Below are 57,671 nucleotides of genomic sequence, written 5' to 3'. Positions count from 1 at the left end.
TGCCAAAAAACATATGGCTGTATGTATCGCAGATACCGAATCTTGCAAAGCTTGGCGAAAACTTTGTGCTGCAGGGCGGTACTCAGCATAATCTTGCAGCTGTAAAAACACAGGTTGATTTCATTACCGAAAGATTCAAAGGCAGCGGAATTGAACCGAATGTGTTTGTACACAAACACACAGGCGAAGCCGGTGCTATTGGCTGCGGTATTGAAGCTGCAAGGCTTTATGATAACGGTATGCGGACCCAGTTTATTGGACTTGATAAGGTTGCGAAAATTGTATTCAAAACCACAAGGAATGAATCTACTCGCTGTTATTTCTGCAAGAATAAATGCCTCAGAACATTTATTGATGTAGCAACAGATGAAAAGGCTATTCCTTTTGTAAAAGATGAATCAATTCAGCTTCCCAAAGAAAAAATTGTCAACCCTGATTCAAAGGTCCCTTTGGTTGATGGTACTCAAAGGCTCATTATCGCAACATGCGAAAAAGGCACCGTTGAAGACCTTAGCTCAATGAAGGATATCAAAAAAGGGTTGGACGCGATAAAGGATATTACTCCTAACCTGGTTGAGCATGCTGCTGTTGAAGTATGGAAATCCCAGGAACCTAAGAAAGTAATGGATGAAATTCCTGTGCTTTCAAAGATCGAAGAGCTGAAAATGAAATTCGATAAAAAGGCTAAGGAAGAATTCGATAAACGCGTAGAACTGATGAAAAACAGGAATAAGGTTGTAATTGCTATTCCAAGAGTGCTGAATATGTACGCTCACACTCCGTTTTTCACAGGATATTTTGAAGCTTTAGGTATTAATCCGGGTAATATAATATATTCTGAATACACTAGTGAGGAATTATACAAAGAGGGCGCAAAGCGCGGCGCAATTGATCCGTGTTTCCCTTCAAAAGTAGGTATTCCGCATTTACACAACTTAATTTATAAAATTCACAAAAAGAAGAAGATCGATTACATCTTCCTCCCTATTGTGGATACTATTCCATCAGACCTGATATACGCACAGCAGCATCATGCATGTCCAACAGTTACAGCTACCGCAGAAGCTGCGAAAGCTGCTTTCATTAAGGAAAGCGACATCTTTAAGGATAACGGTATTGAGTATGTAAATACATATTTGTATATGACCGAAAAGAAGCTTTGCGCAAAACAGATGTTCGATGAATGGGCTCCGAAGCTTGGCTTAAGCAAGGAAGAGAACGACAGGGCTATTGATGAAGCATACGCTGCCCTGGATAAATATACAAACAATATGAGAAGCCATGCGCGCAAAGCGCTTGAGCAGCTTGAAAAGGATAACAAGATAGGAATAGTTGTTCTTGCAAGGCCTTATCATAATGATCCCGGTATGAATCACGAGATACTCGAGGAATTCCAGAAACTCGGTTACCCTGTCTTCAACCAGGATTCACTTCCAACAGATGAAGATATACTCGAAAGGCTGTTTGGCGATGAGGTGAAAGCCGGGTTAATAAAAGGCGGTATGGATGTTGGTGATGTATGGAAAAATTCATACAGTGAAAACACAACCCGTAAGGTATGGGCTGCAAAATATACTGCCCGCCATCCTAATCTGGTTGCGCTGGAGCTTTCTTCATTCAAATGCGGCCATGATGCACCTATTTATTCAGTCGTTGAAGAAATAGTTTCAAACAGCGGAACGCCGTACTTCTCATTCAAAGATATTGACGAGAACAAACCGACAGGCTCAATTAAGATACGTGTAGAGACTATTCATTACTTCCTGAAACGCTACAGGGAAGATATGATAGCCAAGGAAAAGAAAATACTTACAATTCAAGAAAAGATGAAAGAATTTGAAGAAAAGATAAGGAAACAGTATGAATTACAGGAAAAACTTGATGTTATTCATAAACAGCAGGGTACCGGCAAATATCATAACGGCAGTCTTAATTCCAATGCTATTGAAATCGATCTCAGCAAGGTAAAACCGGCTGAAAAATCAACTTCAAACGGCAATGTGAGTTCAAAAACTGAGGTTAAAGAAACTGTAGAAGCTTAAATTCAGGATTTAAACAATATAAAGCCGGTTAAATTTTTAACCGGCTTTTTTATTTGGATCTTTGAGAAAAACGGTAAAGCTCAACTTTTTGAGGTGCTAGGTAGTATGTCATATTAAAATCTTTTGAGTATTTTTCACTTAGTGATCTTATATATTTAGCATATTTTGTTGTATCAACTGAGCTGTAATCCATAATAACCCAGAATCTTGGGGGTATTTGAATTTTTATTGAATCCAAAACTTCATTCCACCCATATCTGACGAAGGCAGCATTGGGGATTTGCAGATTATCCTGTTTTTTGTAATAATCTATGACCCATCCATTGTAATGCGGCTCAACGTAGATCCTGTCCCCTGCCTTATGGTCTGTTTGGATCTGTTCTATCAACCTTCTGTAATCATCATTTTTGAATTTAAAAGAAAAATGGATTGTAATGCCGTAAATATTCACCGATAAGTATATTAACAACAAAATAAATACCAAAGGCTTAAAATTCCATTTCGAAACCCCGTAAACCAGGAAAATAGTAATAAACGGAACAAGTATGCTTAAATACCGGTAAAACTCAATTTTTTGCCTGAATGAAATTATCCCCGCTAAAATTAACGGCACAAATAATATCAAAAGTAATAACAGTACCGTGTTATTCCTTGGTTTATTGCGGTGTATAATAACTCCAACCAGGGCTGTTATAATTACAAATGCAGCAAAATATGTAATGTAATTTACCAGATCCAGATCAGTATAATAATAATATAAGCCTAAGTTAAGATCGCGGACATAATTCACATACTCTCCAAGTACCTGCGTAAATGTCTGGGGTACCCGCCATGATTGCCCTCTTCTCATATGTGAGATCAGGTCTGGCAGCCATAAAATATATACTGCAAGTACACCAAGCCATAAATACAAATATGATATTACCTGCTTTCGGTCTTTAAAGTTAATTACTGCAATATAAATAACTTCTGCCGCAAGTATAAAGAAAGAAAAATAATGTGTGTAAAGTGCCGCGGCTGTAAAACCAACGTAAAGAAGCGAATATTTATCCTTATATATCCTGTGATGGCTGTGTTTAATATCAGTAAGCTTCATCAAAAAGTATACTGAGCCTGCGTTGAGAAACAGGTTCATTGCTGCCATCCGGACTTCCTGTGAATAATAAATATTCAAGGGTGAAACAGAATATAAAAGCAATACAATGAATGCCTTCCAGGGCTCCATAATTCGCTTGCTTAACGGATAAATGAAAAAAACTGCAGCAGAGGTAAAAATTGATGATAAAAGTCTCATCGAAACTACTGAATCGCCAAAAAGAAAGTTCCATATTTTTAAAGTGAAGTAATACAGCGGAGGGTGAATGTCATTTGAGGTTCGAACGATGATTTCATAGAATGAATCCATGCTTAAATGCCATGAAAAAACTTCATCAAACCAGAGATTTTTCTGTGATATAAAGGTAAGCCTAAGTGCCAGGCAAAAACCGAAGAGAATAAAAAGCAGGAATTTTTCAGTTTTTTTATCCATTAATGATATTTATTCGCCAATAAACTGGAAAATTACTTTTCTTTTCCTTGGTTTTTCATCAAAATCCATTAAAATTACCTGCTGCCATGTACCCAGTAAAAGCTCTCCGTTTAAAAAAGGGATTGTTTGTGAACATCCGAACAATGTTGAGCGCAGATGCGCATGTCCGTTATTATCTCCCCATGTGCTGTTATGGTGATATTTTTTTCCGCTGGGAATAAATTTTTCCAGTAATTCCGGCATATCTTTTTTAAGGCCGGGTTCATACTCAATTGTGCTTATAGAAGCAGTTGAGCCTGTTACAAATACTGTAACGTTTCCGTTTTTCAGCTTTGTTCGTTCATAAGCGCTGAATAATTGATCAGAAAGATTGACAATATCACAATCTCCCCTGGTTTCAAAAAAATGATTTTCAGTTATAATTTTCATTTTCAGTAAAAAGAATTATTTTTTTGATAATTAAGTATGAAATTTAATCCTTCGAGAACAGTATTTTCCCTGTAAATATATTTAAAATTAACATTATTTTTCAGCAGAAAAGATGAGCCGCCTGTTAATATCACTGTTAATTTACCGGAATACTGTTTTCTCACAGCGTTTACAATTCCTTCGGTAGCGAATTTCATGTAATTTATAAGGCCTGATCTAATTGCTTCTTCGGTAAATTTGCCTATCAACGGAGTATTAGGCTTTAATTTATTGTAGCCTATAAACGGAAGAGCAGCGGTTTGGACTTTAAGGGCTTTTGAGCTTGTCATAATACCCGGAGCTATAATTCCACCTATAAAATCACCATTTTTCAAAATTAGGTCATAAGTGTTTGCAGTCCCAAGGTCTATAACCAATACATTTGTTTTTTTATTTTGAGAGAGGTACCCGAACACTGCATTGCAGATTCTGTCTGCCCCAACGGTAAAAGGATATTTAACTTTAAGTTTAATCGGTAACTTACTTTTATAATTAACGGTTAGTGGATTTATTTTAAAAATATTCCTAATAGTTTTACTTAACGTCTTTTCGACTTTTGGAACAACAGATGATATCCCGATTCCGGATATTTTCACATCATTAGAATAATACTTAAGGGTTGTTAAAAGCTCTTTAAGGCTGCCGGTAGGACAGTGTTTTTGTTTGATAATTTTAATTCCGTTAAAAACGGCGAAATGAGTAAAGCTGTTGCCAATATCAATAAGTAGGTTCATAAATTAAAAGTACATTCATAAATTAATAAAAATGCCTGTATAAAACAGGCATTTTTATATATTAGAAATATTTAAAAATCAGAATTTACCTGCTTAATACAAGTTTTTTGATCTCATCCCGAAGTGAAGCTGCTTTTTCATAATCTTCGCTGTCTATTGCTGTTTTAAGGTCAGTTTGTAGCTTGTTTAATTTTCTGGTATATGGATCCGTTATCTTTTCCTGTGTTTCAGCAGTTTCCGCCGGTTTAAAAAGGTCATCAGCAGGGTTCTCTTCATCACCTTCTTTATCAGGCAAAAATGCAACTTCATTCATTACTTCTTCATTTACATAGATTGGTACAGCAAATTTAAGAGCCAAAGCTATAGCATCAGAAGGCCTTGAATCAATTTCATCAACACTTCCAACATCCATTTTGATCTTGGCAAAAAATGTACCATCCCTAAGCTCATTGATATAAACATATGATATCGAAAATCCGAGCTGTTCAATAATATTTTTTATCAGGTCATGGGTTAAAGGTCTTGGAGGCTTAATTCCCTCAAGCTCTAATGCAATATGCTGTGCTTCAAAGCTGCCGATAATTATCGGAAGCCTTCTTTCGCCGCCAATTTCTTTCAAGATAAGGGCATACCCTCCGCCACCCGGAGCCGGCGTGGGTGATAGTCCTAATATATCAACCTGAATTTTATCGTTATCCATTAAACTCTGTTCTTTCCTTTTCTAATTCGAAAGTACTTTTCTGAACTCCTCAGTTAAAGCAGGCATAATTTCAAGCGCATCAGCAACAATACCGTAGTCCGCTATCTGAAAAATTGGCGCATCTTTATCTTTATTTATTGCCACAATGCATTTTGATGATGACATTCCTGCAAGATGCTGAATTGCACCGCTAATTCCAACAGCAATATATAAGCTTGGAGAGACAGTTTTACCTGTCTGGCCCACCTGGTCTGAGTGCGGCCTCCATCCTGCATCTACAATTGCTCGTGAAGCACCGGCTGCACCGCCTAAAACTTTTGCAAGATCTTCGACAAGGTAAAAGTTTTCTGGTCCTTTTAAGCCCCTGCCGCCTGATACAACTACATTTGCTTCAGTTACATCAAGCTTCTCATTGCTTACCACAACATCTTTTACCTGCACATTTATATCGGTATCAGCTATTGAAACGTCCACTTTCTCTGATTCTGCTGTTATTCCTTCAGCTTTAAGAGGTTTAAAAACATTAGGCCTTAATGTAAATATTTTTACAGGTGAAGTAACTTTCACTTCAATTAGCGCTTTACCTGCATAAACAGGCCTGGTGGCTATTATGTTTCCGCCTTCGGTTCTGATATCAGTACAATCTGCAACCAAACCCGCTTCAAGTTTTGCTGATACACGGGGTGAGAGGTCTTTACCCATTGCTGTAGCAGAAAGAATTATAATATCAGCCCCTCGATGTTTTGCTGTATCAGCAAGTATTTTAGAGTATGCAGTGGTTGAATATTTTTCAAGCCTGGGGTCTTCAACAATTAAAACTTTTTTTATTCCGTACGAACCAAGCTCCCCGGCCAATGGAGATACAGCATTTCCGATCAGAATAGCTTCTGCTTCGATACCAAGTTCTGATGAGAGTTTTACAGCAGCAGATGCTGTTTCAAAACCGGAATTTTTTATTTTATTATCACGTGATTCAATAAAAGCAAGAATTTTTCCCATTATATCACCTTTGCTTCCTCTCTTAACAGTTTTACAAGTTCAGGAACTGCAGATACATCAGTACCGACGATCTTTCCTTTAGGTTTAGGCTTTGGAAGTGACATTGTCAATATTTCAGTTTTATTTTCTGTATAAGTCGGCTGTCTTTCCTCTATTGGTTTTGATTTTGCTGCCATTATGCCTTTCAGATTAGGGTATCTTGGGTTGTTAAGTCCGCGCTGAGCTGATATCGCAACAGGTAATGTAGATTCAACAACTTCTTTACCGCCTTCAATTTCACGTTCACAGGTAACTTTATTACCTTCAATGTTTAAGCTTACAACAACATTTATTGAAGGAATTCCGAGCATTTCAGCTGTTAAGCTTCCTACTTGTGAATCATCGTAATCAATTGATTGCTTTCCAAAGAATATTATATCTGCGTTAATTTCTTTAAGCACATCGGCTAGATTTCTTGCTACAGTGTAAGAATCCATTTCGGCATCTGATTTTATTAATATGCCTTTTTCGATTCCCATAGCATACGCTTTTTTTATTGCTTCTTTGTTTGAATCTTTACCTACGGATAAAACTACTGTTTCTCCGCCGTTTTTTTCTTTCAGCTGAAGTGCCGCTTCAACAGCAAATTCATCATACGGGTTTATAATATATGTAACTCCTGCAGGGTCGATAGTTTTTCCGTCAGAACCTATCTTTACTTTCGTAGTTGTATCAGGTACCTGCGAAACACAAACTGCAATTTTCATTGGTTTACCTTCCTCTTAAAAATGTAGATTTTTTGCTTATATTAACAAAAATAGCTAATTTTTGCCAAATGTTCAATTACCAAATTAGTGCAAAATCCATAAAAATAAAAAGGAACAGCAAAACTGTTCCTTTTTCAGATAATTATTATTTTTTAAAAGACTATTTTACCAGGACCATTTTATTTACCTGCCTGTAATTTCCGGACTGCAGAGCATAAAAATAGATACCGGATGCTAAATCAGAGCCGTCAAAATCCACGTGGTACTTACCGGGCTTAAAATTGCTTTCTGTAATTACAGCAACAACTTCGCCAATAGAATTATAAATTTTAAGGCTGACAATTCCTTCTTTAGGTACATCAAAGTTAATAATTGTTTTAGGGTTAAACGGGTTAGGATAATTATTATACAGCTTGTAACTTCCCGGTACAGTAGTACCTATCTGTGAAATACCTATTGTTGATCGTTTTATTGTTACCAAAAACGAAGATGCAGCAAGTAATGTATCAAGTCCGTTAGTTGCAGAAACTCTCCACGTACACCTCAATGAATCTCCTGTGTAGCCAATTGTTGATGCAAGACTATCCAGAAAGCTTTTTCTGAATGTGCTTACAGAATCTACTCCATTGTTATCACTTGTATAATTGTAATCCTGATTTGTTCCTAATTTCCTGATCTTAAAAGTATATTTAACAGAAGGATCAGGATTTGCCTTTCTCCAGGTAAATTTCACAGGTGAAAGATCTGAAGAAGATACTTCAACTACTGATAAACTTGGAGGGCTCTGCAGTTGATATGAATTTAAAGGGACACCTGCTACTTTAACATAATTTACAAACGTATAGGTGTTTGAACCGAATGAATTTGTTGCTGTAAGTGAAACTGTATATGCGCCGGTTTGAGTATATGATATATTAGATGGATTTTTTACTGAAGAAGTAGAAGGATTTCCTCCAGGAAAACTCCAGCTCCATGAAGTAGGTGTATAAGTTGAAAGATCTGTAAAATTTATACTACCACCGACTATCGGTAAATTTGCCGTATCAGACGTAAAATTAGCTACAGGAGCGCTTCCGGTTACAGCATTAATTCCGGGCAATGTATTTACATTTGAATTATTAGGGTCAAGCCAGTCTTTCAGCTGATTTGTTGAAGAACCTCCATATCCCCATGACTGAGATAGTTTTCCAAATACTTTGTAAACTGCCTGAGGATTTTCACATTGGGAAGCAATTCCTCCCAGATTCTGTCCTATAACCAGCTTATTCTCATCATATAAAGGGCACCCTGAAGATCCTCCTTCAGTCATGCCAATATCCCAGACTACTTGCCAAAAACCGTTCACTAACCTTCCACCAAAACCGTTTGAGGTAATAGCTGGATTATTATCTATTGAAATTTTTTTATTTGCTCCACCCGGATGGTGAATTGCTGTTTCATTAGCCGGTTGATTACCTGTTCTATCCCAGCCGTTAAAAAAACCATTATAAGAAGCAGGTAATGTACCGTTTATCTGCACCAGCCTGAAATCCGTCATATAATTTGCTGCTTTTAAAGTTGCTCCCGAAAGAGTTTGAGCAAGTGACCCTCCATTACCCCAGCACGATGGATTTTCATAATTAAAATAAAAAACCATGCTTGAATGGTTATCCGGTGAACAGTGTTCAGCGGTTAAGTAAAGTAGGCTTCTATCCTGAAGGGTGTTGTTCATTAATGAACCAGTGCATAAATACCCGCTACCTCCTTGAGTAAATGTTATTCTGGTAACTGAACGTTTTTCCTGTACCCAGGGAGCACCTACCGGGCAATTTATATTAATATTGCATTGTAATTCAGCTACACTAAGTAATCCGTAAATATCCTTATAAGCATGAACTACCTGTCTGATACTGAGTTTACCTTTACCTTTTGAATGTACTGGTTCATAATATTCTATCACGGTTGCATCTCCTCTTGTAGGGGCTGTAGAAAAATATCTATCAGAAGTATTATTAAGCTTTGAAAAAGCTCCAATCACTTCAGATTTATCAGAATTATAGAGATATAACAACCCACCTTCAGGCATATAAAATTCATCATAAAATAAATTTATAGAATATGCATTCTGAGAAGTTATTTCAAGTCTCCATACCCTGCTTCCATCTTGCAGTGAGGTCCATGTTCCTGAATTATTAAGATCAAAGTTTACTTCAAATACTTTTCCATATCTGAAAGGTACATCCGGTTTTGAAATGTTCATCCGGTCTTCATCATACATAGCTTCCACATCAAAATGCGGCATTTCAACAGACTGATAATCATTGTTCAGAGAAGTTAGTGAGCTGATGGGTTGCCCACCGGAATTATACTGTGAAAATATAGGATGAAAACACAGAAGGATAAAAATTGAGGGTAAAAACAGAATATTAATATTTTTCATTATTAAATAATTAATTAAATGGATGATTGGTTTAATTTACTATTTTAAACAGATTTTTCAGGCTGATATATTTACAATATATATGAATTTATAAATTAAGTAAACCCATTTGAAAAAATATAAAAAAAGCCGTATAGAATACGGCTTATTATACTTAATTTAATAAAATTTATTTTTTATAATTTTTCATAATTTCTTCCATTTCCTTGGTCTTATCTTTCAAATCCTGAAGATTCTTTCCGCCATCTTTCATGTTTTTCATGTCTTCAAGCATATTTGTCATATCCATATATTTAACATCCTGTGGAGCTTTAAACATATCATCGGAAACTTTAACATCATTTTCAAATTTAACAGCCTTCATATACGTTTTGCCGTCTGCTGAACCCATCCTTAATGGAACGGTTTTTTCATATAGGCTTACAGTAAAATTCTTTTCTTTATGTTTATAAATTTCACATTTATAACCTATAATTTCTTCTTCACCTATCTTATCCATTTTATCAAGGTAGTCACGGAAAGTGTTTACATCAACATTATCTTTTGTTTCGCTGAATTTTGTTTTATCAAACTTCATACCCATTTTAACCCCGGCAATTTCACTGACAGTATAAACAACATCACCTCCATCAAAATATGCTACCGCAGATAATTTTTTCCCGTCTGCATCGAAAGTACTGGTTGAACGGCATTTTTTGCCATCATAAATAGCTTCGACAGTACCTTTTCCTTTTTCATTTCCGGTCACTTCAAATTCTACCTTAAAAGGTTTATCTTTCGAAAATGTAGTTTTATCATTTGATTCTTTTGTATCAGACTTTTTATCATCAGTTTTACCTGTGCTTTCATCTTTTTTGCCGCAGCCGGTAATAAGTGAAAATGCTAAAACGAAAATCAAAAATAAATTAGCAATAAAATTGAGTTTTTTCATTATTATAATATTTAAGTTAGTTATTTTATATACAATGGACGGTAAATATAATCTATCGGGTCAACAAGACCTGCCTGCTGAAATCCCTTTAATCTTAAAGCACATGAATCACATTCGCCGCAGGCTTTTTCTTCAGATTTATAACAAGACCATGAAAGCTCAAACGGGGCATTAATTGACGCTCCTTTTTTTATGATCTCATATTTTTTCAAATGGATAATAGGGGTTTCTATTTTAATTTCAGTTGAAGGTTTTGTTCCAAGCGCAATAACTTTATTAAATGCCTCATAAAATACCTCCCTGCAGTCAGGGTAACCGCTTGAATCTTCTTCTACTGCTCCAATAAATATCTTGCTGGCATTAATTACCTCTGCCCAGCTAACAGCAATAGAAAGTATGTTAGCGTTCCTGAATGGAACATACGATGTTGGGATATCTTTATTATTCAGATCTGCTTTGGTTATTTCAATACTCTTATCTGTCAGAGATGAACCGCCGATCTCAGCAAGATAATTTATATTAACAATCAATCTATCGGCAACCTTATAATGATCAGCAATATCATTAAATGCCTTCAGCTCACGCTTTTCTGTCCGCTGACCGTAATTTAAGTGTAAAAATGCAAGCCGGTATTTATCAGATGCAATTGCCGCTGTTACCAGTGAATCCATTCCCCCGCTTACCAATATTACAGCTTTTTCCATTACACTCCCCTTGCCTCAGGATGCCATATATATTTATGCATCTGCAGCTGAAACCTCACATCCAGCTTATCCTGCAGGATCCACTCAGCCAGCTGAATATTTTCTACTTTATCAAAAACAGGTGAAAGTAAAACCTGTCCAGCTTTATTTACCAGGTCATACTTACTTATCATTTCCTTAACCCATTCATAATCATCTCTGCTGCCTATTACAAACTTCACTTCATCATTTGGCTTTAAATATTGAATATTTTCGTACCGGTTCTTTTTTTCCATTTTGCTGTAAGGGGTTTTAAGATCCATGATCACTTTAACACGGCTATCAATATTTTCAATTGGTAATGAACCTCCCGTTTCTATCAGCACTTCAAAACCAAGGTCACATAGCTCTTTCATCAGAATATGGACATTTTCCTGAACCAAAGGTTCACCCCCGGTAATCTCTACCAGATTGCATTTGTATGATCTTACTTCCGCAATGATATCATCAATGGATCTGTCTGAGCCTTCGTAGAAGGCATATTCAGTATCGCAGTAAACACATCGAATATTGCAATATGTTAATCTTACAAATACACAAGGCAGTCCTGCTTTGGTAGATTCACCCTGGATAGAGTGGAATATCTCGTTGATTTTAAGTTGTGCCGTATCCCCGCGAAAGCGGGGAACCATTTGTGATTCTAAATTACTCATCTTTTTTTTCCGAACAACAAATCTAACTTTTCTATGTTTGAAAGGTTTTTCTTAAATCCCAATGATAATTCATTCCATTCAGGATTAGTTCTCTTTATTAACTCAATTTTCCAACTTCTATCCCATTTCTTTAATTGTTTTTCCCTTTTCATAGCCTCGTCTAAATAAATGTGTCTTTCAAAATAAACTAAATTGGTTACTTTGAATCTCTTTGTAAAGCCATCATATTTGAAATTTTTATGTTCTTCTATTCTTTTGAGAATATCGTCAGTGAAACCAACGTACAAAGTACCATTTCGTTGACTAGCTAATATGTAAACAAAATAATTCATATTTGATTGGATCCCCGCTTTCGCGGGGATTATATAAGAAGCCCCTTTGCCAGCAATCTCGATTTTTCTGCGTAGCTGTTTGGACTCTCATAAATCTTCACCGTTAATTCTTCGAACTTATGCCCTTTAATATCAAGCAGTTCATTAGTAAGCTTATCGGTAAAATCAGCACAAATGTTTTCTACTGTTGAGTGATAATCAACTACAACTTTTTTCATTTTATTCTTGGATAAAAAATCGAGTACCTTTTTATCACCCCTCCAGCATAAGAATGCATGGTCGTATTTTTCGATTATTGGCTTTACGATTCTGTTAAGGTCAAAAAAATCTATGACCATACCGTTCTTATCCAGTCCGCCTGTAATTTCAACATTCATGCGGTATGAGTGGCCGTGGATATTTTTGCATAAACCCTTGTGAAACGGTAAACGGTGTCCCATTTCCCAGTGGTATTGTTTTGAGATTTTCATAATTCACCAAAGTTAATTAAATTTGAAAGTAATTTAAAGGAATTTCAGCATTGGAAAATAATAACATAGAAATACTCCCGGTTAACACTCCTGAATTAACAGAAGAAACTAAACGGCTTTTTAGAGAATATGAAAAATGGCTGAATGTTTCTTTGTGTTTCCAGGGATTTGAAGAAGAAGTAAACACTCTGCCGGGTAAATATTCACCCCCTGAAGGCAGGCTGTATATTGTGAAGTATGACGGCAAATACTCCGGATGTATTGCTCTTCGTAAAATTGAAGACGGCATTTGTGAAATGAAACGCCTCTTCCTGAAAGAAGAATTACGGGGAAAAGGTATAGGCAATACATTGGTAACAAAGATAATTAATGATGCCAAAGATGTAGGATACAAAACAATGCGTCTGGATACCATCAAAGAGAAGATGCCGAAGGCGGTTGAAATTTACACAAAACACGGATTTGTTGAAACCGAGCCATATTACCACAATCCCAACCCCCACACACTTTTTCTCGAGCTTGATCTGACCAAATAACAGCAGTTTATCGCTATGGAATTGTTTAACTCCCTAATTTGTTATATTTTTGTAAGCATTTTAAGATATCGTTCTTTTAACGGGGATGAATTTGGTTTCGACGGGAATACAGATGTTTAAGACTGCATTCCGCGTTCTCAGCAAGCGCGTTAAAAAGGCTGAAAGTCAAAATAAACGACAACAATAATTACGCTTTAGCTGCTTAATAAATAAGCCGCTCGTCTTTTACCGCCTCCACCGCCCATTTGGAAGGTAAAAGGCGCCAAACTTTTGGGCTGGCCGCAAGGTTTACTTGAGCCGAACGGCGAGATAACTTCAAGTGTAGGTTTTGTACCGCTAATTCAGCGGGGCTGTGCAAGACTGAATCTCAAACGCTGAATATGAATGTAGGCGTCTTAATGGTCTTATTTTCGGACCCGGGTTCGACTCCCGGCATCTCCACTAGCTTCACTATTTCACTGCCTGCCGCATCTAATAAAAATAAACATTTATGAAATTCGATCTGAATAAATCAATTGAGATCTTATCCTGCACGCCATCCGTTCTTGAATCACTTCTCCATAACTTAAGCGATACATGGCTGTTTTCAAATGAAGGACCCGACTCGTGGTGTCCCTTTGATATTGTTGGCCATTTGGTACATGGAGAACAAACCGACTGGATGGAAAGAACAAATATTATTCTGTTCAGCGAAGATAAACACTTCAGGAAGTTTGACCGGTTTGCCCAGTTTGAAGAAAGCAAAGGGAAAACCATAACTCAACTGCTTGCGGAATTCCGCAAGCTGCGCGAAAAGAACATTGAATATTTAAAGAGCCTAGCATTAAGAGAAGAAAAGCTTGCACTCAAAGGTATTCATCCCTCGTTTGGAGAAGTTACCCTGAAGCAACTACTTTCAACATGGGTTGTACATGACCTGAACCACATCGCGCAGATATCACGTGTACTGGCAAAGCAATACAGCGATGAAACAGGACCGTGGATAGAATATTTACCATTACTTACTAAATAAATTTTTATAGGGGTTATTTGGAAAAAAGGTGAGTTTAACAACTCACCTTTTTATTTTATCTTGTATATTTACTTCTTACCTTTATTCTTCAGCACAGCCTTTTGCTGCTCTACCACTGCTTCTTCTTCGCCTTCTTTCTTACCTTTTTTGGTAACATAGTACTGCTCAATAATTGAAAGCAAATTGAACATGAAGTAATACAGGTTCAATCCTGCAGGCAGCGTTGTGAAAAGGAATGTAAGCATAATAGGCATAATATAAACCATCGCCATCTGCTTGGGATCCTTAACTGTCATCTTCTGCTGGATGAACATTGTAACACCCATCAGCAATGCAAGACCCGATAAGTAATCAACACCAAAGAGAGGTATCTTGAACGGAAGCTGCAATATTACATCAGGTACTGCGAGATCATGTATCCACAGCCCGAAGTATGCCTGGCGCAGCTCAATGGTGCTGCTGAACACTCCGAACAGCGCGTAAAGTATAGGCAGCTGCAGCAGCATTGGCAGGCATCCGCCTGCGGGATTTATCTTCTCATCCTTATACAGCTTCATCAGCATCTGCTGCTGTTTCTGCGGGTCATCTTTATACTTCTCTTTCAGCGCGTTCATCTTCGGCTGAAGCTCGCCCATCTTCTTCATGGATTTCATCTGGTAGCGCGTGAACGGCGTTAATACGATCTTCATCACAATAGAGAAAATAATAATAACTATGCCCCAGTTTGAAATGAACTTATGCAGGAAAAGGAAGAATGGAAGTATCGCATACTGCGCAATTGGTCTTACAAGAAAGTCCAGTGAGAACCTCATGGTTGACTGCAGGTTCATATTGTAGCTCTTTAAGATCTCGTAATCTACCGGACCGAGATAAACTTTGAACTTATTACGCTCCGACTTTTCATTTTTAACTGCCATTTTAAGGGCAATACTATAATCTTTTTCATGGCCGTTTTGCGGCAGGTCAAAATAATTTCCGGTAATATATGAGCCGTCCGCTTTTCTGCCATCGGGGATAAGGAACACTGTGAAGTATTTTATCCTGCTGCTCACCCAGTTCGTCTGGCCGTTCAGGTCTGATTTCACCGGTTCATCCTTGGCTGTAACATCAAGCACTTCAAGCTCATCACCCATTTCGGCGAAAGCCTGGGCATGACTGCCCTCTCCGTCACTGCGGTACTCGGTAAGCTTAAGTGAATGTTCCCATGCTAACTGGTACTCATAGTTGGCAATGAACTTACTGGAATTCTCAAGCCCTATTTCAACATCGAACATGTATGAATCATTCCTGAATGTAAAGGTCTTGGTGATCTTCGCGCCTGTTGTATCTACAGGCATTTCAAATACTATCTTAAACTCTTCTGTGCCGTTCAGGGTTTTTCTTTCCCACGGCTTGTATGATGAATTAAAGTAAAGCTCTTTGGTATTGATAAGCTTTCCTTCTGTGGAATTGAAAAGCAGGTTCAGCTCTCCCCCTTTATCCAGGTATAAAAGCTGCACTGGATATCCATCCCATGTTTTGAAACCTTTTACTTCATACTTAATTAACGCTCCGCCTTTAGTGGAAAACTCAGCGTAGTATTTATCTGTCTCAACTATTACAACTTTATCTTCACCTTTTTCAAACTTACCGAATAAAGCGCCGTATTTTTCTGAAACCGGCTGAACAACTTTTACAGTATCTCCGCTTACTACCTTTTTAATTGTATCGGCTGATTGCTGCTGCTTCTGCTGCTCCTGGACTTTACTGAGGCTATCTTTATTTATCTGCTGTTCAGTCTTTTTATCATCCTTTGGCGGCTCAGGCGGTTTGTTTTGACTCTGGAAATAAAGCCAACCCAGCAGAATTACACCAATTAATACAAAACCAATTATCGAATTTCTATCCATTATTATGATTCACTGTTATATTAAACTCTTTGTTATTGAACTTTTTGTTATTGAACTCTTTTTTACTTTACGCTTATTTTAAATTAATGCAGTTTAAGTTTCTTTTCCGGAACAGGGTCATACCCGCCGGCGAAGAACGGGTTGCATTTTAAAATTCTGACTGACGCCAGGTATGTACCTTTGAACAGACCGTGTTTTTGCAGCGCTTCAATAGCGTAAGTTGAGCACGTGGGATAGTGCCTGCATGAAGGCGGAAAAAGCGGTGAAACCGCGTACTTGTACAGCCTGATAAAAAGTATAAGCAGGTATTTTGGATTTAAGTATTTCAGGTTTTCGGCTTTCACTGCGGATCTGTTTTGTAGAACTGTATTATTGATTAAGACGCTGATACCGGATTTAAATTTTGTTTTCTGTTAGTTTTTTTATTTTACTTAGTAATTTAATCATATCGGGCTCGATTGCTCTGAATGTGAGCTGCCTGTGATCTGTATATGCTGTGCCTGAAAGGGTGAATAGAATTCTGAGTTTGATCTCTTTGCCTGAAGTAATTGAAAGCAGTTCAGTTTTATTCAGCCTGTAAGATTCCTTTAAGAGCCTTCTTACGCGGTTGCGGGCGCTGGATTTTTTAATTTTTTTTTTGACAATAAAAAACCGACTTTTACCGGAAAGTCGGTTTTACTGCCTGAAAAATTTAAAAACGCGTTTACATTACCGGATTCGAGCTTTTTAGATCCTGAAAGAACTTCTTCAAAAACACCAAATCCGCGGATAATTTCATGTTTCCCTAATGTAAAAATTCTGCTCAAAGTTAAAAATTTAAGTTAAATTCAGTTAATAAACCAAATCATCCTGCGGCCGATAATTACCTGGTAAACTTCTTTTCATCGCTTACTGTGAGCTTCTTTCTGCCCTTGGCTCTGCGGCTGGCTAAAACGGCTCTGCCGTTCTTGGTGCTCATTCTTTCCCTGAAACCGTGCTTGTTTTTGCGCTTTGTATTGCTTGGCTGAAACGTTCTTTTCACAACTACTCCTGTTTACCCCCGAGGGGTTTATTATTTTGGGGTTTACCCCTTTCAGGATCACCCATTGGCTCCCCCGTTTCGGGGTTTATACCTTAGGTTTATCCCTTTTGGGGGACCGCGCTAGCGGTGTTCTGTTTATAAATTTCCTTTTAATAAAACGCTAAAATAATGAAATATTCCAACACTTTCAAGGCTTGAAAAAGCGTCCTCGACCCTCCCCCTAAAAGGGGGAGCTGGAGGGGGTATCCGGCTGCTATTGTTTCCGATAATTCATTCTTTTTTGACATACCCTTTAGGGTGAGGATGTAATTTTTAAAAAGTATGGGCTTTAGCCCTGATTGAATTAACCTGAAAAGGCACATCGATTCCGCCCTTCCAGGGCTTGGGTAAATTTGTTTACTTTAACCCGATGGGCTTTAGCCCATCGCTAAAATCTTACGCCCCATCGGGGCTTAGAATAAAAGCCTCAAACGCCTCTCATTGTCATGCTGAACTCGTTTCAGCATCTTGTTTCGGAATAGTTGATGTTAGACCTCCCCTAAATCCCCTCCTTGGTAAGGAGGGGACTTAAAATCAAAAGCTTTTTTTGTCTCCCCCTCAAGAAAATCACGGAGTGATTTTCGAAGTCCCGCCCTGGCGGGATGAATCTTGGGGGAGTGTCCGGCAGCTGCCGGACGAGGGGGTCTTTTATAAACTACCCTACCTCCCCTCACCCTGAGCCCTTGACTGCCGAAGTTCTTGCCCGCCTATGGCGTGGTTAACACAGGCAGTTGTCGAAGGGTCCTCACCCTGAGCCTGTCGAAGGGCAAAGCGCAAATTCACAACAAGTGACCCCCTCCAGCTCCCCCTCTTAGGGGGAGTGATAATTTATGAAACAAACCGTAATTCCACGCTGCTTTTGCACATTTTCTCATTTTTTGTGATCCTTATTTTTTTTTTTCGGGGCGCTTGCATGGCGAGATGTTGATTTTGAGCTGAAATCGCAAACTTTCTCACGATGAAAGCGTTCTCATTATGAATAATTCATGTTGAGAACAGTTTCAAGATGAATATTCATCTTGAGAAAATCCGCGATTAAAGAGCGGAAGCGCCATTTTATTTTCTCATTATGAATAATTAATGATGCTGAAATCAGCCTAACCGGGCCGCAGGCCCGAACTGCGTTAGCAGTTCTGCTCCCCAAGTTAGCGTGTAATACATCAGCCGCAAAAACAAAGATAAATAATAAAGCGGTAAATACTTCACCTCTCCCCCTATCAGGCCGTATGGACTGGCGAAGACATGTGGGAGCAGGTCTGCGACTCAATTGAGTCTTAGACTCGTGGAGAGGGGGTAATTCAATGTTATATATGAACATTTTACATAAAGGATAAATTAATGATTAATATGCTTACTGCATACTTAGACTAATATAATATATGCTGATTGCATATTCAAGGGGGAAAATGAATACCATTGTCTCCCCACCCTGATAGCAGCCCCAAATCGATTTAAGTACATTGAACCACCCGATAGATTGTAATAGGGACTAGTGATAAGGCTGAAAAGTTAAAAAACGATAATAATTAGTTGTTTGTTGTTAGAAACTTACAAAAAAATCCATTTTATTTAGTATGTAGTCAATTAGATAAATTTTAAGCAATTTATTATGGAATTAGGAAGTTTAGATCAAAGTATTTGGTACAATTACAATTCTGAAAAAGATAATTTAGAAAATGCATTTTCATTCCTAGAAGAACTGCCTGAAAAATTAAACTTTATCTTCAGTCAAGAATCTTTCAAAAGATTGTTTGATGACATTACAGAGGATATTAACTATGAGCTTTTTGAAAACTCATTTTATGAGGTAAGAGAACAATTAGATATGAACCTAAAGCTTGTAAAAGAAAATATTAGAATTAAGCGTTACAAAACTTACCTATATTTAAGACTTGCTCAAAATGGATTTACAGAAAATTCATTTAAATTGAAGATAAATTTATTGAACTTTCATTGGAAGAAAGCTTATTTAACAGCAAAAAATGGTATAATTGATTTTGCTAATAATAAGACTGTAGGTTTAATGAGAAAAGTTCTAGATTTACTGAACTCAATACTTGGAAGTTTTGCAAGCATTATTCCAGGCGTAGATGCGGTAAAGGAAATAAAAGAAGTGGCTGAAAGTATAATAAGTTTGGGAGAAAAGTAACCTTCGAAATTTATTGTACCTAAAATGGGCTATAAAACTATTTTCCGCGTTATTGGTCTTTTGACCAACGACAAAAGAAGATTTAGGTTACTTTAACCTAAAACAGACGTTGGTGACAACACCAACATCGGCGATTAAATTAATTAGTTACAAAAACTTGCAATTAAGGCACAAAGGGTATTGTCGTTGGTGAGAACCTTAAAAACAAGGCAGGCACCAACGATGGCGTTATAACTATAAACTGTATCCACGGTCGAAATCAACTAGTTAAGCAGGTGGAACTGTACTCCTTACTCTAACCAAGTTTTGTGTGTCTCCATATACCATTGCATGATGTTGTGAAATATGCTCTATATACTCATTACAATTTATACGATATAGAATATTGCCTACTCCTGCAGTAAAAGCAGCACTTAATGCCACTGGAAATTTCTGTATGTTTTTATAACATTGTATTCTTCCTTCACTACCCCAAGCACCACTTGTTTCATTATGTTCCCAAACAAGAGATGTTGTACCATCAGATTTCGATAAAAAACCTAAGGTTTCATAAAAATCATTTTCTGTTGCAAATCTAATTTGTTGATTCGTGCCAAAGATTAGTTGGTTCATTTTGAGTTAGGCATAATTTACGGATTAATTTTTGTTATAATGTTGAACTAAATTCACGCGTATATCGTTAAAACTAAGTGAGGCATTTAAACTTAATGATAAACCTGTATTTATCACATAAATAAATGACTCTTTTCTGTAATATCTTTCACCAAATGCTTTTAAAGATGTTTCAATACTGTTTGATTTAGCAAGTAAACATATAAGTTGATAATCTCTATTAATAACAGTTGTTTTATTATTTGGATGAGCTTTAAAAAAATGCTGGGTTGGTGTTAGTTTTATTAAATTTTCCAAATAATGCGCTAAAGACGGAAATGATTTAGATGAAAAAATGTGATGTACTTGTGTGGCATCTCCAGAACTCCATTGGTCTTTAATCTCACTTTCACGATACAATTTTCGGATAGTATTCATTGCTTTTTGTACTAAATAAGCATTATATGAAGTACCTAAGTCTGTAACTCTTTCAGCAAATAAAGATTCGGCTTCTTGTCTTGTAATATCTTTTGATTTGTTACGATCTCTCCAATTAACTCTATTATACATTAAATCACCATAACAAAAGGGAAATTTTGATAAACGGCCTTTAATTGCACCTGGTATATAATTATATGCGGAAAATACATTTAAAACCTTTGGAAAAATACGGTAAACCTCAGTCTTACCATTAATATTAGTATTTCCTAATATGAATTTTTTGAATTGATCTTTCAAGTCTTGAAATTTTTCTTCAGTAAGATTGCCGTTTTCATAGAGCGTTTTAAAATTGATAAGATTTTTTAAAAAACCGCTCGACTCCATGACTTTTAATAAATAAAAATATAAAAAAACATATGCGTTATGTTCTTTTAGAGATATATATTCTAATAATTCCTGATTTTTTATTTTATAAAAATTTGTTGTCCCACGCTTTTCGCAGTAGAGCAGTTGGGCAAAAGAAAGCATCTGGAGTGGTTGGCTTACAAATTTATCGTATTCACTCCGTGCAGTTTCCTTGAGAGCATCAGGCTTATTAAAAATATTTTTAACATTTTTAATGAAATATTGAGATTCCCAAATATCGTTTTTAGTGAAAGTGGTCTCTAAGTCATCACCGACATAATTTATCACGCAATCAGAAATTATACAAAGTACATCGGGAGTTACTTTCTGATCCATAAATCTAACACCTTTTACTTTACGAATGTCTAGATTAGCCTTATTTAAGTAATCAGATATGTTCATCAACTATCTTTCATAATTCCAAAGAAAAATACTGAATTATTATCTATATTCAATGAGCGAGTTCCATAATTCCTCGCTATCTTGTAAAATCTTGTAAATTCCTCACTATTGTAATATTCCAAATCTTTTTTGTGTATTTTCCTACTACCGTTTCTTAATGTTAAGATTGCAACAGAACCATCAGTTATTGTATTAGGTGGAAGAAAACATGCTCTGGGATAATAAGTGAGATTTGGAACCAACACTGCTTCTTTATTATTAATAAATTTCAAGACATCTAAATTTGATGTATAATTTACATAACAATCATAACCATCTATATCAATTATTTTGTTAGAACCAATGTTACGAGATTTTAAAACACGTATATCTGCTTTTGGCTTTGTTATTTTCTTTGTAATTTGTCTATCTCTGTATGATTTGTAAATGTTAAAGTTTAATTTTTGACTTACAGAATCAAAATAATCATCTCTATAAATTAACCAATAAGGATAGTTAGATGAAAAAATGTAATCTTGTCTTTTTATACTTATATTATTAAGGATATAAGATTCTATTTCAATTGAATTATTAGCCGGTAGAGGCTTGTTTTCTATAATGAAACTAATTGTTTCAATGAGTACTCCTTTAAAAGCTTTCTCTCCATAATCAATAATCTTGTTAAATTTCAATTTCGATAGAATTTCCCTGGTTTTGTTATATTCAGGTGAATTGATTAAACTTTTAGGCACTACTAAAGACACGATATCACCAAGCTGTAAACATTTTTCAATAAAAAAAGAATATAGATTATTCGTATCTTTGTTTACTACATTTGATTTATATCTATTAAGAAGTTCCTTATCTGAATTAAATTTCTTAAATGGAGGGTTCCCTACAACTATATCATAACTATGGTTAAATTCATGTAGCAAAAAATCATTATTTATATAATTGATTTTAATATTTTCCGGAATATTCAATTTTTTTACTAAAAGACCTACAATTTTTATAGCAAACTCATCAATATCTACTACATCAATTGTGACATTTTTTACTTCTCTATATTTTGTAATCAGTAGGGGAAGAAAATTACCCACTCCAATTGATGGCTCAAGAATTTTCAAATTGTCATAGTTGTCTGGGGATGGCAGATCTTTTATTATTGAGTAACAGATATCTTGTCTTGTATAATAAGCCGCATTATCAGTTTTTAATGCATTGGATGTTTCTACAATTTTTGAAAGAGTCGAATAGTTAAGTTTATTTAAATTAATTTTGACAAAATTATAAATAGCTTCATTCGATTTGAGATTTTCCTTTTCAATTATTTTATTTACTTGAGGTAAGTTTATTGATGTTTCATTCAGAACGGTTTTAATTTTGTTTGCTATTTGTCTGAAAATATTAGTAGGAACTGCTTCACCAATGCTGTGTCGAATATTCATTTCCTCCTTAGAAAGGAATTTCCTTTTTAAGTCATATGGCAATTTGTTTAAGTCTTTTTCCGATATGTCTGTCCATTTAAACGTATCAGGTATAGTCATCATTTTCATTAACTCACGTATGCTGAAAACTCTATTATCCCTCGGATGTATTGTATTCTGGCTTGCTAGAATATCATTTCTTGTGTGAATACATGGACCAACCTTATCCCAATAGCATCTTGTATATTTGTCGCTATTTTTATTTGTATTATATAGTATTAAACCATCAATTATTTGATGTGGAATTTTTTTAATATCATTATTATCAAATGCAGACTCACCTTCCTTAATATCCTTAATCCATTCCAGCATTTTAGGTGCATATGGTCTAAAGTTATGGTATATATCAGTGGGATCAATTGCACCCATTTCATTTAGTTCAGGTAAATCACCAATAACTTCTTCTAAGGTTTTTTCCTTTGTATAGTCTGGAAATATAGCATAAGGCGTAATCTCCTCTAAGTTTTTTCTTGTACCTATTACGAGTGTTCGTGTTCTGCTGGAATTATTTCCGTAATTTTTAAAATTCAAATATTCATAGTGAATATGATACTCTCCGGCTAGATTTAGCTCTATTGCATCCTTAATTTTCTTGTCCTTGCCGTCTATATCAGTACATATAGTCTTCAAAAATGTTCTTACATTTTCAAAAATAAAGAACTTAGGTTTATGATCCTTTACAAACCTAATTGATTCTGTTACAAGTGAATTTCTACTCTTCTCGTCCTTTTTTTTATGATTAGCCACAGACATTCCTTGGCAAGGAGGGGTTGCAATAACTACATCAATATCCTTTATTGAATAATTATTCTTCCAATAATCTATTTCGTTTAATAATTTAGTCTTAACATTATCTTCTTTCAAATCCCCACAGATATATCCACTTTCATAAGTACACTTGTCATTATATCTCTGAAATTTTAGCCGTTTTTCTAACAATTCAACAGTAGCAATGCATTTAAATCCTTCTAATAGAAAACCATAGCATCCTATGCCTGCACCACTGAAGAAACTAACGTAAGTATTTATTAAGTGCTTATTTTTCATTTTATTATAATAAAGTAATTTAACAACAAAAAATCTTTAAAAAAATTCAAATAATTCCTTTTACTTTAATACAAATTTATAAATTATTATCCTTTTTGGTGTATCATACGATGATATTTTTTTTGCAAAATTATGCAAATTGTGGATGACCGCCAGTCTGTTACATAACGCGCCGTTCGCAGGTAAACGCGATACTGGATAATTAAGTGAGTTTTAGTGTAACAATAAAAAAGGGGCGTATTACATACGCCCCTGCGGGATCAGGTTTCACTTACTGCTGGACTCAATTCTGTTCAATTATTTTCGTTTTCGTCATTTTCGTTATTGCCGCCGCCGGTGTCATCCTTAAATTTAGGGTTATCGAGCTTGCCGTTTTCATCATACCCGGCTTTCCTGGTATTATCGGTTTTTTGCGGCGCTTGCTCGATAGCTTTTCGTTTTTGCTCTTCACTAATTTTGTTATTGTTGGAGTCAACCGGTGAGTTTGGCTCGCTGGTTTGATTTGTTTTGGTTTTTTCAGGCATGTTAGCTGTGTTTTAGTTTATATTGATATATAATTCTAAACATTAGCCCGGGGGCAAAGGTTTTTGCGGGTATGGGAGGTGGTGCGGTGACCACCCCTCAATCCGGCTATCGCCGGATTTCTTCCCCTCCTAAAAACAGGAGGGGAGCTTTGTAATACTTCAAGAAGACAAAGCAGACGTCCCAGCGGGACGTCTCTGCAATAACAGAGTGACCGCACCCGATATTATTTTTTCACAAATTATTTAAAATAGCATGATAATAGTCTGGATACCCGCTTCCGCGGGTATGACAAGCAGTATCGTTTTAACGTTTTGTTATTTTGCCATCGGGGGAGATTTGGATGGTTGTTTCGGGGAAGTCGGATTCGGTCATGCGTTTCATAAGCTCAACCGCCTCAAAGCTCTCATCATACACCGGGAAGCCGCGCCGTACCTGTTTGAAGGGGAAAATTCTGCCGTGTGAAAAATCGCCGGATTTTGTAATGTATAGCTTCAGCACCGGCGCCAGGCCAAGATTGCCGCTTAAGCCAAACTTTCCGTATGTACAAAAATTTCCGAGTGAGTACGCTATGAACTTGCCTTTGTAAAGCTCCACTCCGCGCGGCACATGCGGCCCGTGCCCGAAAACAATATCAGCGCCAGCATCTATCATATCGTGCGCAAACTCATAGCAGTTGCCTCTATCTTCGCCAAGGTAAAACTCACGTTTGCGGTTCACATGCGTAGCGCCTGAGCCCTCGGCTCCCCCATGGAAAGCGACAATTACAATATCACACTGCTTTTTAAGGTCGCTTACAATTTTTGCTGCTTTGGTGTGATCGTTGATGCTGAGCGTTCCGGTATTAGGCGCAAAGCCTATTAAGCCGAACTTAATGCCATCTTTCACAAAAATTGCAGTCGGCGCGCTGATATGCCCGGCATATTCTATGCCGTATTGTTTCAGGGTGTTCTGTGTTTGCTTCCTGCCTATATCGCCCATATCGCCGGAGTGGTTGTTGGCAAGGTTCATCATATCAAATCCGGCATCCTTCATGTAACCCGCGTAATGCTCAGGCATTCTGAATGCCACGCAGTTCTCGGGGTTCTGGCACACCTTCGGTGTGCCGCCGCTGTTGAGCAGCGTGCCTTCGAGGTTGCCAATGGTCACATCAGCAGATTGCAGAATATCAGCAGGCGCTTCGAGTATATCGCGGCCGTCACCCGGCGGCAGCGAAGCTGCGGAGGGGTAATTGGTGCCAAGCATCATATCCCCCACCATAATTATGGAATAGACGGAGTCGGGGTCGACAGTTACTTCGGTGGTGGTTTTGCTGGTGTTTTTTTCGTTGGTAGTTTGATCTTGTTTTTTATCCGGGCTGCAGCCGGCTGCAGCCATGAAAAATAAAATTAGTGTGATCAGGAATATGAATTTTTTCACGTGATTATGGTGATGTTTAGTTTTTTCCGGATAGGTGTATGGGTGGAGATTCGATACGGTTGTAAATAAAAGTCTTTTGCCTAATCCCCGCTTCAGACCTACCACTACGAGTCGATAACTCGTAGAGTTGTAGACCTAAATCCCCTCCTTGTTAAGGAGGGGACTTAAAATCAAAAGCCTTATTTGTCTCCCCCTTATCAAGGGGGAGTGCCCTTTAGGGCGAGGGGGTCGATTTTTTTGCTGCCAAAAATTCTACCTTCGTTTTTAAACTTTCAATAACATGATCCAGAGATTGATAGATTTCAATATTAGAAAATCTTATAAAATGAATATCAAGCTGTCGGATTTCTTCTTCTCTAGTCCTGTCATATTCTAATTCTGCATCTGTTTGATGAGTAGCGCCGTCTACTTCAACAGCAATCTTTAATTCATTACAATAGAAATCAACAACATATGCACCTATTCCAAATTGTCTGCGAAATTTGACCCCCAGAATCTTTCGGTTTTTTATTTCATCCCACAGTATTGCTTCGGCTTTGGTCATATTATTCCGAAGCGATCTTCGTTTTTCCTTATCTTTTTTTCTGTTGAAAATTCTGCCCGTCTTTAAGCTCCTTAATTAAGATTTTTTATACTTAATAAGACCTCCCCTAAATCCCCTCCTTGGTAAGGAGGGGACTTAAAATCAAAAGCTTTATTTGTCTCCCCCTTACCAAGGGGGAGTGCCCTTTAGGGCGAGGGGGTCGTTATGATTTTGTTTTCTTAACCGGTTTGCCGGTGGCCTTAGCATTTTCGGGAACGAAGGTTGTTGGAGTACGCATGTAGAGGTAAACGCCCAGCCCGATAAGCACAACGGAAATTATCTGCGCTTCTGAGAGTCCCAGGAAGAACCTCGGGTTTAGCCTGATGAACTCCACCAGCAGGCGCGCAGCGCCGGAGAGCATTAAATACAGCCCGAAGAGCTTTCCATCACCTTTGAACACACTGCGTTTGCGCCACAGCAGCCAGAAGAGAAGTCCGCCGATAATAAACTCATACATTGGTGTAGGATGGCAGAGGGTGTTATCGGGCACAACGCCGCCAAATTTGGCGGCAATATCACTGCCGCGGAATGCTACTGATGGCGGAAGCGTGCCGTTGGAGTAATCGGTGCCCCAAGGCACCCATGACATGAACTCAGATACGGGCAGGCCGTAGTCGCCATCACCTGAAAGGTGGCAGCCTACACGCGCGATGCCATAACCTATCGCAAGCGAAGGTGCGGCTGCATCACAAACCCGGAGGAACGGTATCTTCTTTGTCCTGGTATAAATATAAACCAGTGCAGTTGCGAGGATAAGACCGCCATAAAAAGTTAATCCGGCCGGAGAAAACAACCCTTCGGTTGAAAATATTTTCCCCCATGACATCATTGAAAATGACTTCCACTCCTCTATCACATAAAGCAGTTTAGAGCCGGCTACGCCGCACACCAGGGCGATAAATGTAATGTTAACCGCTGCGCCTTCATCCAGCTTTTTGCGCTTGAACTCTCGCTGCAGCAGCCAGCTTGCAACAATAAAACAAATGCCAAGCATCAGCCCGTAGCTGTAAACGGGTATTGGACCCAGTTGAAATAGTTTAGGAATCATTTTCTGTCTTAATTTCTATAAAACTTTTTTTGGATACATGAGAAACCTTTACAGGCTCCGTTTTTGAACGCTGCACAAACAATTTGAATTTGCTCTTATCGGAATCTTTTTTATCTATAACTACGCAGTACTCAGTGTACTTGAAATCATACAGCCTGTATTCATATCCTGCGGTTCCGCTTGAGGAAAGATCGCCTACCGGCGCGGAAAATCCGAGTATGTTGAAGAACAGGTCCTTGCCGTCCTGGCGGTTATCCATCTTTAGTATATACTGGAATGTGAGGAATTCTTTGGTTGTCTGGAAACGGAACGAGATGTAATCACGTTTGGTAACCTCATCATGCTCTTTTGATATGTTAAGGACATATTCGAATTTTTTCGGCGGCGGTTTAACTTTTTTGGTTCTCAACTCAGATTATATTCCCTGCTAGTTTATCAAATTCAACTTCTATTTGAGAGCTGTCGCTCATATTTTTAAGAAGGCCTGCGCCTTTTATCATTTCATCATCACCTAATATATAAACATACTTAACGCCAAGCTTGTTTGCTTCTCGCATCTGCGCTTTAAAGCTGCGGTTAAGCAGGTCAGTTTCGCATGAAATATTTTTCCGCCGAAGCTCTGTGATAAGCTCAAATGCTTTATCGCGGGCTGAATCATTGAGCGAAATAAAATAGACAAGCGGCTTTGCCGCTTCACCGAAGGTGAAGCCGTTCTTTTCGGCTACGATTAAAATGCGCTCAATCCCGCTGCCGAATCCAACACCGGGGCAAGGCTTGCCGCCAAGCTGTGAGATAAGGCCGTCATACCTTCCGCCTCCGCCGAGCGCATCCTGGGAGCCAAGATCTTCGGAAACAAACTCGAATGTTGTATCGGTGTAGTAATCGAGTCCCCTGACCAGGCGGAAATCAACTTCAATGTTAACCGAAAGCTTTGTGAGCTCATTGATAACTTTATCGAAGCGCGCTTTGGAATCGTTGCCAAGGTGATCGAGTATTTTTGGTGCGGAATCGGTTATAGCTTTATCACCCGGATTTTTGGAATCAAGAATCCTCAGCGCGTTGGTTTCAAACCTGCGCTTACTGTCCTCTGACAGGCCGCTGATGTTATCTTTGAGGTAATCTCTTAACTTCGCAATATAAGCGGTACGTTCATCGGCTTTGCCGATGGAGTTAATCTTCACCTTAAAATTATTTATGCCGCAGCGGTTATATACTTCCTTTGCGAGCAGGATCAGCTCAACATCGGTGTAAATGCTATCGCTGCCGAGTATTTCGCCGCCAAACTGAGTATGCTCGCGGTAGCGGCCCGCCTGCGGGCGCTCATAGCGGAACATATTGGTGATATAATACAGCTTATGCAGGGGTGAGTCAGCCAGCATTGAGTTTTCGAGGAATGCCCGCATAACGGGGGCAGTGCCTTCGGGTCTGAGAGTGATGGAATCCCCGCTTTTATCCAGGAAAGTGTACATTTCCTTGCCAACGATATCGGTTTCAGAGCCTACTCCCCTGTTGAAAAGCTCGGTGTATTCAAATGTAGGCGTACGCACTTCGGAGAAGTTGAATAAAGCTGTAACTTCGCGAATGACTTTTTCAGCATAGTGCCATTTCCCGATATCCTTCGGTAATATATCCTTAGTGCCTTTGGGCTTCCTGAAATTCATATTTTTACAAAAATTATTATGCAATATAATTTTAGTAATCGGTAAAATCTATGAAAATCAGCAATACTATTTATAGGATTTAAATAATATCGTGGATATTATCTTACATTTACTCATATTGTTATAATATGTATTTTTGCAATAAATAAAGAATTTATATGATAAAAGCAGTAGTATTTGATCTCGATAATACTCTCATAGATTTTATGAGAATGAAGAACACTGCCGTTGAGGCAGCAACAAAGGCAATGATCGATGCCGGGCTGGACTTTCCTTATGCGGAAATACGGAAAAAAATAGATGAAATTTATAATGAAAAAGGTATTGAATACCAGCAGGTGTTTGATCAGCTGCTGAATCATTTCATTGGTAAAATGGATTATAAAATACTTTCAGCCGGTGTGGTGGCATACCGCACGGCGCGCGAAGCGGAGCTGAACACATACCCGCAGGTGATACCAACGCTAATTAAGCTGATAAAAATGGGAATAAAGCTCGGTGTAGTGAGCGACGCGCCAAGCAAAGAAGCATGGCTGAGGCTGACTTATATTGGACTTCATCACATGTTTGATGGTATAGTGACTTATGATGATTCCAGGGAGCGTAAGCCTTCTCCTGTTCCGTTCAACCTGATATTGGATAAGCTGGGAGTCAAAGCAGCTGACGCGCTGATGGTTGGAGACTGGGCAGAACGAGATGTGGTGGGAGCCAAGAGCGTGGGAATGAAAACAGCCTTCGCAAAATATGGTGATACTTTTGATACGAAGGCGCATGGGGCTGATTATGAGATAAATTCCGTGGCGGAGCTGGTGGAGATAGTGAAGAAGGAGAATGAACCATGATTAGCATGATTAAATGATTAAATGATTAGCGTAATTTTCTGGATTATAAATGCAAAATTTGTAAGCTTTCAGGGCTGAAGCTCATTCAATTTCCGGGTGCCCTATCCCCCGCCATGAATGGCGGGGTTAAAAGAATCAAATAATAAAAGAATCAAACAAATATTGAAAATATTTCACTATTGTGGTCTGTAACGATTGGAAGTTTCTATAAAGAGTTAATTAAGTAACCCCACCATTTATGGTGGGGTTTAAAAACATAAAACTAAACCGGGCTTTAGCCCTGATCTGTAATATGTCATTTGTAAAAGTATGGATTCATGCTGTTTGGGGTACTAAAAGTCGTTCTAACATTTTGAAAAAGGAAATACGAAAAGAACTTTTTAGTCACATAAAATCTAACGCAAAGGAAAAGGGAATTTATGTTGATACTGTTGATGGTTATACAGATCATGTGCATTGCCTTTTTACTTTGAATGCAGATATAAGTTTATCAAAAACATTACAACTTATAAAAGGAGAAGCATCTTTCTGGTCAAATAAGAAGGATTTAGTTAAACCTAAATTAATGTGGGCAGATGAGTATTTTGCCGTTTCTGTCAGTGAATCAATTGTTGATAAAGTCAGAAAATACATTAAGAACCAGGAAGAACATCACAGAAAAATGAGCTTCCAGGAAGAATATGAGGATTTTTTAAAAAAATTTAATTTAAAGAGTCAGGGCTAAAGCCCATTCTTTTTCATATGACTTTACCCCACCTTAAAGGGTGGGGTTAGAAGAATCAGCCTTGGAGTGGAGCTTTCATAATTTACATCATTGACTGGTGGGTTAACATAAATTTCCACTAAAAGCATAAAAAAGCTGTCAGGGCTAAAGCCCATGATTTTTTGAATTATTAACCCCGCCATAAATGGCGGGGTTATTATAGAAAAAATAATTTATTTAGAATTAACAAGTAACCAATTACAGAATAAAGGATTGTACTTATACTTTAACCTCCGCTCAAAGTGGGGTTTTATTGCAAAAATTAAATAGGGCTTTAGCCCTGATTATTAAATTATGATAAAAGGCGTAGGAATTGACATAATAGAAGTAGCGCGGATAAAGGGCATCATGGAAAAATATGGTGATAAGTTCTTTCAGCGCATACTTACTGAAAAAGAAATAGCGTACTGCAAGAAATTCAGTGATGCTGAGCTGCATTTTGCAGGCAGGTTTGCATCAAAGGAAGCATACAGCAAAGCAATCGGTACAGGAATTTCAAAAGATTTCGGGTGGAAAGATATTGAAATATTGAACGATGAGAGGGGCAAGCCGTATATTAATCATACTAAGGAAAACGAATACTCAAAGCTGAAATTTCATATAAGTATTTCGCATACTAAGGAATATGGCAGCGCGGTTGTGGTGTGTGAAGAATAGTTTTCTAATATTGAGATTGCTTCGTCGCTTCGCTCCTCGCAAATAAAAGGATAAATAACTGACGCGGGTATGTTGTTGTTACACTTCCAGCGGCCTAGCGACCATGATACCGGTTTTTTTTGAATCCCCTGCCACGTAATCCTGAAGCTCTTCGTTTGAAATTATCACCCTTTTGCTTTTGCTGGATGCGTGCATGAAGTAAGTTCCGCCGCTTTCTTTGTAAACATAACCGGTGTGCGTTACATCGAGTCCGCCTATACTTGTTGTAGTTGCGATAATATCCCCGGTCTGCATCTGGTCATATGATTTCGAGATATCTTTAGTTGGAATGTAATAATAATACCTGGAATTTATCGCGTTTTCGGCGGCTACTATGCCATCGAGCTCACTGCTGTTTGAAAGCTGTTTGTATGATTTGGTATGGGTTGACATAAAATCGATGTTTTTATTGTAAGAAACGCCGCCAATATCAGCAGTAATGTTCTTAACGATGCCTTTATTTTCGTTATCGGTGATCCAGTCACAGAAATAATGAAGGCGGCTCGAATAACCATCGATTATACCATCACGGTAGCGAACCTTTTTGAGCTCAGCCTTGTAATCATCAAAACTAGTTTTACCCTGCTTTAAACAGCGGGCAAAAACCAGGCAATTTTCAACAAATGTTACGCAATCAAGTCCGGTTAGATTTACCACCAGACTTTCGCTCATGTTTTTATCCAGTGTGCCTGCGACGTAGTCGGTATCTATGAACGATTTGCCCACCTCTGCAATGGCATCACCAATAGACATAGACTTTACCCCGCCATCAACAAGAAGCTTAAATTTCTTTTTACACAAAACCTCATCGTAGTCATCCCAAAAGGTATTAGTCATTGATTTAATACCCTGCGGTACCGCACTTAAAAATATAGCGCTTAGCGCTGTGGATTTAATGAAATTTCTGCGTGATAGTTTTGACATTAATTTATATTGTTATGGTAATTTGTAAATCAGTATAATCGCTTAACACAACACCTAGAATCGAGATCCTTCACTGCGTTCAGGATTAGAATGGCGCATCCTGCGGAGCGTAATATGAAGGCTCTGCATCTTTAGCGCGATTGGCAAACATAGCATAATTGTGAATGAACGTCAGCTTGGCTTCGCCAATGGGACCGTTACGCTGTTTGCCGACTATTACTTCAGCCAGACCCTGAACTTCATGGAACTTGGGGTCATCTTTGCTGATATATATATCGGGTCTGTTAATAAATATAACAACGTCAGCATCCTGTTCAATTGCACCTGATTCCCTTAGATCTGATAGCTGCGGGCGTTTTTCTTTGCCTGCGCGCTCTTCAACTTTACGGCTTAACTGGGATAACGCAACAACGGGGATATCAAGTTCCTTTGCCAGCTGCTTTAAACCCCTTGTTATATATGCAATTTCGAGATGCCTGTCAAGGTTTCCCTTGTTTGAAACTTCCATAAGCTGCAGGTAATCTATCATTACCATATCTATATTCTGCAGCGCTTTCATTCTGCGTGCTTTGGAACGCAGCTCAAGCAGGCTGAGCGGTGAAGAATCATCAATTATAACATTAATTTTACTGCTCATAAGCCTTGGTGTCTGCTTGGCAATTTTAGCCCAGTCTGATTCCGGAAGCCTGCCTGTTTTAAGCTTTGCGATATCCACTTTTGACTCCAGGCAAATAAACCTTAAGGCAAGCTCGCGGTTACTCATTTCAATTGAAAATATGCCGATATTTTTGCCGTGATCAACCGCTGCATTACGTGCGAAATTCAATGCGAGCGCGGTTTTTCCATGTGATGGCCTGCCGGCAATGATAATCAGCTCTGATTTCTGGAATCCGCCTGTTAAAGCGTCAAGCTCATCATACCCGGTAGGCACACCAAATACAGTAGCGCCTTTTTCATGGCGTTCGTGGATAGTTTCCACGTACTCCATTGTATCACGTACCTCATCTTGAATATTTGTATAATTTTTCTTTTGGAAATAACCTGTAACTTCAAATATCTTCTGCTGTGCTGAATCCAAAAGTGATTGCGTATGATTAGAAACATCAAAAGATTGTTCAGTTAGATAATAAGTTAATAATATTAACTCTCTCCTTATCCAATGATCAACAATTGTATTAGCCCATGAAACTATACTTTCTTTAGTACCAATGAACTCAATAACTTGAGATAAATAAGCTGGACCACCAACTGCTTCTAATTCTGATCTAATTCTTAATTCCTCTGTAAGAGTTAATAAATCAACTGGTTCATTTCTATCCCTTAACTCAATAATTGCTCTATATATCATTGAATTATGCATTGAATAGAAATGTTTCGGTTGCAATATAGATATTAATTCGTCTATTAATCGATTATCCATTATTAATGAGCCAATAACTCCAATTTCCATATCCTTGGAATGTGGAGGTATTTTCCCTTCAAATATTTTAATCTCTTGATCTTGCTTAAGATCAAGCATTTTAGATTTAGCCATACAAACTTAATTTAATAATTTACAATAATATATAGCAGTTATTAACAACTGTTTACATAAAATTGACAAATAAATATCTAAACATTGACTACTGAATATAAGGAAATTTTTGAGAATAACAATTCATAATAACGGATAAAATTTTGAAAACTGACAAAAAAAAGAACATTATGAATTATTTGAATCTATACTTAATTATTTTTACTTCTTAATGAAAATTTTGTATTTTATTTTAAATCTATTTATGGTTTTTACCGGTTAATTCTTCATATAAGGCTTTGAATTCCTGCATATCTTCCCATGTGGGACGCTTCCAGTTGGGATTCCGAAGCAGCGCTGCAGGGTGGAATGTAACTCTTACTTTCCATCCTTTGTAATCATGGGTCTTGCCCCGTAATTTATTCAATGGTTCCTTAGTTTTCAATAGAGATTCAGATGCCACTTTTCCCAGCAGTAATATAAGCTTCGGATTTATAAGCTTTAGCTGCTTTTCAAGATACGGCCTGCAAAGCTCCACTTCATCAGGGGCGGGATTGCGGTTGCCCGGCGGGCGGCATTTTAAAATATTAAGGATATATACTTCTTCACGGGCAAATCCGGTTGCTTCTAGTATTTTGTTAAGCAATTGCCCTGCCCTGCCTACAAAAGGCTCGCCCTGCGCATCCTCATCAGCGCCGGGAGCTTCTCCAATAACAACAATATCAGCCTTTGGGTTACCTACACCGAAAACAAAATTAGTACGCAACTTACCCAAACCGCATTTCATGCATATGTTAATCTTTGAATTCAGCTCATCCAGTGTTTCAGAAAATTCCCACTCCTCGCGTTTAATATTTTCATTGCCGAAGATATCAATTTCAGCGACAGCGCTTTTATTGTTTTGCGGAGTGCTTACAGAGGATTTGCGAACTTTTGGTTTAGCTATAGGTGCTGATTCAATACTTTCACTGCCCTGCTGTGTAATTTCGGGGAGAGCTTTATCGATATAAAGCTTTTCAGAATAGAAACGGTCAAAATTCTTAATTATTGATTCAGTTTCGGCAAGCAGTTTATTTACTTCTTCTGAGCTCATTTGTTACCCGTTTATCCTGTCAAGTATTTTCTGCGCAGCTTCAAACTTTGTCATTTTGGGGTATTCAGTTTTATTGCCATTCTTATGAATTATTGTAATTACATTGGTATCGGTTTTGAATCCGGCGCCTTCAACTTTAGGATTATTCACCACAATCATATCAAGATTCTTACGCTTTATTTTATTCAAAGCGTATTCAATTTCATTTTCAGTTTCAAGCGCAAAGCCGATCAGCTTAAAGCCTGAATTATTTTTTCCGGCATACTCAAGAATATCATCTGTTCTTTCGGTTTCAATCACAATATTTTCGCCGGCAGTTTTTTTGATCTTACCTTTATGTATATTCTTAGGCTTATAGTCTGCAACTGCGGCTGACATTATTACAATATCTTTGCCATTCAGATTCGCTTTAACAGCGCTGAACATCTCCTGAGCGGTATTAACATCAATTCTGTTGACATGCCGCGGGGTTTTTAATGATACGGGTCCGGCTACAAGTGTAACATCAGCTCCGCGCTGCACAGCAGCGAGCGCAAGCGAAAATCCCATTTTACCGCTTGAGTAGTTGCCGATAAATCTGACATCGTCAATGGGTTCATATGTGGGTCCAGCAGTAATAAGTATTTTTTTTCCTTCAAGATCTTTAACGGCACCGCTTAAAACATTTACAGTATGTTCATATATAGTTTCAGGCTCCGGCAGCCTGCCAACACCGCTTAAACCGCTTGCAAGCTCACCTGATTCAGGCTCAATTACATAATAGCCCAGCTCTTTTAAAGCAGAAACATTCCCAGATGTAGCTTCATTAAGGTACATATCTTCATCCATAGCGGGTGATATAAGTATTGGCGAGCGTGCTGAGAGCACGGTTGATGTTAAAAAATTATCGCTGATACCGTGAACAATTTTTGCTATAGTATTGGCAGTTGCTGGGGCAATTACGAATATATCAGCCCAAAGTCCGGTATAAATATGCCAGGTTTTGGTTTCTACTGTGCTAGACCTGTTTGGGTCAACATCAGGAAAGAGGTTTATCATTACTTCATTCCCAGAAAGCGCTGAAAGGGTCACAGGTGATACAAAATTCAAAGCGGAGGGGGTCATAATTACTTTGACTTCCGCTCCGCTTTTTTTATATAATCTCACAAGCTCACAGCATTTGTAAGCTGCTATGCCGCCGGATATACCAAGTAATATTTTTTTTCCTTTTAATTCCAATGGCTGTATGATATCTGGTATTTGCTCTTTAGATTTTTTTTTAAATATAAGAGCAACCGGCTTTATCAGAAATTAATCTTCCGGATTTTCGTTTCTAATTCTGAACTCAAGTCCATCAGCAAGAAGCTCATTGAGTCCGGCTTCCGTGGTTTTGGGTCTCTGTTCAAATTCAACACTGATATTCATTTTATCTTTGCTAACAACTGTATCATCGCTGTCATCATCTGCTTTTATCAGCGGCTCAACTCTCTGGTTGTATTCCAGCTTCTGTTCATCGTTAAGCTGCCTTGCGCGTTTTGCCGCAACAACAACCGCTTCGTAAATGTTACCCGCTTTTGATTCAACTTCTTCAATTTCAAGTGGGGTTATTCTCATTTTATTGCTCCTTAATGCTTTATATATTTATTTATTATTTTTTCAGTTTCCTTAACGGCATTTTCAATGCCGCTGCTGTTATCTACAATGTAGTCGAACTTATCTTTCAGTCCCGCTTCCATTTTGATACGTGAAGAGCGTTTTTGTATCTCCTCTTCGGTTTCTGTGTTACGGCTTCTTAGCCTTCTTACAAGCTCATCAAAAGGAACATCAATAAAAACCGTGATAGCTTCAGGGTACATATTTTTAATGTTCAGCGCGCCTTTAACATCTACATCCAGTATCATTATTCCTTCGTTTTTAAGGAACGGTTCAGCTTCACTTTTTAATGTGCCGTAAAAATTGCCGTGCACTTCTTCGGTTTCGATAAATTCGCCGGCTTCTTTGCGCCTTGTGAACTCTTCCACGGAAATGAAATGATAATCCTTACCGTCGGTTTCATTGGGTCGTTTTTTCCTGGTTGTAGCGGATACAGAAAAAGAAATTCCGGGGAATTTTTTAAATAATTCCCTGATAATTGTTGTTTTACCTGCTCCGCTTGATGCGCAAATTACAAAGAGCATATCAGACTAATCTTAAATATCGTGATTTATTTGGTTTATTAAAAGTCGAATTAATTTCCTTAAAAACTAATAAAAACAAAGAAATTACTCAATATTCTGGAGCTGTTCCTTGATCTTTTCAAGCTCTTCCTTCATTTCCACTACGAACTGGGAAATTTCTGAGCTGTTGGATTTTGAAGCTATTGTATTAATTTCCCTGTTGATCTCCTGCACCAGGAAGTTAAGCCTGCGGCCTGAGAGCTCCTTTTGTTTTACGTTATTCCTGAAATAGTTAATGTGAGATTTAGCCCTAATCACCTCTTCGGTTATATCAAGCCTGTCGCTTATCATGATAAGCTCGTATTCAAGCCTGTTATTATCCGCCTGTATGCCTGCTTCATTGATAAGGTTATTAACCTTATCGAGCATTTTCCTTTTTGTTTCGCTTACATTCTTTACGGAAAGCTTTGTAACTACATCAAGCTTTTTTTCTATTGAGCTCAGCCTGCTTAGAATATCCTTTTCAAGCACCTTGCCTTCTTTGGCTTTCATAACAACAAGATCGTTTACAGCGGCGGAAACAATTTTTTTGATATCATTCCAGTAATCCGCAAGGTCATCATTGGATTCACCTTTGAATATTTCCGAGAACTTGAGAATATGTTCAAGCTTTATTTCTTCTTTGATGCCTGTAGTTTTTTTGATACCTGAGAGAAGCTTATAATACTCTTTAACGGCATCAGGCTTTACCTGGATAGTTACATCGCTGTTTGCGCTTTTTTCAATTCCAAGCTGAACTGATATCTTTCCGCGGGAAACCTTCTGCGAGATAATTTCCTTTATCTCTGACTCCTTATCGGAAAAAACCATTGGCAGCCTGCAGGATACTTCTAAGTACTTGCTGTTAATGCTGCGAAGCTCAACTGATACTTTTAATTTTTTTACGGACCTGGAAGCTTTTCCAAATCCTGTCATGCTGATTATCATAATATTACTCTGGTATTTCTAAACTTCTTAACTTTTTTGTAGCTTTAATAAAATTATGCTTCTTTAACTCTTTTTTTAAGCTTGCGTTTTTCTTTTGGCGTTACAACTGCTTTCTGGTTAAAAAGGCTTACCGTTTTTTGCAGGTAATGCTTGCTCAGGTCATTTTTGAGAATTTCAAATGCCTCTTCAACTGTATCAACAACACAAAACAGCTTGAGGTCTTCCCTGTCTATAACGCGTTTGTTGGCAAGCTCTTCGAGGTTGATAATATTATTCCAGAACTTTTTATCGTAAATTATGACAGGCATTTTTTTCCTGATCTTTTTGGTCTGTATAAGCGTGAGCAGCTCAAAAAGCTCATCAAGCGTACCGAAACCGCCGGGCATAATGATAAGCGCTTTGGCAAGGTAAGCGAACCAGAACTTGCGCATAAAGAAGTAATGGAATTCAAAATTAAGCGCAGGCGTGATGTATGGATTCGGGTTCTGTTCAAACGGCAGGCTGATATTCAGACCGATTGATTTACCGCCGGCTTTTTTCGCGCCGCGGTTTGATGCTTCCATGATACCGGGTCCCCCGCCGGAACATACAACAAACCTGTTGCCCGGTTCCTGCTTCATTGACCACTCAGTTATCATCTGCGAAAGCTTTACGGTATCTTCATAGTAACGTGACATTTCAAGGTCCATCTCAGCATCCCTGATACGTTCAGGCTTCGGATTTTTATGCTGTTTTACAGCCTTAAGCCGTTTATTTGCTTCACTTCTGGGAAGCAGGCGCGCTGAACCGTAAAATACTATTGTATCACGTACATTTTCTTTGCGGAAGCGGTATTGCGGTTCCATATACTCTGAAACTATCCTAAGCGAGCGTGCTGCCGGACTGTTGAGGAACTTTTCATCTTTATACGCTTTTGGTGCTTTTTGTAATGCCATATGTTTGATTTAATTCTTACTCAGTATATTATTTTGATACTATGGTTTAGCTGATCACGATTCATCTATACTCACCCCGAGCTTGTCGAGGGGTCATCCTTCGACAGGCTTAGGATGAGAAAATAATTCATTGAATGCTCTACGACAACTTATAAACCTATTAACAACTAATGATGTTATTAATTGTTCATTGTTAATTGCTAATTGTTCAGCAGTCTTCCGCCATCAACCGGAATTACATGGCCTGTCAAATAACTGCACTCAATTATAAACTCAACTGCATTTATAATATCTGCAGATGAGCCGTATTTTTTCAAAGGTATCTTAGAAACATTAATTTTATCCGGAGTACCTTTTTCTTCACCGGGAATGATAATTGTGCCGGGAGCTATTGCATTCACACGAATCTTCGGAGCCAGTCTTCTTGCCAGGAGATACGTCAGCTTTACAGCGCCTGTTTTGCTCAGGCTGTATGGAATAAATCCGCTCCAGTTCTCAAGTCCGCCGAGTGAAGCTATATTAATTATCACCGGCGCTTTTGCCTTCTCTAAATATTTAACTGCAGATTGAGAAACGAACAATGGCGCTTTCAGATTCACAGCGATGGTATCATCAAACAATTCTTCGGTGATATCAAGCAGATCAACTTTTTTGATCACTCCTGAATTATTTACAAGAACATCAATTTTATTAAACTCCCTGCCGATTGAATCAATTGTTTTCCTGACGGATCTGATATCTTTAAGGTCACATTTATAAAGCCTGTATTTTATTCCGAATGCACTGAGCAAGGCTGATGTGCGTTTAATTTCAGCGGCAGTGCTTGAGTTGTAAATAATGGCAAGCTCATACCCTTTAGAGGCGAGGTAAAGCGAAATTTGCCTTCCAAGCCTGCGAACACCGCCGGTAACTAATGCGACTTTATTTGCCATTTAAAAAATTTTAAAAGCCAAAATTTCACAAAACTTAATGTTTTGACATTTTGGCTTAATTTTTTTGTACCCTCGACAGGAGTCGAACCTGTGGCCTGCGGTTTAGGAAACCGACGCTCTATCCTACTGAGCTACGAGGGCGTGACTTCATCACGATTTTATCGTGATTTTATAAAAGCTGGTGAAAATAACGATAATCTTACAAATATAGTGATTTTTTAAAATATAATAAAGAAACTAAAGAGGTAACTTGGTCTTAATATCTGAGGGAATGACAGGCAAACAAAAAAGTATCATAACACGATACACATCGAAGAAATTAATCATTTATATTTATTGCAGAATAAAGTATTTTATAAACCAATAAAAAATAATATGAAAGATACAATAATACAGGAAATTTGGCGGCAGTATGGTGCAGCACTGGATATGCTTGAAAACGCTCTGGATAAATGTCCGGAAAGCCTTTGGGATGATGAAAATAAATTCTGGTATAATGCTTACCATTGTTTATTTTTCACTGATTATGACCTGACAACTGACCCGGATAGCTTCCATCCGCCGGAACCGTACACATTATCAGAAATGGACCCATCAGGGATAATGCCGGAGAGAACATATACAAAAGCAGAGCTTATTTCATATATACGGCATTGCAGGGAAAAATTCCGTAAATTGATCAGCAGCAAGTCCCATGACATTTTCACAATGAGATGGAACAATAAACGAAGGGATCACACTATGACTGAACACTTGCTTCACAGTATGCGGCATATATAACATCACACCGGGCAGCTAAACATTCTGCTAGGTAAGGTTGACCATAACTTGCCTGTATGGGTATCGCAAACAAAATCAGAATTGCTGAGCATTTAAAATTTTAATCGAGTAAAAACAAAACTAAAACACAGATAATAATAAAAAAATATTATGTATAATACTATTAGTACAGAATTATGGAGTCAATTCGGCGCGGCGCTTGATATGTTCGAAAATGCAATAGCGAAATGTCCGGACAGCTTATGGACTTACAATTACTCCACCGGCGGAGACTCAAATGACGCCAAACATATTGATGAGCTTCGGGGAAGTTTCTGGTATATAGCTTTCCATACATTATTTTTTACTGATTACTATCTTGATACAACCCCGGAAAATTTTAAAACACCGGATAAGTTCAATTATAAGGAGGAAGAAATAGATGAGATCATGCCCGGGAGAATATTTTCTAAAGAAGAGCTGCTTGAATATACAGCTCATTGCCGCAGCAAATTGCGAAATTTGCTTCAGGATATGGATGAAACAAAAGCAGCATTTAGATGGAAAAATCCATGGAAGGATTACAGTATGATTGAAATTACTATGTATAATATGCGGCATGTAATGCATCATACGGGTCAATTGAATATGCTGCTTGGCAAAGCCAGCCATGATTTGCCGATATGGGTTTCGCGGACAAAAGCAGAATTAAGATAAACTCTGCCCTTCATAACAGCCAAATTAATTAAACAAAAAAGGGATGATAAAATATCATCCCTTTTGACTAATCTAAATATGAAAATATCTTAATAACTGAACTCATCATCCTGTTTTGGATTTTTGGATTTTTCCAGTGCATCCAGAAACATAATGATGCGGTGATTAAGGCTATCAAGCAGCTCAATAACTATCCCGAAGCTGAGGTACAGCATGCCTGAAACTATTGATGAAAGAATAATAGCGCCGCCTGCAACAATTTTTATCAGATAAACCTGTTCCATATACGGATTAGGGGCGCCCTTTAAGCTTGCGTAAAGGCTCAATGCATCAGATATAACATATATTCCGGCAATAATGCCGATAAAGATGGTTACAAATCCCAATATTTTTAGTAGTGTTTGCATTTAGTCTTTTGCTTTTGTTTTATCCTTTATGAATTGTGCTGTACAAAGATAATAAAAAAAAGTAACTTTTTGTTCAATTATTAAAGATTCCTGCTTTCGCAGGAATGACACAGTGAAATCAATATTTATAAAAGCCCTGTTTGGTTTTTCTGCCAAGAAGTCCGGCATCAACCATTTTCTGCTGGATTGGGCTTGGCTTATACTTCTGGTCATAAAAGAACGCTTCATAAACTGATTTAGTTACGGAAAGATTTACATCGATACCAATAAGATCCATCAATTCAAAGGGTCCCATAGCAAAGCCCCCTTCTTCTTTCATAACTGTATCAACAAGGGCAGGCTCAACAGCTTCTTCTCCCATAATTTTAAGTGATTCACCGTAAAATGCACGGGCAACACGGTTAACAATAAATGCAGGGGTATCTTTGCACATCACCGGCACTTTGCCGAGCTTTTTACAAAGCTCGGTTACGGTATTTACAGTTTCAACAGAAGTAAATTCTCCTTTAATAACCTCTACAAGCTTCATGATATTTGCGGGATTAAAAAAGTGCATCCCAATCACCCGGCCGGGATTTTTCTTTACGGCAGATGATATTGCAGTAATTGAAAATGACGATGTATTGGTGGCAAGTATAACATTTTCAGCGGTAAGATCATCAAGCTCCTTATAAAGGTCCTTTTTCAGTTCAATATTTTCAATTGCTGCTTCGATAATTATATCGCATTCAGCCAGCTCATTTAATGCGGCAGCTTTCTGCAGGTTATTAACTGCAGCTCCTTTTTTGGCATTATCGAGCTTGCCTTTTTCAGCCAGCTTATCCCATCCTTTTTTTATACCTGAAAATGCTTTATCAACAGCATCGGGGTAGATATCATACAATACTGTCCCAAACCCGCTTACAGCGGAAGCTGCGGCTATGCCGCTGCCCATTGTTCCCGCCCCTATAATGCCGATCTTTTTTTTCATGAAAACATATTTAGCTGTGAAAACATAGTAAGTTGTGAATTCATACTTAGTTGTGAATTCAAGTTACTATTTAATTTCTAAAAACGAGATTCCGGACTAAATCCGGAATGACAGCAGGAAAAATTACTTAAACGTAACTTCCCGGCCGGCTTTTGCAGATTCATATATTGCATCAACAATTCTCATACGGTCAAGTGATTCAGAGCCATCAGAAAGCGAAGGCTTACCTGTCAAAACGGAATTGATGAAATTATTCAGCTCATATTCATAAGTACGCTTGAACAAATTCGCGGGCTTTTCTATCTTAACCGGGGTAACGTTAACAAGTGTATCATGCATGTTCTTGTATATGCGCAGCGGGTTTATGCTAGTTGAGCCTTCCCTGCCGTAAACATTACAGTAGAACATATCATTAGCCCTGTGGAGCGTCCAGCTTGTTTCAATGGAAACGGTTGAACCGTTCTCAAACCTTAACAGCACAAATGAAGAATCTTCAACATCTTTAAATGAATGATTAAAATTAACTGCAGATACGCTTTTTATCTTCGGGAATTTCATCATCCATAAAGCGATATCAAGTATTACTATTCCAAGATCCATAAATACACCGCCGCCGGCTTCGGCTTTTTTAACCGACCATTTTTCAGCAGTGCTTCTTTTTTTAAGATACCCGGTTTTGATATAAAACACTTCACCTATTTCACCGGCTGATACAAAGCTTTCCTGCATCATAACTTCCGGCCTGAAGCGGTTATTCATACCGACCATAAGCAGCTTCTTGGCTTTTTTGGCAGCATCAACAATGGCGGAAGCTTCTTCATAATTCCTAGCAAGGGGTTTTTCAACAAGTACGTTCAGTCCTTTTTGCAGCCCTTTTACAGCCTGCTCTTTATGCATGGAGGTTGGTGAAGTAACTATGAGGCAGTCAGCATCAACTGTATCCAGCATTTCATCAAGATCTTTAAATGAACTTTTAACATTATATTTTGCAGCAATTGATCTTGCCTTAGAGCGGTCAATATCGCATACTCCGGCAATTTCAACGCTATCAAGCTTTGATAAAATTGGAAGGTGAGCAATCTGGGCAATACCTCCAAGTCCCGAAATTAATATCCTTAATTTTTCCATAATGTAATATAAGTATAAATTGGCAGAAAATAAAAAAGGTCAAGTTACCCGGATCACACAATATTTTGCTTACCGTTGCTTTCTTTCGAACCTGGCGGGGTTAGGCAAAAAACTGTTGCCCGGGACTTGACCATAAAAATCTTAAATCGGCTTAACTGTAATTGTTCTTCGTTTAAACAATCTCTTTATGTTTAAGCTATCCCTGAAAACCAAATATAAACCTGCTGAACCTAAAATGATATTGGCTATCCACATGCTTAAGAACGGACTTAAAAGCTCTCTATCAGCAAGCTTTTCGCCGCCAATTAAACATGCCCAATATAATAAAAAGAACCCTAAACTCATTCCTGCAGCCACTCCAAAGCCCCCTTTTCGGGTTATCATGCCAAGCGGAGCGCCGATGAGAACAAACACAACACATGCAAAGGGTATTGAATATTTCTTGTAAATTTCAACCAGGTACATATCGATCTGCTTCTGGTTAGAGCGTTCAATACTTCTCTGGTTCACATATTTGTTCTTGTAGCCTTTATACCTGTTAATAATTGAAAGAACTTTGATACGGTTCACGTTCGCAGCATTGCTATCAAGTGATGTTGTATCATATTTTACCTGGGTCAATTCAATTGCCAGGTTTTGTACCTGCACTGCTGATTGAAGCTTATCAGTTTCAAAGCTGGTAGTAATGTTATTCACGATGCTTCGCATCGAATCCGCGCTAAGCTCACGATCACCCCTGGAAAAAGCGCTCTCGTCAGAGCTTGAAAAGCCGAATCCCTGGGCATCGATAGACACTATATGCTTTGAAAACTTTATTCTGCGGTAAGAACCGTTAGGTTTCTTTTTATCAATCTGGTGAATTTCACCGTTATAAAGATCAAGTATTATCTTTGAATAATCACCTGAAAAATTTATCTGTCCGCTGTCTGCGGTCAGTGTATTTGAATAAACCGGGTTTGAGTTATCAATTATGAAAACGCCTTCAAGCTTGTTTGAGTTTTCATAGGTTTTTTTAACCAGCATATTATACCCGCTGATATCATCGGTGAACTTTCCCGCTTCAATTACGAAGGTCGGTTTGGTTCGCTGAATATCTGTCATTAAAACACGGGTTCTGTGGTTAGCTTCCGGCAGTACTTTATTGTTGAATAATATCAGTCCGTAACACAAAATACCTGAGATAAAAAGTACCGGAAGAATCAGCTTTAGCGGGCTTAAGCCTGAAGCACGCATTACTGTAGTTTCATTAGTAGATGACAAAGAACCAAAAGCCATAAGCGTAGCTATTAAAACAGCCATGGGACCCGCCAGGGTCACCATCCACGCTAAATTCAGGGTTATAAGCTGAGTAATTATCCACCAGCTTAAGCCCTTACCTACCAGGTTATCTATATACTTATAAATGAACTGGAACGTAAAAACAAAAATAACAATAAAAAAAGAAATTATAAATGGCGCAAAATGTGCCTTTAATATGTAACGATATATCAGCAATCAGTTCTTTTTTTATTGATAAATTGTTTACTCATAAAACAAAGATATGTATTTATAAGTTTTAACTGAATGCAAAAAGATAGTGGAAATTTTCATCCTACGGCAAACTCAAGGTATGGATAGGTTAATTCTGCCCTTCAACTCCCACGCCAAACGCGGGCACAGCGCTCAGGGCGACATAACTTTTGTTTGTATATATTCTGCGAGGCGATTTTTGCCGAAGCAGTCTCGTGATACTAACCCTTCGACAAGCTCAGGGTGAGGACCCTTCGACAAAGTTTATCCCGCACGATTTTTGCGGGACTCAGGGTGAGGATAGGTTAATTCTGCCCTTCGACAAGCTCAGGGTGACAAAATCTGAATAATATATATAATACAACTTCTACGGAAGTAATACGTTATTTCAACACCCCAAGATTTTTCCCAACCTTTGCGAATGCTGCAATGGCCCTATTCAAATGCTCACGTGTGTGGGCTGCTGAGACCTGAACCCTGATACGCGCCTGCCCCTTAGGTACTACCGGGTAATAGAATCCGATTACATAAATACCCTCTTCAAGCAGCTTTGCGGCGAAATCCTGTGATAGCTTGGCATCATAAAGCATCACGGGTGTGATGGGATGAGTTCCTTCCTTGATATCAAAGCCAAGTTTGCCCATTTCCGCGCGGAAATATTTTGTGTTATCTTCAAGCCTGTCGCGAAGCTCTGTAGTTGAAGATAGCAGGTCAAACACTGCAATTGAGGCGCCTACAATTGCAGGCGCAAGCGAGTTTGAAAATAAATACGGCCTTGAACGCTGCCTTAACATTTCTATGATCTCTTTTCTGCCAGTAGTGTAACCGCCCATGGCTCCACCAAGCGCTTTGCCAAGAGTACCTGTAATAATATCAACCTTACCCATAACACCGCAGTATTCGGTTGATCCCCTGCCGTGCTTACCCATAAATCCCGCAGCGTGGCATTCATCAACCATCGTGAGGCAGTCGTATTCTTCTGCGATTTTAACTATCTCATCGAGTTTAGCAATGTATCCATCCATACTGAAAACGCCATCAGTTACGATGATGATATTTCTTGCGCCTTCGCGCTTTGATTCATCCAGCTTGCGGCGGAGATCATCCATATCGTTATTTTTATAACGATGGCGTGTAGCTTTGCACAGCCTGATACCATCAATAATACTTGCATGGTTAAGCTCATCAGAAATTATCACATCGGTATCGTGAAGGATAGGCTCAAATACTCCCCCGTTGGCATCAAAGCATGCAGCGTATAAAATAGTATCTTCGGTACCGTGGAAATCCGCGATCTTCTGCTCAAGCTCTTTGTGAATATCCTGTGTGCCGCAGATGAAGCGTACTGATGACATACCAAAACCGTGTGTATCGAGAGTTTTTTTGGCTGCTTCAACAACTTTTGGATGGGATGAGAGTCCCAGGTAATTATTAGCGCAGAAGTTTATAACTTCCTTGCCAGAATCAAGCTTTATTACTGCATCCTGAACAGAAGTAATAACGCGTTCATGTTTGTAGAGCCCTTCGACCTTCATGTTATCAAGCTCAACCCTTAATTTACCCAGAAAATTGGACATATGTATTGCTAAAATTGATTAATAAATTTCACAAAGATAAAGATTTTAAGGGAATTTGGTGATACCAAAAAATGTGGTGGAAATGAAACTACCTAAGCAAAAAAAATGGCTCCCTATCGTGGAGATAGAGAGCCGGGTTATAACATTCAATTAACTATTTATTCATAAGGGAACGATTGAATTATACTCTACATGCCGTACATATCAATAATTTCCTGTTTGGTTTTGCCGAGAATGCCGAACTTTTTGCCGGCATTTGTAAATGCGGCAAGAGCTTTTTCGAGGTGATGCATTTCATGCGCGGCTGAAAGCTGCGTGCGTATCCTAGCCTGCCCTTTGGGCACTACAGGGAAGAAAAATCCGACCGCGTATATTCCGTCATCATACAATGTCTTTGCGAAATCCTGTGAAAGCTTCGCATTAAAGAGCATAACAGGTACAATTGGTGTTTCACCATCTTTAATTATCAATCCTGCTTCAGTCAATCCTTTGCGCCAGAATGCAGTATTACGTTCAAGCTTATCGCGCCTTTCGGTTGTTTTGCTGATAATATCAAGCACAGCGAGCGCGCCGGATACAACTACCGGGGCAACGGTGTTGCTGAAAAGATACGGCCTTGCCTTCTGGCGGCACATTTCAACTATTTCTTTTCTTCCTGATACACAACCGCCGGATGCTCCTCCAAGAGCTTTGCCAAGAGTAGTTGTAATGATATCAATTTTACCGACTACGCCGCAGTGTTCATGTGTTCCCCTGCCTGTCTTACCGATAAAACCGCTGGCATGGCTGTCATCAACAAATACCATTGCATTGTATTTTTCAGCAAGCTCAACAATTTTATCAAGCTTAGCAAGATCTCCATCCATGCTGAATGAACCGTCTGTGATTATCAGCCTGACCCGTTTATCCTGGTGCAGCTTAAGCTTATCTTCAAGGTGCGCCATATCGGAGTGTTTATAGGTATCCTGGTGCGCTTTGCAGAGGCGCATTCCGTCAACAATAGATGCATGAACAAGCCTGTCGGCTATCATTACATCCTGTTCGTTAAGAACAGCTTCAAAAACTCCTGCATTGGCATCCATACATGAGGGGAATAATATCGTATCTTCGGTACCTAAAAATTCTGTGAGGCGGTCTTCAAGTGTTTTGTGAATATCCTGCGTGCCGCATATGAAACGAACTGAGGACATTCCGTATCCTCTTGAATCAAGTCCTGCATGCGCAGCTTTTATAACTTCGGGGTGTGAAGAAAGTCCGAGGTAGTTATTTGCGCACATATTGATCTCTTCTTTTTTAGAGGAACCGATCGGGAACTCAACGGCTATATCAGCATTTTGCGGAGAAAATATAGCCCGTTCTTCTTTGAATATCCCCTGTTTTCTCAGCTCTTCAAGCTGGGATCCGTATATATTTCTTATATCCTGCGGATATGACATTTTATTATACCTTCCTTTTATTGTAAAGCTAAATTACTGCAAATTCCTAGTTTTGCTTTTTTATTTTATTAGGATAAATTACATTTAAAGTTTAATGTTCTATCTTTAAAGATTCCTGCTTTCGCAGGAATGACAATCACTAATTAACCCCGAAAGCTTTCAGAAGCTCGACAATATTATTTACACTGTCAAAAGCTTCAGGTGTTGCTTTATCATCAGGGATTGATATATTATATTTGGTTTCAAGGAACACTTTCAGAGAAACCATTGAAAAAGAATCTACAAATCCGCCTGTGATAAGAGCAGTATCATAATTGATTACCCTGTCATCACCATCTTCAAGGTATTCTTTTTTCACATAATCCAGAACTATATCTTTTACGTTTTCCATTATTATATTATTTAAATTTTAATTAAAAATTACATATCATTTTCGAGAGTTGAGATATCGCCTATTTCCTCTCCCCATTCCTTAGCTCTTAAAACCCTGCGCATAATTTTGCCGCTTCTTGTTTTAGGCAGGGATTTTACGAACTCAACTTCCTGGGGCATTGCAAGCGGCGAGAGCTTTTTGCGTATAAAGTTCATTATCTCAAGCTCAAGCATTTTGGTTTCTTCTATTCCCGGCTTCAGGGCAATAAATGCTTTTACAACTTCCATGTTGATCTGGTCAGGCTTGCCAACAGCAGCTGATTCTGCAACTGCGGGATGCTCAAGCAGGGCTGATTCAATTTCAAACGGCCCGACAAGATGCCCGGCGGTATTTATTACATCATCATCCCTGCCAACAAACCAGAAATATCCGTCATCATCTTTCGAGGCCCTATCACCGCATAAATACCAGCCATTTACAAATTTGCTGTCATATTTTTCTTTATTGTTCCAGTATGCGCGAAACATTGCCGGCCATCCGGGCTTTACAGCTATTATCCCAACAATTCCGTTTTTATCAAAATATTCATGAGTATTAATATCAACCAAACCAACTTCCATACCCGGGAAAGGTTTACCCATTGAGCCGGGTTTTACTTTCATACAAGGATAGTTGCTGATAACCATACTTCCGGTTTCAGTTTGCCAGTACGTATCGTGGAATTTCATACCGAAAACCTTATCACTCCATAAAACCGCTTCTGCATTAAGAGGCTCACCAATACTTGCCAGATATCTTAATGAAGAAAGATCATGTTTTTTGATCAGCTCCTCCCCTTCTTTCATCAGAGCCCTTATAGCTGTGGGAGCAGAATACCAAATTGTGACCTTATGTTTTTCAATAAAAGAATACCATCCGTCTGCAGTAAAGCCTGCATCAAGTACACATTGAGTTGCGCCGTTTGACCAAGGTCCGATAATTCCGTATGAAGTACCTGTAACCCATCCGGGGTCAGCGGTGCACCAGTAAATATCTTCATCTTTCAGATCAAGGGAGTATTTTGTAGTTATGTACTGAGAAATAACTGAATAATGCACATGCTGTGCGCCTTTAGGCAGACCTGTTGTGCCTGATGTATAATGCAGAACTGAGGGCGTTTCTGCAGTAGAAGGATAGATCTTAAAATGATCTATCTTAGGTATATTATCGATATCAAGAATGTGTTCTCTATCTTTTAAATGTAATTCATCACGTTCATCTACCAATATCACAAATTTCATATAATCCATTTCTTTTAAGATATTTCGTACCTTAGGCAGATGTTTTTTCTGAGTAATTATTGCGGTTGTCCTTGCATCTTCCAGTCTTGTAATTAAAGATTCAGAACCGAAGGCTGAAAACAACGGCTGAACGATTGCGCCCATTTTAAGTCCCGCTAAAAAGCCCAGGTAAAGCTCGGGAACCTTATCCATAAACAAACAAATTCTATCGCCGGGCTTAATACCCATGTTTTCAAAATACCAGGCAATTGAATTTGTAGCAATTCTCATTTCATCAAATGTCCAGGTCTTCACATTTCCTTTATGGTCCTGCCAGATCAGTGCGGTTTTATCCGCTTTCCCCAGACGGCAAATTCTATCTGTGCAATATTCACCAATATTAATAACATCACCGGGTTTATAGCCCAGTTCTTCTTCTACAGATTTCCATGTAAAATTTTTAATAGTATCTTCGTAAGAGCTGATATTGTGCATAAAGTTAAACATTTCCATACCTCCGGTATTTTATTAGTCAATTTTTACATCTATCAACTATACAAAAATACCTGTATTAAGATATGAAAAGGTATGATTTAGGTCAGTTTTTGAAGAAAAATTTAGTTTTTGCCAATAACCCCCAAATGTGTATTTTTAAAATTATCGCTGTATTTTAATCCATACCCAAGAATTCTATCAAAGCTTGAATGCGCAAAAAGTATCACGCCGGCAAACATGAAATATTCATTTGATAAGAAAATCCCTGCCAAATACACAGCTATTGCAATACCTTTATGATGAAACAAGTTATAAGTGAAAGCGCCAATACGTGAGTTAAATAAATATCCAAGCATTCCAAGATCAGGTGCAAAGAATAATGCAGCAAACAGCCACCATTGAATATTCAGCAAAGTGAACAGGTAAATTGCCAAAGAGAGCATAGCAAGTTCTTCGAGCTTAATGATATTTTTCATCAGTTATTTTCACCCTTTTGTTTAAAACCTGCCATTCTTATCAGCATGAACATTTGTCCCCTCGTATGCGCTTCATGTTCTATCAAGTGGTAAATTATCCATTTTTTAGACAGCTCAACTTCAACAGTTGCGCTGCGTTTGCGTTTTATCTTTATTTCAAGCTCTTCATCACTCATATTCCTGATGTAATTTAATACTATCTGCCTTACTTCGCTAATTGCAGCTGTATATTCTTCCGGTTCGATGGGTGACCCGGGCGGATTGAAATCTTCAGAGGGAACATCAAACCATGCTGAATAATAGCAGCGCTTTTTCAGATCATCGGGTATCTTCTGGCCGCTTAAGGTTTCATACCACCCTATATCACACTCACCTAAATGCATTAAGTAAGCGCCAATGGGGAACTCACCCGGCAGCGGCTCAGCAAATAACTGTTCTTTGGTTAAACCTTTAACACCCTGCAGCGTTACGCTGCGGATATCTTCCAGCATGTATATCAGGAGTTCTGTATTTTTCATTTTTCGAACTTTCTGTATAAAACATTTTCTTTAGTTAAATTGATACCGTAGTTACTGAACCAGTCATCAAATTCTTTTACTTTATCTTTATTTTCCGCAGCCCATGTATTAAACTCATCAATATTACCGTATGCGAATAAATAATAATTATAAGCTTCAAAAAGCCCTTTATCCTTTAAAGTTTTATGATAATCGAAGAGTACATTGCTGTTATTTTTAGTTTTTTCAGATGAGAACCACATATCTAAAAAATTGATCCTGAACTTATTTATTCCATTCAGGTTCATACCTGTAAATGTACTATCAAGCACCAAACCAAAAGATGCAAGCATTGCATTCATTTCAAATTCAGAGTCAAACCCTTTACCGTTATTGAATTTGTTCAGCTTAATGGAAGCATTTTTTTTACCTCCGCTATCGGTAATGGAAATTTTATCTCCGTAAACTTTATACATCATTTTGCTGATGGTTTCAGCTCTTTTTGTGTTTTGTTCAAGATTCAGGAATATTTCACCGTAAATCAGACCCCACATGGGTACATCGCTTCCTGAATAAAAAACTGATGCCCAGTAATAATTTGAAGGATGTGTTGGCTCAGCTCTTATCCCCTTTTCAAAATACTTCAATGCTTCTTCATATTCTTTTTCAGACATCGAAACAACGCCAAGCTCGAGATAAATTTTACCTGAATTGGGAAATTTTTTTAAACCCGCTTTATAAGTTTTAAGGGCTTTATCTCTATCACCTGAAATATCGTAAGCATTCCCAAGAACAGCAAAAACCTGGTCAAAGGTATCAGGGTTATTTTTTACTTTTTCCAAAACAGTTATCACTTTATCATATTTTTGCTGAAGGTAATAAGCATAGGCAAGCTCATAATTAAAAAAGGTGTTCTTTGGCTCAATTTCCAGAGCTTTTTTATACAGGGCAATTCCTTCATCAATTTTACCAGCATCAACAAGATCTATCCCCTGTTTAACATAATTCTTAGCATCTTCATTCGTTTGAGAGTAGCAGAAAGTTACTGTTAAAAATAACAGAAGCAGTATTAAGTTTTTCATTTTAAGGCTCCACTATTAATTAATAAATAAAAAACCGTCTTCGAAGATACTTCAAAGACGGTTAATTTAAAATACAATATTGGTTGTATCAGAGGAAAAATCAGAAATTTAGCTCATTACAGATTTTATCTTTACGTTGCCGGTTGATTCATTATGTTCAGGAACAAGCTCTGTGACATTGCTTGTTTCATCTTTCATTGAACATTTGCCGTTAAAGATACAGCCCTGTTCTGTAACCAGGTTATTTACGGTAACATCACCGTTCATTTTAGAGCCTTTTTTCAGCTCAAGCCTGTTGGTTTCAACATTGCCTTCAACTGAGCCGTAAATAACAACTTCAGATGCGCAAACGCTACCAATAACTTTACCGGTGTGACCGATAACTATACCGCTATCGCCTGTGAGGTCACCTTTAATTACTCCGTCTATCCTTGTGGCTGTGGGGATAAAGAAATTGCCTTCTACTTTACAGCCTTCGCCAATAAGCGTTTTAATATCTTTTGATGAAGCTGATTTGTTTACTGCCGGTACTGATTCCTGCTGGTTGTTTGATTTATCTCTGCTTCCGAACATCGACATTTTTACCTCCTTTAGAAGGAATAATTAATTATTAATTAAAAATCTTTTTTATAATCGGTGTTATGCCTTTTTAGTACACTTTTAAAAAGGGTTCCGGACTAATATCATTGCCGTCTTTTCTGATCTCATAATGAAGATGCGGACCTGTTGACCTGCCGGTTGAGCCTAAAAACCCGATGACATCACCGGCTTTAACCTGCTGCCCCTGAACAACATTTACACGTGATAAATGCCCGAACAATGACTGGAAACCGCTTTCGTGATCTATTACAACGGCATTACCGTAGCCATTATACCAGTCACACCTGTTAACAATGCCGTCACCGGTCGCGTAAATGGGGTCACCCATTGGCCCTTTGAGATCAACACCGGAGTGGAACTCACTGCTGAACCCGCCGAACGGGTTCCTGCGGTAACCGTAATCAGAGCTTCTGTAGCCGCCGTAGGGATACCCCAAAGGAAGCTCCCTGAGTGTGCTGTAAAATATCTCTGACTGGTTCTCGTAAAAATTTATCTTATCGAACTGTGTTTCTACCCTGCGGCTGCTTGGTACACCACCAATATTTTCGGTCTGCAGAAGCCCTCTTTCCTTCAGGTATCCGTCTATCATAGAAAGATTGTTATCTATCCTGCTGAGCTTATCGCTAAGCTGAAGGCTGTCATATTTATTAAGCTTTTCGTTTACAGTGGTAAGCTGACTGTTAAGGCTGCTTTTATCAAGGCTAACTTTAACTGAATAAGCGAATATTGTCATAAAAATAACAAACACTGCCAGTAAAGCAGAACCTGCATAGATAAGATATTTTTTGTAATTTGTAATAAGGGACCTGTTAAGCTCAAACGATTTTACTTCCTCATCATCATTGCCAATAATAAGTACTGTTACTTTTTTTGTATCCATTTGGAAAATTTAGATTGAATATTAATATTTAAAATAATATTCTCCGGAGATCTTCTTATATTATAAAAAGATATCCCGAGAATACCTTTTACCTTTTCCCCAAAAGGCCTCTCTCCATTAAAAATTTATTTGCTGGCTGAGTTACAAATATAGCAATTAATCGTAAAAATATCAATAATTTACGGTAGAGAAAATTACATTATAACATATATTTTAGTGGCTTTATATATAAGGAGTTATCAAAATGTTTTAAAGTGATTGTTAATATATAAGCGGAATAATCCGCTTTACACGGCTTGAGTATTCTTTGTATTCAGGAAACTTTAGCTTTAAAAATTTTTCTTCCATAGATGATTTCAGGATGAAAAAAACCAGCAGCACCGGGAGCCAAAGCAAGCTATAGAATGCCTGGAAATATAATATTACCCCCAGCATCAAAACAAGGACTGTAAAATACATCGGATGGCGGACAAGTGCATAGAATCCGGTGGTTTTAAGAACTGCTTTTGAGCGGGGAACGGGATTAGGGGTCATGATCTGTCCGAAGCTGATAAGTATGACTGAGAACATCATTGCAGCAATTAAAATGAATGTAACCCCGATGTAATGCACTGCGGGCATTAACGGACGGTTATAATGCTTGAACTCATATGCAGAAGATAACACAATAAGTATAAGCAGAATAAATTGAACCGCTACATATAACCAGCCTTTTAGATTATCAGACATAAATCAGCTCCGTTCGGTCACGCATGCGCTTCATACCAGTTGATACCCTCACCCATTTCAACTTCAATGGGTACATTCATTTTAATTGCGTTCTTCATTTTGTTCTGAACTATCTTTTTTACTGTATCAAGCTCGCTTTTTTCACAATCAAATACCAATTCATCATGTACCTGCAAGATCATTTTCGATTTGAGCTTCTTTTTGTTAAACTCATTATAAATATCGATCATAGCAATCTTGATCATATCAGCGGCTGTACCCTGAACAGGCATGTTTATAGCGATGCGCTCATCACGCTGTCTAACTACAGAATTGCTGTTATTGATATTAGGCAGGTAGCGCCTTCTGCCGGCAAGGGTTTCAGTGTACCCCTTTTTGCGCGCGAATTCCTTAGTCTTTTCAAGCCAGTTATTAATTGTTGGGAAATTAGCAAAGTATGACTGAATGATATCCCTTGCTTCGCGCTGATCGATATTAAGCCTTTGGGAGAGTCCGAATGCCTGTATGCCGTATATAAGCCCGAAATTAACCTCTTTAGCTTTACGACGCATGTTCGCATCCACCTTATCCAGCTTAACTTTAAATACTTTAGCTGCAGTTTCAGTGTGGATATCCTTTTTCTTTTCGAAGGCTTTTATCATATTTTCATCACCTGAAAGGTGCGCCATTATACGCAGCTCAATTTGAGAATAATCCGCAGATAATATCACATTACCCTTTTTATCGGGGACAAATGCTTTTCTAAGGCTGCGCCCTATTTCTGTTCTGATGGGAATATTCTGCAGGTTCGGGTTTGCGCTTGATAACCTGCCTGTGGCTGCGACAGTCTGATTGTAGCTGGTATGTATCTTGCCAGTGCGCTTATTTATGATATCAAGTAATCCCTCAGTATAAGTTGAGCGAAGCTTTGTAACTGTCCTGTAATCAAGCAGCTTAAGCGCAATGGGATGTTCATTTCTAAGCTCCTCCAGCACCTTGGTATCAGTTGAAAATCCGGTTTTAATTTTCTTTTTAGCTGCAAGCTGAAGCTTGTTAAAAAGTATATCAGAGAGCTGTTTGGTTGAATTGATATTGAACTCAACCCCTGCTTCTTTATATATTTCCTTCTCAAGCCGTTTTTCGGCTTTCTTAAGCTCTTCGTTGATATCGCCGAGTATTTTTGTATCAACCCTTACACCGGTGAATTCCATATCAGCCAGCACTTCGATAAGCGGGAATTCAATATCGCGGCACAGATTATCAAGGCTTATTTTTTTAAGCTCATATTCTATTCTGTGGTATAACCTTAGCGTAACATCTGCATCTTCTGCGGCGTAATCTGATGCAATCTGGTATGGTACCTGGTCCATTGTTATCTGCGAGCCTGCTTTTCCGGTACCTATAAGCTCTGAAATAGGAACGCATTTGTAGTTCAGGTACTGTTCGGAAAGGTTATCCATCTTATAGCTGGTTTCAGGCCGCAGAACATATGCGGCAATCATGGTATCAAATCCCACATTTTTAAGCTCGATACCGTGATTTTTCATAACAAGCATATCATATTTGATATTTTGACCTATCTTAGCTGCTTTTTTATCTTCAAGTACGGGTTTTAGCTCTTTAAGGATAATTTCCTGGTCAAGCTGCGGCAATACTTCATCATTATTACCTTTTGCGGATACTGACTTGCCAAACAGATCGGTTTCTGAATTTTCGGCAAAAAGCAGAGGTACATAAAAAGCTTCCGCTTCATCGTAACTGAATGAAAGTCCGACAAGCTTAGCATTCATTGGATTTTCGCTGGTAGTTTCAGTATCAAATGCGAATTCATCGGTCGCTTTTAGCTTTTTGCATAACCTCTTAAAATCAGCTTCGCTTTTAATGGTATAATACTTATGCGGGAAGGTTTTAATATCCTGCATAGCCCCTGTATGTTGAATTTTATTATCAACTTCAGCAGGCTCTTCAACTGATACAGCCTGTATATTTACGTTTTGCTCGGCAGCACCAAGCAGCTTTTTTAAAAGGGACTTAAACTCGAATTCTGAAAACAGTTTCTCAAGGAGTGCGACATTCTTTTCTGAATATGTGAGAGTATGAAAATCGATCTTGAGATCCATTTCAGTATGAATAGTTGCAAGCTCTTTAGAAAGAAAAGCATCAGCTTTGCAGTTTATGAGATTCTCTTTCAGCTTTGGTTTAGTGATCTTTTCTATGTTTTTGTAAAGATTTTCAAGGGAACCGTATTCCTGTATTAAAGCTGATGCGGTTTTTTCGCCAATTCCTTTTACCCCGGGGATGTTATCAACTTTATCACCCATAAGTGCAAGAATATCAGTAACTTTTTCAGGACCGACACCGAATTTTTCCTTAACTCCGTCTATTCCGATAATTTCAACATCAGAAACTTTCTGCCCGAGGGCGCTTCGCGCCGGCTTATACAGCATTATATTTTTATTGACAAGCTGCATATAATCCTTATCGGAAGTCACCATAAAGCTCTTTACGCCTTCTTTTTCAGCGCGTTTAACAAGTGTACCGATAATATCATCAGCTTCGAAGCCATGTGACTCGATCATTGGAATATTATATGCTGATATGACCTCTTTTATCTTGCCAATTTGCGGGCGAAGGTCATCCGGCATTGCTTCACGGGTAGCTTTGTAATCAGGGAACTGTTTATGGCGGAAAGTAGGCTCAGAAGTATCGAAAGCCACCGCAATAAAATCAGGTTTTTCGTCATCAATAAGCTTATTAAGCGTGTTTACAAAGCCAAAAATGGCTGAAGTATTCACTCCCTTGCTGTTGATCAAAGGAGTGCGAATCATTGAAAAATAAGCCCTGTAAGCCAGAGCCATACCGTCAAGTAAAAATAGTCTTTTTGCCATATGTGGTGTAAAATAACGAAATGAGTAAGTTATTGCAATGAAAAGCGTTGATGACCTCACCCACCAACTCCCTCTCCTGTGAGGAGAGAGAGGG

General features: G+C 38.2%; 59 protein-coding genes, 1 tRNA gene and 2 other RNA genes (1 of these 62 cut by a window edge). 10 read left to right on the top strand and 52 right to left on the bottom strand.

Annotated elements, in window-relative coordinates; genetic code table 11:
* On the top strand, positions 1-2,042 hold the 3' portion of the coding sequence (locus J0M37_11470) for a CoA activase (GenBank protein ID MBN8585703.1). 1,672 nt of this gene lie to the left of the window's left edge; 2,042 of the gene's 3,714 nt are visible here — the last part of the coding sequence; the start codon falls outside the window, past its left edge; the stop codon is at positions 2,040-2,042.
* A gap of 49 nt (positions 2,043-2,091) precedes the next feature.
* Here J0M37_11470 and J0M37_11465 read toward each other — a convergent pair whose 3' ends face one another.
* The 12 genes from J0M37_11465 to J0M37_11410 all read right to left on the bottom strand — a co-directional run bounded on the left by J0M37_11465 (position 2,092) and on the right by J0M37_11410 (position 12,765).
* A complete protein-coding gene (locus J0M37_11465; GenBank protein MBN8585702.1) occupies positions 2,092-3,570 on the bottom strand; it encodes a glycosyltransferase family 39 protein in 1,479 nt (492 codons plus the stop codon).
* Between the two features lie 9 nt (positions 3,571-3,579).
* Positions 3,580-3,999, bottom strand: coding sequence for a YjbQ family protein (locus J0M37_11460; protein ID MBN8585701.1), 420 nt, complete (start codon positions 3,997-3,999; stop codon positions 3,580-3,582).
* Positions 4,000-4,001: 2 nt separating this feature from the next.
* Positions 4,002-4,772: a type III pantothenate kinase gene (locus tag J0M37_11455; protein ID MBN8585700.1), complete on the bottom strand. Its 771-nt coding sequence runs from the start codon at positions 4,770-4,772 to the stop codon at positions 4,002-4,004.
* 85 nt (positions 4,773-4,857) lie between these two features.
* Positions 4,858-5,472 carry a bifunctional nuclease family protein gene (locus J0M37_11450; GenBank protein MBN8585699.1) on the bottom strand — a complete coding sequence of 205 codons (615 nt, stop codon included), beginning with the start codon at positions 5,470-5,472 and terminating at the stop codon, positions 4,858-4,860.
* Positions 5,473-5,493: 21 nt separating this feature from the next.
* Positions 5,494-6,471 (bottom strand): electron transfer flavoprotein subunit alpha/FixB family protein, encoded by a 978-nt coding sequence (locus J0M37_11445; protein ID MBN8585698.1) that lies wholly within the window; start codon positions 6,469-6,471, stop codon positions 5,494-5,496.
* A complete protein-coding gene (locus J0M37_11440) occupies positions 6,471-7,217 on the bottom strand; it encodes an electron transfer flavoprotein subunit beta/FixA family protein (GenBank protein MBN8585697.1) in 747 nt (248 codons plus the stop codon). Before J0M37_11440 ends, J0M37_11445 begins: the two co-directional genes overlap by 1 nt.
* Positions 7,218-7,377: 160 nt before the next feature.
* Positions 7,378-9,636 (bottom strand): PKD domain-containing protein, encoded by a 2,259-nt coding sequence (locus J0M37_11435; GenBank protein MBN8585696.1) that lies wholly within the window; start codon positions 9,634-9,636, stop codon positions 7,378-7,380.
* Positions 9,637-9,805: 169 nt separating this feature from the next.
* Positions 9,806-10,567 (bottom strand): hypothetical protein, encoded by a 762-nt coding sequence (locus tag J0M37_11430; protein MBN8585695.1) that lies wholly within the window; start codon positions 10,565-10,567, stop codon positions 9,806-9,808.
* 20 nt (positions 10,568-10,587) lie between these two features.
* Positions 10,588-11,271: a 7-cyano-7-deazaguanine synthase QueC gene (gene queC, locus J0M37_11425; protein MBN8585694.1), complete on the bottom strand. Its 684-nt coding sequence runs from the start codon at positions 11,269-11,271 to the stop codon at positions 10,588-10,590.
* Positions 11,271-11,942: a radical SAM protein gene (locus J0M37_11420; GenBank protein MBN8585693.1), complete on the bottom strand. Its 672-nt coding sequence runs from the start codon at positions 11,940-11,942 to the stop codon at positions 11,271-11,273. The genes queC and J0M37_11420 overlap by 1 nt, the downstream gene beginning before the upstream one ends.
* A 17-nt stretch (positions 11,943-11,959) precedes the next feature.
* Positions 11,960-12,295, bottom strand: coding sequence for a GIY-YIG nuclease family protein (locus J0M37_11415; GenBank protein MBN8585692.1), 336 nt, complete (start codon positions 12,293-12,295; stop codon positions 11,960-11,962).
* 29 nt (positions 12,296-12,324) lie between these two features.
* Positions 12,325-12,765, bottom strand: coding sequence for a 6-carboxytetrahydropterin synthase (locus tag J0M37_11410; GenBank protein ID MBN8585691.1), 441 nt, complete (start codon positions 12,763-12,765; stop codon positions 12,325-12,327).
* Between the two features lie 65 nt (positions 12,766-12,830).
* Between J0M37_11410 and J0M37_11405 the strand changes: the two genes are divergently transcribed.
* The 3 genes from J0M37_11405 to J0M37_11395 all read left to right on the top strand — a co-directional run bounded on the left by J0M37_11405 (position 12,831) and on the right by J0M37_11395 (position 14,313).
* Complete coding sequence (locus tag J0M37_11405) at positions 12,831-13,301, top strand: GNAT family N-acetyltransferase (GenBank protein ID MBN8585690.1); 471 nt, start codon at positions 12,831-12,833, stop codon at positions 13,299-13,301.
* Between the two features lie 81 nt (positions 13,302-13,382).
* Positions 13,383-13,745, top strand: a transfer-messenger RNA (tmRNA) gene (gene ssrA / locus J0M37_11400).
* 46 nt (positions 13,746-13,791) lie between these two features.
* The gene (locus J0M37_11395) at positions 13,792-14,313 is read left to right on the top strand and encodes a DinB family protein (protein ID MBN8585689.1); all 522 of its coding nucleotides are present in this window, start codon (positions 13,792-13,794) and stop codon (positions 14,311-14,313) included.
* Positions 14,314-14,381: 68 nt separating this feature from the next.
* Here the strand turns inward: J0M37_11395 and yidC are convergent, their stop codons facing one another.
* The 5 genes from yidC to rpmH form a co-directional block, all read right to left on the bottom strand.
* The gene (gene yidC / locus J0M37_11390; GenBank protein MBN8585688.1) at positions 14,382-16,202 is read right to left on the bottom strand and encodes a membrane protein insertase YidC; all 1,821 of its coding nucleotides are present in this window, start codon (positions 16,200-16,202) and stop codon (positions 14,382-14,384) included.
* Positions 16,203-16,285: 83 nt separating this feature from the next.
* On the bottom strand, positions 16,286-16,531 hold the full coding sequence (gene yidD, locus J0M37_11385) for a membrane protein insertion efficiency factor YidD (protein ID MBN8585687.1): 246 nt from the start codon (positions 16,529-16,531) through the stop codon (positions 16,286-16,288).
* 67 nt (positions 16,532-16,598) lie between these two features.
* Entirely contained in the window at positions 16,599-16,847 is a 249-nt protein-coding gene (locus J0M37_11380; protein ID MBN8585686.1) for a ribonuclease P protein component, read from the bottom strand.
* Complete coding sequence (locus J0M37_11375; GenBank protein ID MBN8585685.1) at positions 16,802-17,008, bottom strand: hypothetical protein; 207 nt, start codon at positions 17,006-17,008, stop codon at positions 16,802-16,804. The genes J0M37_11380 and J0M37_11375 overlap by 46 nt, the downstream gene beginning before the upstream one ends.
* 56 nt (positions 17,009-17,064) lie before the next feature.
* Positions 17,065-17,223 carry a 50S ribosomal protein L34 gene (gene rpmH / locus J0M37_11370; GenBank protein ID MBN8585684.1) on the bottom strand — a complete coding sequence of 53 codons (159 nt, stop codon included), beginning with the start codon at positions 17,221-17,223 and terminating at the stop codon, positions 17,065-17,067.
* A 1,648-nt stretch (positions 17,224-18,871) separates the two neighbouring features.
* Between rpmH and J0M37_11365 the strand changes: the two genes are divergently transcribed.
* A complete protein-coding gene (locus J0M37_11365; GenBank protein ID MBN8585683.1) occupies positions 18,872-19,411 on the top strand; it encodes a hypothetical protein in 540 nt (179 codons plus the stop codon).
* 267 nt (positions 19,412-19,678) lie between these two features.
* Here J0M37_11365 and J0M37_11360 read toward each other — a convergent pair whose 3' ends face one another.
* The 9 genes from J0M37_11360 to J0M37_11320 all read right to left on the bottom strand — a co-directional run bounded on the left by J0M37_11360 (position 19,679) and on the right by J0M37_11320 (position 28,996).
* The gene (locus tag J0M37_11360) at positions 19,679-20,023 is read right to left on the bottom strand and encodes a hypothetical protein (protein MBN8585682.1); all 345 of its coding nucleotides are present in this window, start codon (positions 20,021-20,023) and stop codon (positions 19,679-19,681) included.
* 24 nt (positions 20,024-20,047) lie between these two features.
* On the bottom strand, positions 20,048-21,250 hold the full coding sequence (locus J0M37_11355; GenBank protein MBN8585681.1) for a hypothetical protein: 1,203 nt from the start codon (positions 21,248-21,250) through the stop codon (positions 20,048-20,050).
* Positions 21,250-23,763, bottom strand: a complete 2,514-nt coding sequence (locus J0M37_11350; protein MBN8585680.1) for a DNA cytosine methyltransferase — start codon at positions 23,761-23,763, stop codon at positions 21,250-21,252. Before J0M37_11350 ends, J0M37_11355 begins: the two co-directional genes overlap by 1 nt.
* 293 nt (positions 23,764-24,056) lie before the next feature.
* The gene (locus J0M37_11345) at positions 24,057-24,287 is read right to left on the bottom strand and encodes a hypothetical protein (protein ID MBN8585679.1); all 231 of its coding nucleotides are present in this window, start codon (positions 24,285-24,287) and stop codon (positions 24,057-24,059) included.
* A gap of 304 nt (positions 24,288-24,591) precedes the next feature.
* The gene (locus J0M37_11340) at positions 24,592-25,662 is read right to left on the bottom strand and encodes a CapA family protein (GenBank protein ID MBN8585678.1); all 1,071 of its coding nucleotides are present in this window, start codon (positions 25,660-25,662) and stop codon (positions 24,592-24,594) included.
* Between the two features lie 256 nt (positions 25,663-25,918).
* The gene (locus J0M37_11335; protein MBN8585677.1) at positions 25,919-26,248 is read right to left on the bottom strand and encodes a DUF559 domain-containing protein; all 330 of its coding nucleotides are present in this window, start codon (positions 26,246-26,248) and stop codon (positions 25,919-25,921) included.
* Positions 26,249-26,450: 202 nt separating this feature from the next.
* The gene (locus J0M37_11330) at positions 26,451-27,335 is read right to left on the bottom strand and encodes a prolipoprotein diacylglyceryl transferase (protein ID MBN8585676.1); all 885 of its coding nucleotides are present in this window, start codon (positions 27,333-27,335) and stop codon (positions 26,451-26,453) included.
* On the bottom strand, positions 27,325-27,744 hold the full coding sequence (locus tag J0M37_11325; GenBank protein ID MBN8585675.1) for a hypothetical protein: 420 nt from the start codon (positions 27,742-27,744) through the stop codon (positions 27,325-27,327). Before J0M37_11325 ends, J0M37_11330 begins: the two co-directional genes overlap by 11 nt.
* A gap of 1 nt (position 27,745) precedes the next feature.
* Positions 27,746-28,996 (bottom strand): histidine--tRNA ligase, encoded by a 1,251-nt coding sequence (locus J0M37_11320; protein ID MBN8585674.1) that lies wholly within the window; start codon positions 28,994-28,996, stop codon positions 27,746-27,748.
* Between the two features lie 158 nt (positions 28,997-29,154).
* On the opposite strand from J0M37_11320, the gene J0M37_11315 reads away from it, so the two are divergent.
* The 3 genes from J0M37_11315 to acpS all read left to right on the top strand — a co-directional run bounded on the left by J0M37_11315 (position 29,155) and on the right by acpS (position 31,258).
* The gene (locus J0M37_11315) at positions 29,155-29,838 is read left to right on the top strand and encodes a TIGR02253 family HAD-type hydrolase (protein ID MBN8585673.1); all 684 of its coding nucleotides are present in this window, start codon (positions 29,155-29,157) and stop codon (positions 29,836-29,838) included.
* Between the two features lie 292 nt (positions 29,839-30,130).
* Entirely contained in the window at positions 30,131-30,562 is a 432-nt protein-coding gene (gene tnpA, locus J0M37_11310) for an IS200/IS605 family transposase (protein MBN8585672.1), read from the top strand.
* A 333-nt stretch (positions 30,563-30,895) separates the two neighbouring features.
* Entirely contained in the window at positions 30,896-31,258 is a 363-nt protein-coding gene (gene acpS, locus J0M37_11305) for a holo-ACP synthase (protein ID MBN8585671.1), read from the top strand.
* Between the two features lie 78 nt (positions 31,259-31,336).
* Here the strand turns inward: acpS and J0M37_11300 are convergent, their stop codons facing one another.
* The 10 genes from J0M37_11300 to J0M37_11255 all read right to left on the bottom strand — a co-directional run bounded on the left by J0M37_11300 (position 31,337) and on the right by J0M37_11255 (position 39,957).
* Positions 31,337-32,221: a DUF1460 domain-containing protein gene (locus J0M37_11300; protein ID MBN8585670.1), complete on the bottom strand. Its 885-nt coding sequence runs from the start codon at positions 32,219-32,221 to the stop codon at positions 31,337-31,339.
* Between the two features lie 85 nt (positions 32,222-32,306).
* Positions 32,307-33,755 (bottom strand): replicative DNA helicase, encoded by a 1,449-nt coding sequence (gene dnaB, locus J0M37_11295; protein ID MBN8585669.1) that lies wholly within the window; start codon positions 33,753-33,755, stop codon positions 32,307-32,309.
* A gap of 238 nt (positions 33,756-33,993) precedes the next feature.
* Complete coding sequence (locus J0M37_11290) at positions 33,994-34,827, bottom strand: uracil-DNA glycosylase (GenBank protein MBN8585668.1); 834 nt, start codon at positions 34,825-34,827, stop codon at positions 33,994-33,996.
* 3 nt (positions 34,828-34,830) lie between these two features.
* Positions 34,831-36,045 (bottom strand): bifunctional phosphopantothenoylcysteine decarboxylase/phosphopantothenate--cysteine ligase CoaBC, encoded by a 1,215-nt coding sequence (coaBC, locus tag J0M37_11285; GenBank protein ID MBN8585667.1) that lies wholly within the window; start codon positions 36,043-36,045, stop codon positions 34,831-34,833.
* Positions 36,046-36,117: 72 nt separating this feature from the next.
* On the bottom strand, positions 36,118-36,420 hold the full coding sequence (rpoZ, locus tag J0M37_11280) for a DNA-directed RNA polymerase subunit omega (protein ID MBN8585666.1): 303 nt from the start codon (positions 36,418-36,420) through the stop codon (positions 36,118-36,120).
* A gap of 11 nt (positions 36,421-36,431) precedes the next feature.
* Positions 36,432-36,983, bottom strand: coding sequence for a guanylate kinase (gmk, locus tag J0M37_11275; protein ID MBN8585665.1), 552 nt, complete (start codon positions 36,981-36,983; stop codon positions 36,432-36,434).
* An 84-nt stretch (positions 36,984-37,067) separates the two neighbouring features.
* Positions 37,068-37,949: a YicC family protein gene (locus J0M37_11270; GenBank protein ID MBN8585664.1), complete on the bottom strand. Its 882-nt coding sequence runs from the start codon at positions 37,947-37,949 to the stop codon at positions 37,068-37,070.
* 53 nt (positions 37,950-38,002) lie between these two features.
* Positions 38,003-38,884, bottom strand: coding sequence for an LOG family protein (locus J0M37_11265; GenBank protein MBN8585663.1), 882 nt, complete (start codon positions 38,882-38,884; stop codon positions 38,003-38,005).
* Positions 38,885-39,084: 200 nt separating this feature from the next.
* Complete coding sequence (locus J0M37_11260) at positions 39,085-39,816, bottom strand: SDR family oxidoreductase (GenBank protein ID MBN8585662.1); 732 nt, start codon at positions 39,814-39,816, stop codon at positions 39,085-39,087.
* Positions 39,817-39,883: 67 nt separating this feature from the next.
* Positions 39,884-39,957 (bottom strand) — tRNA-Arg (locus J0M37_11255).
* A gap of 234 nt (positions 39,958-40,191) precedes the next feature.
* Between J0M37_11255 and J0M37_11250 the strand changes: the two genes are divergently transcribed.
* Both J0M37_11250 and J0M37_11245 read left to right on the top strand, forming a co-directional pair.
* Positions 40,192-40,596 carry a DinB family protein gene (locus tag J0M37_11250; protein MBN8585661.1) on the top strand — a complete coding sequence of 135 codons (405 nt, stop codon included), beginning with the start codon at positions 40,192-40,194 and terminating at the stop codon, positions 40,594-40,596.
* A gap of 150 nt (positions 40,597-40,746) precedes the next feature.
* Positions 40,747-41,292, top strand: coding sequence for a DinB family protein (locus tag J0M37_11245; protein MBN8585660.1), 546 nt, complete (start codon positions 40,747-40,749; stop codon positions 41,290-41,292).
* Positions 41,293-41,381: 89 nt separating this feature from the next.
* Here J0M37_11245 and J0M37_11240 read toward each other — a convergent pair whose 3' ends face one another.
* The 16 genes from J0M37_11240 to polA form a co-directional block, all read right to left on the bottom strand.
* Positions 41,382-41,699 carry a hypothetical protein gene (locus tag J0M37_11240; GenBank protein MBN8585659.1) on the bottom strand — a complete coding sequence of 106 codons (318 nt, stop codon included), beginning with the start codon at positions 41,697-41,699 and terminating at the stop codon, positions 41,382-41,384.
* A gap of 118 nt (positions 41,700-41,817) precedes the next feature.
* The gene (locus tag J0M37_11235; GenBank protein ID MBN8585658.1) at positions 41,818-42,669 is read right to left on the bottom strand and encodes a 3-hydroxybutyryl-CoA dehydrogenase; all 852 of its coding nucleotides are present in this window, start codon (positions 42,667-42,669) and stop codon (positions 41,818-41,820) included.
* A 123-nt stretch (positions 42,670-42,792) separates the two neighbouring features.
* Positions 42,793-43,797, bottom strand: a complete 1,005-nt coding sequence (locus J0M37_11230; protein ID MBN8585657.1) for a Gfo/Idh/MocA family oxidoreductase — start codon at positions 43,795-43,797, stop codon at positions 42,793-42,795.
* Positions 43,798-43,831: 34 nt separating this feature from the next.
* Positions 43,832-43,929, bottom strand: an RNA gene (gene ffs / locus J0M37_11225) — signal recognition particle sRNA small type.
* A 9-nt stretch (positions 43,930-43,938) separates the two neighbouring features.
* Positions 43,939-45,291, bottom strand: a complete 1,353-nt coding sequence (locus J0M37_11220; GenBank protein MBN8585656.1) for an LptF/LptG family permease — start codon at positions 45,289-45,291, stop codon at positions 43,939-43,941.
* 398 nt (positions 45,292-45,689) lie between these two features.
* On the bottom strand, positions 45,690-46,883 hold the full coding sequence (kbl, locus tag J0M37_11215) for a glycine C-acetyltransferase (GenBank protein MBN8585655.1): 1,194 nt from the start codon (positions 46,881-46,883) through the stop codon (positions 45,690-45,692).
* A 188-nt stretch (positions 46,884-47,071) separates the two neighbouring features.
* Complete coding sequence (locus tag J0M37_11210; protein MBN8585654.1) at positions 47,072-48,319, bottom strand: glycine C-acetyltransferase; 1,248 nt, start codon at positions 48,317-48,319, stop codon at positions 47,072-47,074.
* 139 nt (positions 48,320-48,458) lie between these two features.
* Complete coding sequence (locus tag J0M37_11205; GenBank protein ID MBN8585653.1) at positions 48,459-48,710, bottom strand: acyl carrier protein; 252 nt, start codon at positions 48,708-48,710, stop codon at positions 48,459-48,461.
* 29 nt (positions 48,711-48,739) lie between these two features.
* Positions 48,740-50,464, bottom strand: a complete 1,725-nt coding sequence (gene acsA / locus J0M37_11200) for an acetate--CoA ligase (protein MBN8585652.1) — start codon at positions 50,462-50,464, stop codon at positions 48,740-48,742.
* 104 nt (positions 50,465-50,568) lie between these two features.
* Positions 50,569-50,922, bottom strand: a complete 354-nt coding sequence (locus J0M37_11195; GenBank protein MBN8585651.1) for a DUF4260 domain-containing protein — start codon at positions 50,920-50,922, stop codon at positions 50,569-50,571.
* Positions 50,922-51,440 (bottom strand): DinB family protein, encoded by a 519-nt coding sequence (locus tag J0M37_11190; GenBank protein ID MBN8585650.1) that lies wholly within the window; start codon positions 51,438-51,440, stop codon positions 50,922-50,924. The genes J0M37_11195 and J0M37_11190 overlap by 1 nt, the downstream gene beginning before the upstream one ends.
* Positions 51,437-52,501, bottom strand: coding sequence for a tetratricopeptide repeat protein (locus tag J0M37_11185; GenBank protein MBN8585649.1), 1,065 nt, complete (start codon positions 52,499-52,501; stop codon positions 51,437-51,439). The genes J0M37_11190 and J0M37_11185 overlap by 4 nt, the downstream gene beginning before the upstream one ends.
* Before the next feature lie 108 nt (positions 52,502-52,609).
* Entirely contained in the window at positions 52,610-53,080 is a 471-nt protein-coding gene (locus J0M37_11180; protein MBN8585648.1) for a polymer-forming cytoskeletal protein, read from the bottom strand.
* Between the two features lie 70 nt (positions 53,081-53,150).
* A complete protein-coding gene (locus J0M37_11175; GenBank protein MBN8585647.1) occupies positions 53,151-53,981 on the bottom strand; it encodes a M23 family metallopeptidase in 831 nt (276 codons plus the stop codon).
* Between the two features lie 261 nt (positions 53,982-54,242).
* Entirely contained in the window at positions 54,243-54,710 is a 468-nt protein-coding gene (locus J0M37_11170; GenBank protein ID MBN8585646.1) for an isoprenylcysteine carboxylmethyltransferase family protein, read from the bottom strand.
* A gap of 17 nt (positions 54,711-54,727) precedes the next feature.
* The gene (polA, locus tag J0M37_11165; protein ID MBN8585645.1) at positions 54,728-57,577 is read right to left on the bottom strand and encodes a DNA polymerase I; all 2,850 of its coding nucleotides are present in this window, start codon (positions 57,575-57,577) and stop codon (positions 54,728-54,730) included.
* Positions 57,578-57,671 lie beyond the last annotated feature (94 nt).

The sequence above is a fragment of the Ignavibacteria bacterium genome, from assembly GCA_017303675.1.
Classification (GTDB): Bacteria; Bacteroidota; Ignavibacteria; order Tepidaquicellales; family OLB5; genus OLB5.
Note: the sequence above shows the minus strand (reverse complement) of the source record. Positions and strands in the feature narration are given on the sequence as shown.

Coding starts and splice junctions, on each gene's coding strand:
- J0M37_11205 (MBN8585653.1), bottom strand. CDS start 48,710: ATGGAAAACGTAAAAGATATAGTTCTGGATTATGTGAAAAAAGAATAC.
- yidC (MBN8585688.1), bottom strand. CDS start 16,202: ATGGATAGAAATTCGATAATTGGTTTTGTATTAATTGGTGTAATTCTG.
- J0M37_11250 (MBN8585661.1), top strand. CDS start 40,192: ATGAAAGATACAATAATACAGGAAATTTGGCGGCAGTATGGTGCAGCA.
- J0M37_11270 (MBN8585664.1), bottom strand. CDS start 37,949: ATGATAATCAGCATGACAGGATTTGGAAAAGCTTCCAGGTCCGTAAAA.
- J0M37_11330 (MBN8585676.1), bottom strand. CDS start 27,335: ATGATTCCTAAACTATTTCAACTGGGTCCAATACCCGTTTACAGCTAC.
- J0M37_11460 (MBN8585701.1), bottom strand. CDS start 3,999: ATGAAAATTATAACTGAAAATCATTTTTTTGAAACCAGGGGAGATTGT.
- queC (MBN8585694.1), bottom strand. CDS start 11,271: ATGGAAAAAGCTGTAATATTGGTAAGCGGGGGAATGGATTCACTGGTA.
- kbl (MBN8585655.1), bottom strand. CDS start 46,883: ATGTCCAATTTTCTGGGTAAATTAAGGGTTGAGCTTGATAACATGAAG.
- J0M37_11230 (MBN8585657.1), bottom strand. CDS start 43,797: ATGGAAAAATTAAGGATATTAATTTCGGGACTTGGAGGTATTGCCCAG.
- J0M37_11315 (MBN8585673.1), top strand. CDS start 29,155: ATGATAAAAGCAGTAGTATTTGATCTCGATAATACTCTCATAGATTTT.
- J0M37_11395 (MBN8585689.1), top strand. CDS start 13,792: ATGAAATTCGATCTGAATAAATCAATTGAGATCTTATCCTGCACGCCA.
- J0M37_11195 (MBN8585651.1), bottom strand. CDS start 50,922: ATGAAAAATATCATTAAGCTCGAAGAACTTGCTATGCTCTCTTTGGCA.
- rpoZ (MBN8585666.1), bottom strand. CDS start 36,420: ATGAGAATAACCCCACTTGAAATTGAAGAAGTTGAATCAAAAGCGGGT.
- J0M37_11415 (MBN8585692.1), bottom strand. CDS start 12,295: ATGAATTATTTTGTTTACATATTAGCTAGTCAACGAAATGGTACTTTG.
- J0M37_11265 (MBN8585663.1), bottom strand. CDS start 38,884: ATGGCATTACAAAAAGCACCAAAAGCGTATAAAGATGAAAAGTTCCTC.
- J0M37_11465 (MBN8585702.1), bottom strand. CDS start 3,570: ATGGATAAAAAAACTGAAAAATTCCTGCTTTTTATTCTCTTCGGTTTT.
- J0M37_11175 (MBN8585647.1), bottom strand. CDS start 53,981: ATGGATACAAAAAAAGTAACAGTACTTATTATTGGCAATGATGATGAG.
- J0M37_11185 (MBN8585649.1), bottom strand. CDS start 52,501: ATGAAAAACTTAATACTGCTTCTGTTATTTTTAACAGTAACTTTCTGC.
- J0M37_11245 (MBN8585660.1), top strand. CDS start 40,747: ATGTATAATACTATTAGTACAGAATTATGGAGTCAATTCGGCGCGGCG.
- acpS (MBN8585671.1), top strand. CDS start 30,896: ATGATAAAAGGCGTAGGAATTGACATAATAGAAGTAGCGCGGATAAAG.
- J0M37_11340 (MBN8585678.1), bottom strand. CDS start 25,662: ATGGCTGCAGCCGGCTGCAGCCCGGATAAAAAACAAGATCAAACTACC.
- J0M37_11240 (MBN8585659.1), bottom strand. CDS start 41,699: ATGCAAACACTACTAAAAATATTGGGATTTGTAACCATCTTTATCGGC.
- J0M37_11260 (MBN8585662.1), bottom strand. CDS start 39,816: ATGGCAAATAAAGTCGCATTAGTTACCGGCGGTGTTCGCAGGCTTGGA.
- gmk (MBN8585665.1), bottom strand. CDS start 36,983: ATGCTCTTTGTAATTTGCGCATCAAGCGGAGCAGGTAAAACAACAATT.
- J0M37_11420 (MBN8585693.1), bottom strand. CDS start 11,942: ATGGTTCCCCGCTTTCGCGGGGATACGGCACAACTTAAAATCAACGAG.
- J0M37_11210 (MBN8585654.1), bottom strand. CDS start 48,319: ATGTCATATCCGCAGGATATAAGAAATATATACGGATCCCAGCTTGAA.
- J0M37_11360 (MBN8585682.1), bottom strand. CDS start 20,023: ATGAACCAACTAATCTTTGGCACGAATCAACAAATTAGATTTGCAACA.
- J0M37_11345 (MBN8585679.1), bottom strand. CDS start 24,287: ATGCCTGAAAAAACCAAAACAAATCAAACCAGCGAGCCAAACTCACCG.
- J0M37_11320 (MBN8585674.1), bottom strand. CDS start 28,996: ATGAATTTCAGGAAGCCCAAAGGCACTAAGGATATATTACCGAAGGAT.
- J0M37_11170 (MBN8585646.1), bottom strand. CDS start 54,710: ATGTCTGATAATCTAAAAGGCTGGTTATATGTAGCGGTTCAATTTATT.
- J0M37_11300 (MBN8585670.1), bottom strand. CDS start 32,221: ATGTCAAAACTATCACGCAGAAATTTCATTAAATCCACAGCGCTAAGC.
- J0M37_11435 (MBN8585696.1), bottom strand. CDS start 9,636: ATGAAAAATATTAATATTCTGTTTTTACCCTCAATTTTTATCCTTCTG.
- J0M37_11190 (MBN8585650.1), bottom strand. CDS start 51,440: ATGAAAAATACAGAACTCCTGATATACATGCTGGAAGATATCCGCAGC.
- J0M37_11455 (MBN8585700.1), bottom strand. CDS start 4,772: ATGAACCTACTTATTGATATTGGCAACAGCTTTACTCATTTCGCCGTT.
- J0M37_11350 (MBN8585680.1), bottom strand. CDS start 23,763: ATGAAAAATAAGCACTTAATAAATACTTACGTTAGTTTCTTCAGTGGT.
- dnaB (MBN8585669.1), bottom strand. CDS start 33,755: ATGGCTAAATCTAAAATGCTTGATCTTAAGCAAGATCAAGAGATTAAA.
- J0M37_11365 (MBN8585683.1), top strand. CDS start 18,872: ATGGAATTAGGAAGTTTAGATCAAAGTATTTGGTACAATTACAATTCT.
- polA (MBN8585645.1), bottom strand. CDS start 57,577: ATGGCAAAAAGACTATTTTTACTTGACGGTATGGCTCTGGCTTACAGG.
- acsA (MBN8585652.1), bottom strand. CDS start 50,464: ATGGAAATGTTTAACTTTATGCACAATATCAGCTCTTACGAAGATACT.
- J0M37_11450 (MBN8585699.1), bottom strand. CDS start 5,472: ATGGATAACGATAAAATTCAGGTTGATATATTAGGACTATCACCCACG.
- tnpA (MBN8585672.1), top strand. CDS start 30,131: ATGTCATTTGTAAAAGTATGGATTCATGCTGTTTGGGGTACTAAAAGT.
- J0M37_11430 (MBN8585695.1), bottom strand. CDS start 10,567: ATGAAAAAACTCAATTTTATTGCTAATTTATTTTTGATTTTCGTTTTA.
- J0M37_11355 (MBN8585681.1), bottom strand. CDS start 21,250: ATGAACATATCTGATTACTTAAATAAGGCTAATCTAGACATTCGTAAA.
- J0M37_11335 (MBN8585677.1), bottom strand. CDS start 26,248: ATGACCAAAGCCGAAGCAATACTGTGGGATGAAATAAAAAACCGAAAG.
- J0M37_11445 (MBN8585698.1), bottom strand. CDS start 6,471: ATGGGAAAAATTCTTGCTTTTATTGAATCACGTGATAATAAAATAAAA.
- J0M37_11410 (MBN8585691.1), bottom strand. CDS start 12,765: ATGAAAATCTCAAAACAATACCACTGGGAAATGGGACACCGTTTACCG.
- J0M37_11290 (MBN8585668.1), bottom strand. CDS start 34,827: ATGAGCTCAGAAGAAGTAAATAAACTGCTTGCCGAAACTGAATCAATA.
- J0M37_11440 (MBN8585697.1), bottom strand. CDS start 7,217: ATGAAAATTGCAGTTTGTGTTTCGCAGGTACCTGATACAACTACGAAA.
- J0M37_11235 (MBN8585658.1), bottom strand. CDS start 42,669: ATGAAAAAAAAGATCGGCATTATAGGGGCGGGAACAATGGGCAGCGGC.
- J0M37_11180 (MBN8585648.1), bottom strand. CDS start 53,080: ATGTCGATGTTCGGAAGCAGAGATAAATCAAACAACCAGCAGGAATCA.